This window comes from Paraburkholderia sp. J69-1 (assembly GCF_905220255.1).
GTDB lineage: Bacteria > Pseudomonadota > Gammaproteobacteria > Burkholderiales > Burkholderiaceae > Paraburkholderia.
Window position 1 is genome coordinate 230,687 of record NZ_CAJMZG010000008.1, and the last position, 57,671, is coordinate 288,357.

A 57,671-nucleotide genomic window follows, 5' to 3' on the forward strand; every position below is an offset into this window, starting at 1 on the left:
CGATGAACGCCGCGCAGCATCTGGCGGAATGCCTGCAGTCCGTGCGTTTTGCCGGCGAGATCGTCGTGCTCGATAGCGGCAGCACCGACAACACCGTCGAGATCGCGCGCCAGCACGGCGCACGCGTGATCGAAAGCGCAGACTGGCCCGGCTTCGGCGAGCAGAAGAATCGCGCGATTGCCGCGTTGTCCACGCCGTGGATACTCTCGCTCGACGCCGACGAAATCGTCACGCCCGAACTGGCGCACTCGATCCGCACGGCCGTCATGGCGCCGGAACTGGCGACCTATGCGGTGGACCGGCTGTCGAGTTTCTGCGGCGAATGGATCTATCACTCGGGCTGGTATCCGGACTGGATTCCGCGCCTGTTTCCGCGCGAACTCGCGCGCTTTTCGAGCGATCTCGTGCACGAGCGTCTGGTGTACGACGTGCCGTGCAAACGCCTCGAAGGCAAACTGCTGCATTACTCGTACGACAGCTACGAAACCGTGCTGCGCAAGATGGACGCGTATTCGACGCTGGGCGCCGAACAGCGTCGCTCGGGCGGCAAGAAAAGCAGCGTGAGAAAGGCGCTCGGGCGCGGTGCGTGGGCGTTTATTCGCACCTATGTGCTGCGGCGCGGCTTTCTCGATGGCCGCGCGGGGCTCATCATCGCGGTGTATAACGCCGAAACCGTCTATTACCGTTTTCTGAAGCTCACCCGGCTCGCTGCGCAGCCGGACGCGCCGGTGCGCTGAAAACCGCGCGCCGGTTCAAGAACGGCCTGATGACGTCGGCACGGTTGCGGGCGTCACGCCTGCTGTTGCTGCTGCGGGTGCGACGCCTGGCTCGGCTTCAATGCGCCGGAAAATCAGCGCGGAAATCAGCGTGATCGCGCCCACCACCGCGAAGCTCGCGCGAAAGCCGAGCGCCATCGTTCCGCCATGTTGTTCAACGAGGCTCACGAGCGCACCGCCGATCGTCACGCCCAGTCCCATCGCCAGCATCTGCACCATCGAAAAGAGACTGTTGCCGCTGCCCGCGTCTTCGTGGGAGAGGCCCTTGAGCGTGACGCTGTTCATCGCCGCGAACTGCATCGAATTGGCCGCGCCGAAGATGGCCAGCACGATAATTTCGACGATCACTGGCGTGTCGCGCGAAATGAGTGCGAACGCAACGATCGAGCCGCCCACAATCAAGGTATTCACGAGCAGGAACATGTCGTAGCCGTAGCGGCGGATCAACGGCGCGATCCAGCGCTTGGCCACCGTGCCCGCGAGTGCGGCAGGCAGCATCATGAGACCCGAGTGCAGCGGCGTATAGCCGAGTTCGAGTTGCATCAGCAACGGCACGAGAAACGGCACCGCGCTCGACCCGACCCGGCACACCAGATTGCCGATCAAACCGACACTGAAATTAGGCTCGCCAAACAGCGCGAGTCTGAACAGCGGCTCGCGGCGGCGGCGCGCATACGGCACATAGACGAGCGCGGAAGCGAGTCCCAGCGCGAATAGTCCCGCCGACCACGCCGCGCGATGCGTTTGCACCGGCGCATCGAAGGCGAGCGAAAACGCGATCATGCACAGCGATACCAGCGCACAACCCACCACATCGAAAGGCGGCGCGACGCTGCCCGACGCACGCGGCAGATAACGTTGCACCGCGGCCATGCCGGCAAGACCGATCGGCACGTTGATCAGGAAGATCCAGTGCCACGTGATGGCCTGCACGAACCAGCCGCCGAGCGTCGGGCCGACGATCGGGCCCACCTGGCCGGCCACCGAAATCAGCGCGAGCGCGGAGACATATTGCTCGCCGCTCACGGCGCGCAGCACGGCGAGGCGGCCGATCGGCATCAACATCGACCCGCCGATGCCTTGCAGCACGCGCGCGATCACGAGCTGGCCGAGCGTGTGCGAACTCGCGCAGCACACAGAGCCGAGCACGAAAATGAGGATGGCGGCGAAGTAGACGCGGCGGGTGCCGAAGCGGTCGGCGAGCCAGCCGGAGGCGGGCGTGAGCATCGCCATGGTGAGCGTGTAGGCGACGATCACCGGCTGCATCACGAGCGGTTGGACGCCGAGGCTGTGCGCCATGGAGGGCAGCGCGGTGTTGACGATCGTGGTGTCGAGCGCCTGCATGAAAAAGCCTGCGGCGACGATCCACAGCAACGCCGTCTGGCTTGAATCCTTGTTCATCGGGACTTCCTGAGCGCCGGCGAGCGGTTTGTCGTGCCCGGCGTGCGTGCCGCACCCGGCCCCGCGGCGCAATGATCTGCAATCCCGTCATGATATTGTCATCGCCCGCAATCGGGAACCCCACTAAGGACGCTGACTGTTATCGGGGATGGCGATAACAAGGCCATAGAGATACGATTCCAGTGACGCTGAGCCTTTGAAGCCTCGTGCCAGACAGACGCGTTCTGTTAGCTAAAGAGTTTCGCGCGCAGATGGTCGAGGATATTGCGCTTCGGGCGCACAGTCTCGACGATCGCGTTGCTGGTGCCGCTGCCGACCTGTGCGTCCCAGATCGTCGTGGTGAGGTTGCCGGTGGGATGATGCGTCACTTGCCAGCCGCCGCGGCGAAGCGCTTCGCGGAAGTAATCTTCCTGAAATCCCAATTCGAGCCAGCCGTGGTGCCGGATAGCCCATAGCGATTCGCCATCGAGGCGAACGCCCCACGGCACGGGGAATTTCTGGGTAATGGGTTCGGCGATGAAATAAAGGTGGCCGCCCGGTTTTATGATGCGGTGCAGCGCGCGAAGCAACCGGCGATGATCTGCGCAATGATGAAAGCATTCAAAGAAAATCGCAGCGTCGAATTTTTCGTCCAACCTTTCCGAGAGCAGGAAGTCGTCATTGATCGAGCGAATCTTCACGTCGAGTTGCGCAGCACGTTTCTGAACGAGCCGGCAAAAGCTTTCTTCAATATCAACGGTCGTGACGTCGTAGCCCGACTGCGCGAGCGCGAGCGCCATGTTTCCCCAGCCGGCGCCGAATTCGATCACGCGGGCGGGCGGGGCAATATGCATCCGGCTCAATAGCGCGGCAATTGCGGCGTATTGCGATCCGATTAATCGGGGTGATTGGGTACTGTAAGGAAAGACTTTTTCGAGCGTTGTTGCATCGACGGGATAAGCCTCGTTTTCCGTCTTATAGGGCTTACCCGCAATCTGCTGATAGAGATTCATTTGTTCCAGCAGATACTTCTCGCTGAAAGGATCGAGATCGACACCTACGGGAGCCATGTTAAAAGACTGAAACATGTCTCTTAGCGCGGCGTCAGAGATGGCAGCTGCGCGGTGACACTCGGCGATTTTCTGATCGAGCCCTTCGATCGTCGTGATCGTTTCCATGCGTCCTCTCGGGATTCCATGTCCGGGCGATATTACCACGTTGAAATATTTGGAAAGGAGTGCGTGTGATGTTCAGCGCAGAGTGTTCGGGATCGACGTCGAGCCCCTTTGATTTCAATCAGGCGCGTGACGTCATAGGGTGGGTCGCAAGCCCGGTTGGCAGTGCATTGAGTAATTGCAATTAGCGTATGTATGTAGTCAGTTTGACGATAACAAATAAGACATTCAGTCCATGCTCAATCCCATCTGGCTAAAATCCTTCGCGACCGTCGCGGCTTGCCACAGCTTCACCGAGGCGGCGCGTCAGCTCGATTTCACGCAGTCGAGTGTCAGCGAACACGTGCGCCGTCTCGAACAGGAAATCGGCCGGCGTCTCTTTGTGCGCGACACGCATTCGCTCGCGATCACGCCCGACGGCGAGGCGATGCTCGCGCATGCGGGCGCGATCCTTCAGGCGATCAATCGCGCCGAATCGCAATTTCGCGCGCCGCGTCTGCGCGGGCGCGTGCGCCTTGGCTGCTCCGACGATATCGCGCTCGGCCCGCTACCCACGGTGCTTACGGCGTTTCGTAACGCGCATCCGGACGTGGAACTCGAAATCACCATCGGCATGACGGGGCAGCTATACGAACTGCTGGATTCGGGCGCGATCGAGCTGATGGTGGGTAAACGGCGTCTGGGCGACAAACGCGGCACCGCGTTATTTACGGGCCGGCTCGAATGGCTCGCGCGCGCGGGCACGAGCGTGGATCTCACGCAGCCACTGCCGCTGATCCTGGTCGCCGAGCCCAGCGTGACGCGCGCGGTGGTGCTCGACGCGTTGGCGCAGACCGATTTTCGCTGGCAGGTGGTGTGCACGAGCAGCAGTCATTCGGGTTGTGTGGCGGCGGCGCGCGGCGGGTTGGGGATTACCGTGCGCCCGCAATATCTGGCCGCGCGCGGACTGGCGCCGCCGGTCAACGGCGCGAGTCTGCCTGTGTTGCCCGATGTGGAATTCATCGCACTGGCGGCGAAGCGCCTGAGCCGTCCGGCGCAGACGCTGCTGCAATTGCTGCACGACAGCGATCTGCGTGGGTCGTGGATTGGGGAGTGACCGGGGCGCCCAACAGCGCGCACTTTCGGATTCTTCGTATATGAATCTATCCCTGACAAGATCATTGTGTCGCGTGTAGGCGGTATTGCCTGCTGTAGTACGACAACACATTGATCGACCCTATGATGCGATGGTTGAAGAGCCTTGGCGTTGCCGCTGTGACTACACGCAGCGCCCGTGGGAAAACGATGCGTTTTTCTGCGGTGACATGGCGGCTGCTTATTGGGAGGAAGGAATGGGCCTCCTTCTCAAGACTCATCCACCCGACGAGTGTAGTCGCGCTTATGAGTTTGACTATGCTCATGACCGGCGCGGCGGCGCAGGCAGGGAGCCCTAACATGCCGACCAGAACCCTGTCGACGGCGCAGCAAACCGCACTTCTTCGCTACACCAAACTCGGACTTCGCTGGATAAAAGGTGACATCTCGTTCGAAGACGTCACGCAGGTGATGGGCGAGCCAGAACTGAAACTGGATCAGCCTGGAAAAACGCAATACTGCTATTACGTTGATGACGCGATGGCGGTGTACTTCATTTTCAATCGCGTCAGCGAAGCGCCGGGCGCGACCTCTTCAGTGGCGGGATTCCGTATTGAAGTCGGTGACGAGATAGAAACGCATATTCCCTACGAGCAATTCGATCGAATGGGATTGCAGCGCGTTGTCTATGGCGAAAAAATCGACGAAGCCCGAATCGAGCGGCGCGACTTCTTTGTTCCGGTCGGTGTCGGAGACCTCTCGCATTCCATACCGATCAATTCAGTCTCGTTCTGGTATCGGCTACCTGTGCCCAAAAACTCGCCCTACGATATCTACGCGGCGTTCAATTATCTTGCCGAGTTGATCCGTGAGACAGGACCGTGGGACTTAAGCATCGTGCGCCAGGCTACGAATTTGCGTTACCTGGGCATTGCGCGTGTTGATCGGGGCGCAAACGCAACTGCCGATCCGCACCCGCCGCTTCGCCATGGATCAACGCCGTGACATCGGGCCCGGCACAGATTGACACCCGCTTCTATCCCTGCACCTCACCCTCAACCACTCTTGCCCGCGTCGATTGACTCAACACGATCCGCGCGGTCAGCCCACTCGGGCGACGATTAATCAGCGTCAACTCGCCGCCGTGCGCGCGCACGATATCGCGCACGATCGCGAGCCCGAGCCCCACGCTGCCCGGCTGGCCGCGTCGCGAAGGATCGAGTCGCACGAACGGTTCCAGCACATCGCGCAGCCGCGTTTCGGGGATACCAGGTCCGTCGTCGCTGACGTCGATCAGAATCGTCTCGCCGCGCACCGACGCCACCACCACCACGGTTTCGCCAAAACGCAGCGCATTGTCGATCAGATTCGCCAACACGCGCTGCATGCCATCGGGGCGGCAGAAGCAACGGATCTGGTGCGGTCCTTCATAGCGGATCGCCGCGCCCGCTTCTTCGTATTCGTCGCAGACGGTCGCGATCAGCGCGCTCAGATCGAGCCATTCCTTGTTTTCGTCGCTATTTCCCGAGCTTAAAAACGATAGCGCCGACGACACCATCGTCTGCATCAGGTCGATGTCCTTGCGCAGTTTGTCGCGTACCGTTTCGCTTTCGTTGGTGTCCAGTTGCAGGCGCATGCGCGTCAGCGGCGTGCGCAGATCGTGGCTGACCGCCGCCAGCATGCGCGTGCGGTTGTGCAGCGAATGCGTGATGCGCTCCTGCATCATATTGAACGCGTGCGCGGCGCGGCGGATTTCGAGCGGTCCTTCCTCTTCGATCGGCGCAAGCGCAATTTCGCGGCCAAAGGCATCGGCTTTATCGGCGAGACGGCGCAGCGGCCGGACCACGCGCGACACCGCCCAGGCGGACATCGCCGCAATGCCCACGAACATGAACAGCAAGGCGCCGACAAAGGGAAACGTGAGACGCGGCGGCTCGGGGCCGATGCGCTGCGTGCGCGCTTCGAGCACGGTTGCATCGTCGTCGCGCAGGTGTACGACCACCTGGATCGTGCCGTTCGGATTGAGCGGATCGCAGGAATGCACGCTCACCGTCGCGCCGATATCGCTCAACTCGTTGCGCAGCGTGCGGCGCAGTTCGCCGTTATCGAGCGTGTTGACGGTGCAGCGCGAGGGCGTGCGCGTCATGCCCAGCGTGAGTTGCGGCGTTTGCAGCGCGAGTGCCGTTTGCGCGCGCGCGGCGGCGGGCGTGTTCGCCAGCACGCGCGCGGCGCTGGCGATGCGATAGGTCGGCACCCAGGGCCACGGCGGCGTGGGCGGTCCGCCCGGATAGAACAGCAGCAGGATGAACAGGCCGAACGTGATGGTCGACGAACACGCGATGATGGCGAGAATCTGCCCGAGCGTGGTGGAGAAGAAGTTGGAGAGGAAGCGGCGCATCAGGCGTGCATCACTCGAATACGACGTCGGGCTGGAAGGCATAGCCGTCCGCCCGCACCGTGCGGATGGTTTCTTCGAGCGGATCGTCGCCGCTGAGCTTGCGGCGCAGCCGGCTCACCAGCAGGTCGATCGAGCGCGAGGCGATCGGAAAGTTCTTGCCGCGGGTGAGCGCGATCAGTTCTTCGCGCGACAGCACCTGGCGCGGCTGGCGGCAGAACACCAGCAGCAGATCGGTTTCCGCGCCGGTGAGCGGGATGCGCAGGCCCGCGGGCGAGCGCACGAAACGCCGGTACGGATAGAACGTATAGCCCGAAAACGCGATGATCAGTTCGGCGCCCGGGTCGCGCGCGGCTTCGCTGCCCGATTGTGCGGATGACGCGGCGCCGGGTTCCGCGCCGCTGGGCGGACGGCGCAGCGCGGAGCGCATACGCGCCAGCAACTCGCGCAGATCGAAGGGCTTGGAGACGTAATCGTCGGCGCCCAGTTCGAGGCCGATTACTTTGTCGGTGGTCTCGACCAGCGCGGTCAGCATGATGATGCGCGGCCCGCCCGAGGCGCGCAGGCGGCGGCACAGTTCGAGCCCGTCCATGCCCGGCAGCATCACGTCGAGCAACACCAGTTCCACGCTTTCCTGCGCGAGCAGCGCCAGCGCCTGCTCGGCGCTGCCGGCGATGCGCGTGCGATAGCCTTTGCCGCTCAGAAACTGGGCGAGGGGAGCACTGATGTCCGGGTCGTCTTCGACGATGAGAATGGGGGCGTTGTTCAAGAGAAGGACGGCGCAGAAAGCGCACAGAAAAGTCCCTTACATTGTCCGATAATTCGTCGGCGCTGGGGCTGCATATCGTGTGTCAATCTGGATACATTGTGTTGATTCCATTAAAAATCAACAAGATAAGCGCGTCATGCCGTATCGTTCGCGGCTTCATTCACGTATCGCGAACGGCATGGACAAGCGAGTAGAGCCTCCCAAAACTCCTGATGAAACCGGTGTGCGCGAGCCGCACGAAAGCAGCCAGGCACGGCGCCGCCGCGTCTGGCCGTGGGCGCTGCTGGTGCTCGCGGTCAGCGCGGGCGCATTGTTCGCGCTGCGCCCGCATGGCGCACCCGCTGGCGGCCCGCCGGGATTTCCGGGCGGTCCTGGCGGCCCCGGTGGACCCGGCGGCATGATGGGCGGCCAGGCGCAATCGGTGGGCGTGGCGGCGGCGGCAACCGGCGATGTGCCGGTGCGTCTGAGTTCGCTCGGCACCGTAACGTCGCTGGCGACCGTTACCGTCAAGTCGCAGATCAGCGGCTATCTGCAGGCGATCGATTTCCGCGAAGGCCAGCAGGTGAAGAAGGGCGATCTGCTCGCGCAGGTCGATCCGCGCCAGTACGAAGTGCTGCTCAAGCAGTATCAGGGACAGGTTGTGAAGGACAAGGCGCTGCTCGATAACGCGCGCCTCGACCTCGCGCGCTACCAGCGCCTCGCCAAAACCGATTCGGTCTCGCAGCAGACGCTCGACACCGCCGAAGCCACCGTGCGCGAATACGAAGGCACGGTGCTCACGGATCAGGCCCAGGTGGATGCGGAAAAGCTCAATCTCACGTACTGCCGCATCGTCTCGCCGGTGGACGGGCGCGTGGGTCTGCGTCAGGTCGACGTGGGCAATTACGTGACGGCATCGGACACGGACGGCGTGGTCGTCGTGACCGAAACCGATCCGATCTCGGTCGTGTTCACGCTGCCCGAGGACGATCTGCGCCGCCTGAACAAGCGTCTGGCGAGCGGCGCGCGTCTGCAGGTCGTGGCCTACGACCGCGCGGGCGACGAAAAGCTCGCGGACGGCGTGCTCGATACCGTCGATAACCAGATCGACACCACGACCGGCACCGTGAAGCTGCGCGCGCTCTTCAAGAACGCCGACGGCGCGCTGTTCCCTAACCAGTTCGTGAATATCTCGCTGCTGCTCGACACGCTGCACGATGCGGTGACGATTCCGTCCGAAGCCGTGCAGACGGGCACGCCCGGCACCTTCGTCTATCGCGTCAACGACAACCAGACGGTGTCGCTGCGCAAGATCCGCACGGGCGCTGCTGCCGATGGCAAAACGGCTGTGCTCGCCGGTCTCGCAGCGGGCGATCGCATCGTGATCGACGGCGCCGACCATCTGAGCGACGGCGCGAAGATCCGCGAGCCGCAGCAGGGCGCCGCTAAAAATGCGGATAAAAACGCCGATAAGAACGCCACGAAGACCGCCGCCGAAGCCAAGGCCCGCCCGCAGTCATGAATCCGTCGCGCCTCTTTATTCTGCGGCCCGTCGCGACTACCTTGCTGATGGCGGCGCTGCTCGTCGTCGGCATGGTGGCGTGGCGCTTCCTGCCGCTTTCCGCGCTGCCCTCGGTCGAGTACACGACGATCCAGGTGCAGACCTTCTACCCGGGCGCGAGCCCGGACGTGATGACGTCCGCCGTCACCGCGCCGCTCGAACAGCAACTCGGCGAAATGGCGGGCCTCAAGCAGATGGCTTCGCATTCGTCGGCGGGCGCATCGGTCATCACGCTGCAATTCGATCTGGCCGTGTCGATGGACGTGGCCGAGCAGGAAGTGCAGGCCGCCATCAACGCCGCCGACAGCCTGCTGCCGAGCGATCTGCCCGCGCCGCCCGTCTACGCCAAGGTCAATCCCGCCGACGCCCCCATCCTCACGCTCGCCGTCACCTCGCCGACGATGCCGTTGACCGATGTGCAGGCGCTCACCAACACGCGCATCGCGCAGAAGATTTCGCAGATGTCGGGCGTGGGTCTCGTCACGCTGTCGGGCGGCCACAAGCCGGCTGTGCGCGTGCGTCCGAACATTCGCGCGCTGGCTGCGTACGGCCTGAACGTGGACGATCTGCGCACCACGCTCACCAACGTCAACACCAACGCGCCCAAGGGTTCGCTAGACGGCCCGCATCGCGCGTGGACGATCGACTCGAACGACCAGATCGAAGATCCCGAGCAGTATCTGGATACCGTGATTGCGTATCGCAGCGGCCGTCCCGTGCGTCTGCGCGATGTCGCCGAAGTGGTGGCGGGCGCGGAGAACACGCAACTGGCGGCGTGGAGCAACGACACGCCCGCGATCCTGCTGAACGTGCAGCGCCAGCCCGGCGCGAACGTCATCAAGGTGGCCGATTCGATCAAGGCGATGCTGCCCGCGCTCACGCGCGATCTGCCTTCGTCCGTACACGTTTCGCTGCTGACGGACCGCACGACCACGATTCGCGCTTCGGTCAAGGACGTACAGTTCGAACTGGCGCTGGCTGTTGCGCTGGTGGTGATGGTGATCTTCGTGTTCCTGCGCAATGTGCCGGCCACGCTGATTCCGAGCCTGTCCGTGCCGCTCTCGCTGGTGGGCACGTTTGCGGCGATGTATCTGTGGGGTTTCAGCCTCGACAATCTTTCGCTGATGGCGCTGACCATCGCGACCGGCTTCGTGGTGGACGACGCCATCGTCGTGATCGAGAACATCAGCCGTCACGTGGAAGCGGGCATGACGCCGCTGGACGCCGCGCTCAAAGGCTCGCGCGAGATTGGCTTCACGATTATTTCGCTGACCGTTTCGCTGCTCGCGGTGCTGATTCCGCTGCTGTTCATGGGCGATGTGATCGGGCGTCTGTTCTACGAGTTCGCGGTGACGCTGGCCGTGGCGATCGTGATTTCGGCGGTCGTTTCGCTCACGCTGGTGCCGATGCTGTGCGCGCGTCTGCTGCGCCCCGGCATGCACGCGAAGCAGCGTGAACACAAAGGCCGCGACTGGTTCGCCCCGGTCATGCGGCAATATGAGCGTTTGCTCACGTTCGCGCTCGACCACGAAAAGGCCACGCTCGCGGTTGCAGTGGGCACGTTTGCACTGACCGCCGCGCTGTATGTGCTGATCCCCAAGGGCTTTTTCCCGACCCAGGATACGGGCGTGATTCAGGGCATCACCGAAGCCTCGCAATCGATCTCGTTCGAGCGCATGAGTGCGCTGCAAACGCAACTCGCCGATGTGGTGCTCAAGGACCCGGACGTGGTGAGCCTTTCGTCGTCGGTGGGCGTGGACGGCAGCAACATGACGCTCAATATGGGCCGCATGCAGATCAACCTGAAGCCGAAGGACGAACGCAGCGCCTCGGCCAGCGAGATCATGCGCCGCCTGCAAACCGAAACCGCCGATGTGACCGGCATCACCTTGCATATGCAGCCGGTGCAGGACCTGAGCGTGGATACGCAGGTCAGCGCGACGCAGTATCAGTTCATGCTCGACAACCCGTCGATGGACACGTTGAGCACGTGGACCCCGAAACTGCTGGCGGAACTGCGCAAGCAACCCGAACTCACCGATGTCACGAGCGATCTCCAGGACGCGGGCCTTGCGGCCACCGTGCAGGTCGATCGAGCGACGGCGGCGCGTTTCGGCATTACGCTCGCGACCATCGACAATGCGCTCTACGACAACTTCGGACAACGTATCGTCAGCACCATCTTCACGCAGTCGGACCAGAAGCGCGTGATCATGGAAATCGATCCGAAGCTCGCGCGCGGGCTCGGCGCGTTCGATTCGATCTATCTGCCTTCGTCCACGGCGACGGACGGCCAGGTGCCGCTTTCGGCGGTCGCGCAGATCGTCACCAGCAAGAAGCCGATCCAGATTTCGCATCTGGGCCAGTTCCCGGCCACGACGATCTCGTTCAATCTCGCCAAGGGTGCTTCGCTGGGCGCGGCCGTCAAGGCCGTCAAGCGCGCGCAAGCCGCCGTGGCCTTGCCGGACAGTTTCGAAACGCGCTTTCAGGGCGCGACGGAAGCGTTCCAGTCGTCGCTGTCGAGCGAACTCTATCTGGTGCTGGCGGCTGTGCTTGTGATGTACGTGGTGCTGGGCGTGCTCTATGAGAGCTTCGTGCATCCGCTCACGATTCTCTCCACGCTGCCTTCGGCGGGCATTGGCGCGCTGCTGGCAATGGCAATGACGGGCGCGGATCTCGACATCATCGGCGTGATCGGCATTGTGTTGCTGATCGGTATCGTCAAGAAGAACGCGATCATGATGATCGACTTCGCCCTTGCCGCCGAACGCGACGAAGGCCTCACGCCGCGCGAAGCGATTCATCAGGCCTGCCTGCTGCGCCTGCGCCCGATTCTGATGACGACGATGGCCGCGCTGATCGCCGCCGTGCCGCTCGCGCTGGGCACCGGCAGCGGTTCGGAACTGCGTCACCCGCTGGGTATCGCGATGATCGGCGGTCTGGTGTTCAGTCAGGCGCTCACGCTGTTCACCACGCCGGCCGTTTATCTGGCGATGGAGCGCATGGCGGCCTGGCTGCGCGCGCGCGGCTGGACGCTGAATGACGCGCAGCGAGGCGCATCATGAACCTGAGCGCGATCTTCATTCGCCGGCCGGTCGCGACGATCCTGATGACGATCGCGATTGCGGTGGCCGGCGCGCTGGCGTTCGGCCATCTGCCGGTCGCGCCGCTGCCCGCGGTGGATTTTCCGACCATCCGCGTGCAGGCGCAGATGTCCGGCGCGAGCCCCGAAACCATGGCGGCCACCGTGGCTGCGCCGCTCGAACGCCATCTGGGCCAGATTGCCGACGTCACGGAAATGACCTCGCAGAGCAGCGTCGGCTCCACCGACGTCATTCTGCAATTCGGCCTCGACCGCGATATCAACGGCGCGGCCCGCGACGTGCAGGCCGCCATCAACGCAGCGCGCGCGGACCTGCCGAGCGCGCTCAAAGCGAACCCGAGCTATCGCAAGTTCAATCCCGCCGATGCGCCGATCCTGATCGTCTCGCTCACCTCGAAGACGCTCACGCCGGGCCAGCTTTACGACAGCGCGGCGACCGTGCTGCAACAGCGGCTCATGCAGATCGACGGGATCGGCAATGTCGATCTGAACGGCAGTTCGCTGCCCGCCGTGCGCGTCGAGCTGAACGCGGGCGCGCTTTTCAAATACGGCATTGGCCTTGAAGACGTGCGCGCGGCGCTTTCGGGCGCGAATGCGGATAGCGCGAAGGGCATGGTCAGCGACGGCAAACTGCGCTGGCAGCTTTACGCCAACGATCAGGCCGAACGCGCCGACGAATACCGCAATCTCGTGGTCGCGTGGCGCAACAGCCGGCCAGTGTTTCTACGCGATGTGGCGCAGGTCAACGACTCGGTGGAAAGCCTGCGCAACGTCGGCTATGTGAACGGCAAGCCTGCGGTGATGCTGTGGATCTTCAAGCAGCCGGGCGGCAATATCGTCGATGTGGTCGATCGCGTGAAAGCGGTGCTGCCGCAATTGCAGGCCGCGTTGCCGCCGGGCACCGAAGTCACGCTGTCCGACGACCGCAGCAGCACGATTCGCGCTTCGCTCTCGCATACCGAGCGCACGCTGGTGATCGCCGTGGTGCTGGTCGTGCTGGTGGTATTGGCCTTCCTGCGCAACGTGCGCGCAACGCTGATTCCCGCCGTGACCGTACCGGTCTCGATCCTCGGCACCTTCGGCGCGATGAAGCTGTTCGGCTACAGCCTCGACAATCTCTCGCTGATGGCGCTGACCATCGCCACCGGCTTTGTCGTGGACGATGCGATCGTTGTGCTGGAGAACATCTCGCGCCACCGCGAGCGCGGCGCATCGCGTTTCGAAGCGGCACTCGCCGGTGCGAAGGAAGTGAGCTTCACGGTGATTTCGATGAGCGTTTCGCTGATCGCCGTGTTTCTGCCGATCCTGCTGATGGGTGGGCTGGTGGGCCGCATCTTCCGCGAATTCGCGATCGTGCTGTCGATTTCGATCGCCGTTTCGATGCTGCTCGCGCTTACCACGACGCCCACGCTATGCGCGCTGTTCCTGCGCGATGAACACGCCGCTGCCGCGAAGCCGCGCAGCAGCAATCGCTTCATGCGCTTTTTCACGCGTGTGGGCGATACGTTTGGCCGCTGGTTCGACGCAGCGGAGCGCGTCTACGCGCGCACGCTGGGCGCCGCGCTGCGTCATCCGCTGCTCGTGCTGGCGACGCTGCTCGCAACCATTGCGCTCAACGTCATGCTCTATGCCGTGGTGCCCAAAAGTCTCTTTCCGCAGCAGGATAGCGGGCTGATGGGCGGCGGCATGATGGCCGATCAAAGCATCTCGTTCCAGGCGATGAGCGTGAAAGTGAAGCAGGCGCTCGCCATCGTCAAGGCCGATCCCGCCGTGCAGACGGTGGTGGGTTTCACGGGCGGTCACGGCACGAATCAGGCCTTTACCAGCGTCACGCTCAAGCCGCTCGACGAACGCAAGGATTCGGCGTTTACCGTGATGGCGCGTTTGCGCAAGAAGCTCGCGACGATTCCGGGCGCGCAACTGATGATGTTCCCGCGCCAGGATCTGATGGTGGGCGGGCGCCAGAGTTTTGCGCAGTTCCAGTACACGCTGCAAGGCGACGACACCGCGCAGGTCCAGCAATGGGCCACGCGCCTGACGGAAGCGCTCAAACACGTGCCCGCGCTCGCCGATGTCAGCTCCGACCAGCAGAACGGCGGTCTTTCGGCGAAGGTCGTGGTCGACCGCGCGACGGCGATGCGCTTCGGCCTCACGCCCGACACGATCGACGCCACGCTCTACGACGCGTTCGGCGAGCGCGAAGTATCGACCATCTACAAGGAGCAGAACCAGTATCACGTGGTGATGGAAATCGCACCGAAGTGGCTGCAAGACCCGTCCTCGCTCAACGATATCTATGTGAGCACGTCGGGCGCTTCGGCGAGCGGCACGTCGTCGACGAATGCGGTGTCTGGCACGGTGACGAGTTCGTCCTCATCGTCGTCCTCATCGTCATCGTCGAGCACCAGCAGTTCGACGTCGAGCGCGAGCACGAACGCGGCCACCAATTCGATTGCGACCAGCACCGGCGGCAGCGTGTCGACCGGGCAGGCCGTGAGCACCTCGAGCAGCACGATGGTGCCGCTCTCCGCGTTCTCGAAGCTGGTGGAGGCGCACACGCCGGTTTCGGTGAATCACCAGGGCCAGGCCGTCGCCGCGACGATTTCGTTCAATCTCGCCAATGGCTATCAACTGGCCGATGCCACCGCCGCCGTCGAGCAGACCGTGAAGGACCTCAACATGCCTAACTCCGTGCACGGCGCGTTTGCCGGCACGGCAGGCAGCGCGCTCGCGGCGGCGTCCACCATGCCCTTGTTGATCGGCGCGGCGCTGCTGGCGGTGTATGCCGTGCTCGGCATGCTGTACGAAAGCTATGTGCATCCGCTGACGATTCTCTCGACGCTGCCTTCCGCAGGCGTGGGCGCGGTGATCGCGCTGCTGGCGACCAACACGGAATTCTCGGTGATTGCATTGATCGGCGTGTTTCTGCTGATCGGCATCGTCAAGAAGAACGCGATCATGATGGTCGACTTCGCGCTCGACGCGCAGCGCACACAAAACCTCTCGCCCGCCGAGGCGATTCGCGCGGCCTGCGTGATGCGCTTTCGCCCGATCATGATGACGACCTGCGCGGCGCTGTTCGGCGCGGTGCCGCTCGTGCTCGATCAGGGTATGGGCGCGGAACTGCGCCGGCCGCTGGGCATCGCCATCATCGGCGGGCTGATCGTGAGCCAGTTGCTCACGCTCTACACCACGCCTGTCGTCTACCTCTATCTCGATCGCCTGCGCCATCGCGCGCGCGCCCTGTGGCGCCGCGTGTTTCCCGGTTCGTCCGGCGGCGCGATGACGGACACCTCATCATGAAGCTTCCTATCCGTATCAGCACGACTCTTTGCACGGCGATTGCGCTGGGCGCGACGCTGCTCGCGTTGCAGGGCTGTACCGTTGGCCCCGAATATCGCCGTCCCGATGTGGTGACGCCGGTCGCTTTCAAGGAAGCGCCGCAAGGCTGGAAAAACGCTGCGCCGGCCGATGCCGCCGCACGCGGCGACTGGTGGAGCGTCTACAACGATCCCGTGCTCGATTCGCTCGTGCCGCAAGTGGCCATCAACAATCAGAACCTGAAGGCCTACGAGGCGGCGTATCGCCAGGCGCTGGCGGTAGTGCGCGAAGCGCGCGCCTCGCTCGCGCCGACTGTTTCGCTCGCGCCCGGTGTTACGCGTGCGCGCAGCAGCAACGTCACGTCGACCACGGGTTCGCTCGAAGCCAGCGGCTCCTGGGATCTCGATCTGTGGGGCAAGGTGCGCCGCCAGATCGAAAGCGACAAGGCGAGCGCGCAGTCGAGCGCCGCGCAGCTTGCGGACCTGACACTTTCCGCCCAGGAAGAGCTTGTTTCGGACTACTTTTCGATGCGTTACCAGGACTCGCTCACGCGTTTGCTGAACGACACCGTGAAGGCCTACGAACGCAGCCTGGAGATCACGCGTAACCAGTACGAAGCGGGCGTGGCGGCACGCTCGGACGTCGTGACCGCGCAGACCACATTGGCGACCGCGCGTGCCTCGGCGATTGCGGCGGAAGAGTTGCGCGATCAGTACGAGCACGCGATTGCGCTGCTGATTGGCAAGCCGCCATCGGCATTGACGATTGCACCCGCGGAACTCGCGCAGAGCGTGCCCGATGTGCCGATGGTGGTGCCGTCGGCGCTGCTCGAACGTCGCCCGGATATCGCCGAAGCGGAACGCACGATGGCGCAGGAAAATGCGCTGATCGGCGTGGCCGTGGCCGCGTACTATCCGACCATTTCGCTTTCGGGCGTGGCGGGCTTTTCGGGCGCGGCGCCCTTGCTGACGGCGGCCAATACGCTGTGGTCGCTCGCGGCGAGCGGCAGCGAAACGCTGATCGATGGCGGCTCGCGTTCGGCGGCGGTCGATTCGGCGCGCGCGACTTATGACCAGAGCGTCGCCAATTACCGGCAGACGGTGTTGACCGCATTCCACGATGTCGAAGACGAATTGTCGAACCTGCGCGTGCTGGGTGAGCAGGCGGTGGCGCAGGACGAAGCCGTGAAACTCGCGCGCCAGTCGGTGCAGATTTCGCTCGACGAATACGAAGCGGGCACGGTCACCTACACCACGGTGGTGACCGCGCAGGCGACGGCGCTCTCGAACGAGGAGACCGCGTTGCAGGTGCGCTCGAACCGGCTGATTGCCAGCGCAAGCCTGATCAAGGCGCTGGGCGGCGGCTGGGACGCGTCGCGTCTGCAGGACACGAAGCAGGCGCAGCGTTGATGATCGGCGTGCAAGACATGCGTGTGGGCACGAAAGCGCGCGCCGAAACCACGGCGCGCTCGCAGCGCATTCTCGTGGTCGATTCCGATCGCGCGGTCTGCGAAATGCTCGAGGGCTTTCTCGGCGATGCGGGCTTTCGCGTGACGGTGCAGCATATGGCCGGGCAATTGGCGGCGGATATCCGCTCGACCTTGCCCGACCTCGTGCTGATGGAGCGGCGCTTTCCCGATCTCGACGGCTTCACGGCGCTCAAGCAGTTGCGCGGCCATGGCGACGCGACGCCGGTGATCGTGATGTCGACGCTTGCGGATGCGATCGATCGCGTGATCGGACTCGAACTGGGTGCGGACGATTATCTGGCCAAGCCTTTCGTGCCCTCCGAACTGCTTGCGCGCATTCGCGCGGTGTTGCGGCGCACGCTGGCGGGCGCGCTCTCCGATGCATCGTGCGCGAGTGCCTACGTGCACGCGAGGCAGCCGGATCTCAGCTTTGGGCCTTATCGCGTGGTATTTTCGTCGCGCACGTTGTTGCGCGACGGGGTGCCGCAACGTCTCACGGAAAGCCAGTTTTCGCTGCTCGCGGTGTTTGCGCAGCGGCCGCTGGTGACGCTCACGCGCAATCGCCTGGCGGTGCTGATGCAAGGCGGCATCCGCGAAAGCAGTGTGAATGTGGCCATTACGCGGCTGCGCGAATTATTGCCCTGCGATCCTTCGCAGCCGCACTGGATTCGCACCGTGCGCGGCGAAGGTTATCGCTTCGTGCCGGACCCGGCCGGCGAGGGCTGAATTCGCAGGCTTGCCGGAAGTGCGTGCACGCTGCTTTTTCAAGCCGCCTCAACGCGATTGCGGCCCGCTTTCTTGGCGCGATAGAGCGCGCGATCGGCACGTTTGATCAACGCTTCGATATCGTGCTCATTGGGCTCGCGCGTGACCACGCCGATGCTCACGGAAAACGGAATGGGTTTGAGCAGCCAGGTGTGTTCGAAATCCTGCGCTTCGATGCGCTGCCGCAATGTTTGCGCCACCGTATAGGCGCGCGTGGCATCCGCGCCGGGCAGCGCCGCGACAAATTCCTCGCCGCCCCAGCGTGCGAAAAGAATCGGCTCATTGGTCACGCTCATGCCGACTTTCGCCAGTACGCACAGCACTTCGTCGCCAACCGGGTGTCCGTAGGTATCGTTGATTTCCTTGAAATAATCGATGTCGAGAATAAACATCGAAAAGGCATCCGACGTGCCCAGCATGCGGGCAACAAACTCCAGACATTCGCGGCGATTCGGCAAACCGGTGAGCGGATCGGTGACGGCCTGTTTCTTCAGGCGGTCCAGCAATTGCGCGCGATCGGTAATGTCGCGTACCACCGCAGTGAATTCAGTTTCGCCATCGACGTCGATACGCGAAATGGCGATCTCCACCGGAATAATCGAGCCGTTGCGATGGCGCCCGTACACGCTATTGCTTTCGTCCATACGCGGCGGCGTCATGGCGCGCATTTCCATGAGGGGCGAATCGGCGAACTTGCGCACATTATTGGAATGGTTGGCGCGGAACTGTTCCGGCAGCAAGGTCTCGATGCGTTTGCCGATTATCTCGGCGGAGGAATAGCCGAATAGATTTTCTGCCGCGCGATTGAATAACGTGATGCAGTGCTGCTGATCGATGGTGACGATCGCGTCATAGGCAGAGTCGACTACGGCGCGATAGCGCGAAGCGTTAATCGTTTGTTGATGCGTCGATTCGGGTTGCGCGGCGGTAGTTTCTGTTGTGACGAGCACTTCAGTGACCGTCCGGCCATCGTTGGCGAATTGGAACGGCGTGAGTGTGATGCGCAATGCGTGATTGCGGATGCAGACCGGTTCCGTGCGGCTGGATTCATTCGCAGCCGAAAAAACCATGCGCAGCGCTTCGCCAAACTCATTCCGGCACTGATCCCATCTGGTATCGGCCAATAGCGTATCGACGGCTACAGGCAAAGGCCGAATGACTGCTTGAATCTGCTCGAAGAACGATGGGTTGCCCGAAATGACAATGCAGGCTCCACGGTCGTCGCGCGCAACGACAGCGACGCCAACGGCAGGGTGCTTTACGATTTTATGCGGCTTGTTGTGCAACTCAGACATACCTTGACCTTGCGGGAGGATTACACGGCATCCGTCCAGACGTTCTTCCGGCATTGTTGCACAGCCATTATTCGATGGCGTCCAGCATTTTTCAGGCCCGCGACCGCCGCCGGATCACAGCCGGAACCTCACAGCCTCAGAGCTGCGAGTCAAGCAGCGCAACCGCGCGTTCCAGCAGCTTTTCCGCAGGCGAACGGCGGCGCCAGTCTTCAAGCGTGATGCGTTTTGCGTGGCCGATGTCCTGGTCGAATAGCGCCGTTTGCTCGCGCGCGAAATCGCGATCGTAAATGTTGAGATTGGCTTCGTCGTTGAGTTTGAATGAACGGCTGTCGAAATTCGTCGAACCCACCGACACCAGATATTCGTCGACCACCATCAGCTTGCAATGGAACATCGTCGGTTGATACTCGTACATTTGCACGCCGGCTGCAAGCAGATCGCCCCAGCAAGCACGCGATGCTTCGCGCACGGTATGCGTGTCGATACGTTGGCCCGGTGTGATGATCTGCACTTTCACCCCGCGTTTGGCGGCTTCGACGATGGCGTTGATCGTCAGTTTGTCGGGCACGAAATAGGCGCTCGCGAGATGAATGGAGTGCGTCGCGGCCGTAATGGCCATGAGATACATGAGTTGCATGTCGTCGCTGCCGCCCGAGGGCGAACTGCTGAACATGTGCGCGAAGCCATCGCCGGCGGCGTCGATCTGCGGGAAATATTGCGGGCCGTGTAAGACATTGCCGGTAGCCTTGACCCAGTTGTCCATGAAGACCGCCTGCATATGGCCGACGGCCGGACCTTCGATACGAAAATGCGTATCGCGCCAATGCTTTTCGTCCTGCGCGTGGCCGGTCCATTCTTCGGCAATACCCACGCCGCCGGTGAAACCCAGCTTGCCGTCGATCACCAGCAATTTGCGGTGCGTACGATCGTTCATGCGGCCAAGGCCGGTCCAGTGCGGCTTGTGATACTGAACCACTTCCGCGCCCGCCTCGCGCAGCATGCGCAGATAGCGCTTATCCATCTTCGACGAACCGACCCAATCGAGCAGCACATGCACGGCCACGCCTGCGCGCGCCTTGTCCGAGAGCGCCTGCGCAACCTTTTCGCCGATCGCGCCGGACCAGTAGATAAACGTCTCGAAGGTGATGCTGTGCCGGGCGTTGCGGATGCCTTCCAGCATGGCCGGAAAAATCTCGTCGCCGTTCACGAGCACCGCAAACCGGTTGCCGCCGATGATCGGCGGTCCGAGCAGCAGACCCATCGAACGGGCGAATTGCGGATTGTCGCTTGCGTACAGTCGTTCGATCTTGTGCTCGATTTTCTTCTCGCCGCTGGTGAGATTCGCGATCACCAGCACGACGATTAGCGTCAGCGCAACGGTCAGCACAATCACGGCGAGCAGGGCGAGGGTCGGCATGCACGGGCCTCGGAACGGGGGAGCGAGAAGTGAACCAGCGTTTCTGTCGACGTGATGTCGCATCGAACGTGCCCGGCTGGCGCGGAGTCGATGCCGGGTGAATAGCTGGTGAGTCGTGTGTTGGGAAACCCGCTAAAGAACGCGGCCGCTTTGCCGTTATAGATTAACCAAATGGTTAATTTGTTCCGTCTGGCCTAACGTCTTTCCCCCGTTTCCTGTCCGTTATCTGCGATTCGATATGAAAGTCTCAACCAAGCTGATCGTTCTTGTCGGCACCGCGCTGGTCGGCGTTGTCTGCATTGCCGCTATTACCCTGTCGCAGCTCAAGGCGTCGCTCGTCGAAAGCCGGCAGCAGCAGATCACCAATCTTCTGCTGAAAGCCGAACATCTGGTGCTCTATTACCAGGGACAGGAAGCGCAGGGCAAACTTTCGCGCGATGCCGCGCAGACAGCCGCGAAGGCCGCGGTCAGCCAGTTGAATGCGGACAGCAAGAGCTATTTCTGGATCACCACGACGGACAGCATCAACCTCGTGCATCCGAATCCGGGCCTGATCGGCACGAAAACGGGGGGCAATCGCACGACGATGGGCGATCTCACCGACACGCAGGCTTACGCACAAGGGCTGTCGCGCGAGCACATCGCGCTGGTGGACGTGCTGATCCACCGCTCGCCCGATAGTCCGCTGGAGCCGAAACTGCAGGGCGTGGTGGCCATTCCAGGCTGGAACTGGTGGATCGGCACCGGCTTTTTCTACGACGATATCAATGCCGCGTTCTGGCGTGTCGCGCGCACGATGATTGCGATTGCCGTGCTGATTTTTGCGGCGGTGGGCACGATGGCGTGGCTCATGACGCGCAGCATCCGCCGCGCGCTGGGCGGCGAGCCGGCCGACGCCGCGGAACTGGCCGCGCAGATCGCCGCCGGCAACCTCAATACGCACGTACGACTGGCCGCCGACGATCGATCGAGCCTCATGTATGCGCTTCACGAAATGCGCGGCAAACTCAGCGAACTCGTGCAGGGCATTCAGTATTCGAGCGATTCGATCGCGACGGGCTCATCGGAAATTGCCCAGGGTAATGCGGATCTGTCGCAACGCACCGAAGAGCAGGCCGCCTCGCTCGAAGAAACGGCGGCGAGCATGGAGCAATTGACCGCCACCGTTAAGCAGAATGCCGAAAACGCGCGCCAGGCGCGTCAGCTTGCGGTGCTCGCCTCGGACGCGACGGGGCGCGGCGGCAGCGCCGTCAACGAGGTGATCGAGACCATGCGCGGTATCGCCAACGAGTCGAATCGTATCGGCGAGATTATCGGCACGATCGAGGGGATTGCGTTTCAGACCAATATTCTGGCGCTGAACGCGGCAGTGGAAGCCGCGCGTGCGGGCGATGAAGGGCGCGGCTTTGCGGTGGTGGCGGGCGAAGTGCGGGCGCTCGCGCAGCGTAGCGCCTCGGCGGCGAAGGACATCAAGGCGTTGATCGGCTCGTCGGTGGAGCGCGTGGATGTGGGCTCGGGGCAGGTGGCCGTGGCCGGCGAGCGCATGAGGGAGATCGTGCAGTCGATCACGCGTGTGAGCGACATCATGGGCGAAATCGAGGCGGCTTCGGTCGAGCAGAGCACCGGCATCGAGCAGGTGAATCAGGCGGTCTCGCAGATGGATACGGTCACGCAGCAGAACGCGGCGCTGGTGGAACAGGCGGCGGCCGCCGCGGCGGCGCTCGACGAGCAGGCGACGCGTTTGCGCTCTACGGTGGCGGTTTTCCAGATTTGATTGGTATAGGCGTCAATTAGAAGCCGCGCGATTTTGCGCGGCTTTTTTTGTGAGTTGATGACGAGCGATTAACGGTAGTCCAATGTGCTATCGACCTTCGTGATTTTCCAGACGCCCGCGATCCTTCGCATGAAAACCACCACATTGGTCTGGCTTTTCGAACCAAACGTCATGGGAACAATGGCGACATCACCGAGCATAACGGCCTGATGCGGCGCGATATGGCTTAACCAGTCCTGTTCGTCTTCGTCTTGCACTTTCAGGAAATAGTCGACATCTTCCGGCAAGCGATTATGCCGATAATCGCTTCGCAACCTGTTGACCGTATCTTTGGCGACAAAGTCGACGATGCCCGCCTTGAGCAGGGGATAGGTCAAATCCGAACCGGTCTTGAGATACCACGTGTAGAACGCGCCAGCCCGTGCATCCGGCGTGTCGGCTGGGCCCGATGCGAAGGCGTTGTGACACAAGGTAAGCGCGCCAAGTGCAAGTATCGAGAGAATACGCTTCATGGGTTGTCAATTGTGGCGATAGATTTTGTATGCATGATGCGCGAAGAACGCATAGTGTGCCGCACTATTTCCGTTGTATGCCATTTGAACGAATTCCTCTGCACTGTTCAGCGAGACGCCATTTAACCGGCATGGCAGGGTGTTGTATCGTCAAAACGCGAGATGGTTTGAGCGTCGTCATACCTTGCCGGACATAAATCGTCCGGCCGTTTCTGCTTCACTCGATGGTCGCGCTACTCGCGCCGGCGCTGCACAGTGGCGGTTTTCCAGATTTGACCTAGGCTTTCTGGTAAGCGGGCGTGCGCCAATTCGCCACATCAAGTACACTGGCGCCGTTTTTAACTAGTTAGTACAGAGTTTGCTGGTCAAGCGGGCGCGCTGCAAGGCGCTCCGTGAGCAAAACCTGGAAACGCCATGACGTCCTCACAACAACCACCGTCTCAGCCGTTCGCGCCTTCGCGGCGGCAATTTCTCATCGGCACGACCGTGCTCGCGACGCTTAGCGTGGCGGGCCTCGGCGCCCTTGGGGTCGCGCACGCGCAAGCCGCCGCCACTGCCGATGCAAGCGCCGCCGCAGACTTCGCTGCTTTCATGAAGCTTTCGCAGTATCTGACCGGCAAGAGCACGCTCGACGTCGAAATCGGCCGGGCGATTCTTGCAGGGTTGCGCGGCGACGACGCCAATGCCAGCACCACGATCGCGCAACTCAACGATTTCGTGGCGCGCACGAATACCCCTGCAAACACGCTGCAATCGGTGCTGGACGCCTCGCAGCCGGCGCTGGCGAAGCTGCCGAAGAAAGTGGTGACGGCGTGGTATCTGGGTGTGGTCGGCACGGGCAAGCATGCCCGCACGGTCGCCTATGAACAGGCGCTCATGTATCCGCCCATCGCGGACGTCATCGTTATGCCGAGCTACGCGCGCGGCGTGCCTGGTTACTGGGCCAAGCCCCCAGTGCTGTCCCACTCCTGATCCCCGCATTCCTATGGCAACGAATCAATCCGCCGACGTCGTGATCGTCGGCGCCGGCATTGCGTCCGGTCAGATCGCACAGAAGCTCGCCAAGGCGGGTATCGACGTTCTCATGCTCGAAGCAGGCCCGCGCATCGAGCGCTGGCGCATCGTCGAAAATTACCGGAATAGTCCATTTAAGTCGGATTTCCAGTCGCCGTATCCGCCCACGGAGCACGCGCCGCATCCGCAGTATTCGCCGAGCAACGATTATCTCGTGCAGCGCGGGCCGGAGCAGTACAAGGCCGGTTATCTGCGCATGGTGGGCGGGACGACGTGGCATTGGTCGGCGCAATCGTGGCGACTGCTGCCCAATGACATGAAGCTGAAGACGCTTTATGGCGTGGGCCGCGACTGGCCCATCAGCTATGACGATCTCGAGCCGTATTATTACGAGGCCGAAGTCGAAATGGGTGTGGGCGGTCCCGAGGATCTCGGTTCGCCGCGCTCGAAACCTTATCCGCATCCGCCGCTGCCGCTCTCGGACTTCGACCAGAAGTTCAAGGACGTCGTGGAGAAAGCGGGCTACAAGCACGTGACCGAACCGGCCGCGCGCAATACCGCGCCGTTCGATGGTCGTCCGGCTTGTTGCGGCAATAGCAACTGCATGCCGATCTGCCCGATCGAAGCGCAATACACGGGCGAAACGGCGATTCGCAAGGCCGAGGCCGCGAAGGCGCGTCTGCTGCCCAATGCCGTGGTCTATCGCATCGAGCACGACGAGCGCGGCCGTATTGTCGCGGTGCACTATAAGGACCCGGACGGCAACACGCAGCGCGTGACCGGCGAGATCTTCGTGCTGGCTTCGAACGCCATCGAGACGCCCAAGCTCATGCTGATCTCGAAGAGCGACAAATTCCAGAACGGTATCGGCAATAGCTCGGACCAGGTGGGCCGCAATCTGATGGATCACCCGGGCACGACGGTCACTTTCCTGTCCGCCGAACCGATGTGGCCTGGCCGCGGCCCGATGCGTCTTTCGTGCATCAACAATCTGCGTGACGGTGCGTTCCGCTCGGAATATTCGGCGATGAAACTGAACGTCGGCAATTATTCGCCGATGCGCGCCGTCACCGATTATCTGATTTCGAAGGGCGTCTACGGCGCGGAACTCGACGAGAAGATTCGTGAATATGCGTCGCGCTGGGTCGTGGTGAACAGCTTCTTCGATATTCTGCCGGACCCGGAAAACCGCATTACGGCGAGCACGGAATTCAAGGACAAGCTGGGCATTGCGCGTCCTGAAGTGCATTACCGCATCGACGATTACATTAACAAGGCGGCAAAGGTCGCGCGCGGCCATTACGCCCATATCGCGGACCTGTTCGGTGGCACCGAAGTGCGTTTTGACGATAAGTACTTCAACAACAATCACATCATGGGCACGCTCATCATGGGCGACGATCCGCGCGATTCGGTCGTCGACAAGGATTTGCGTTCGCACGATCACGAGAATCTCTTCATCGCGTCGAGCGGCACGATGGCGAGCGCGGGTACGGTGAATTGCACGCTGACGCTTTGCGCGTTGTCGATGCGTCTCGCCGACAAGCTGATCGACGAAATGAAACATGCTTGAGGCGCCTGCGATGACCACAATCAACAAGAACACAATGCGTCGCCGCTTTGGCGCGCTGCGTAAATGGCTGCCGGCCAGCGCGCTCGCCTTGAGCGGCGTGTTTGCGGGCACGCTGGCGCACGCCGCCAATGCGAACGCCGATGCCGCGCTCGTCAAACGCGGCGAATATCTCGCGCGCGCGGCGGACTGTATTGCCTGCCACACGTCGAATAAAGCGCAACCTTATGCGGGTGGCGTGCCCTTCGATCTGCCCTTCGGCACGATCTATTCGACCAATATCACGCCCGATAAAACCTATGGCATCGGCAATCTGAGCGACGCGGATTTCATCGGCGCGGTACGCGAAGGCAAGTCGAAGGACGGCAAACGCCTTTATCCGGCGATGCCTTACACGTCCTATACGCAACTCACCGACGACGACATCCTCGCGATTCGCGCGTATCTGCGCACGATCGCGCCGGTTGGCAAGGCGGCGCCTGCGAATACGCTGGGTTTCCCGTTCAACCAGCGCTGGGCAATGGTGTTCTGGAATCTCTTCAATTTCGATTCGGGCCGTTTCCAGCCCGATCCTTCGAAGAGTGCGGAATGGAATCGCGGTGCGTATCTGGTGGGCGCGCTTGCACATTGTCAGGAGTGCCACACGCCGCGTAACTTCATGCAAGGTCTGTCGGGCAAGTCGCTTGCCGGCGCGCAACTCGGTAACTGGAGCGCGTATAACATCACGCCGGACCCCATCGCCGGTATTGGCGGATGGAGCGATGCCGAGTTGATCGCGTATCTGCGTGATGGCGCGGCGCCTGGCGTGGCGAACGCTGCGGGGCCGATGGCAGAAGTGGTGGAGAACAGCACGCGCTTTCTCTCGGATCAGGATCTGAAGTCGATGGTGACGTATCTGCGCACGGTGCCCGCGCAGACGCATGGCGCAGATGGCTCGACCAAATCGCGCTTTGGCTGGGGTTCGTCGATCGAGAGCGTCACTGCGCTGCGCAATCAAACGCTTACGGTGCTGGGCGCAGGCGGGGCCGCCGACGGTCGCACGCTGTTCAACGCCAATTGCGCAAGCTGCCACGGCTGGCAAGGTACGGGCGTGGGCGGCAAGGATTCGGGCGCTTATCCTTCGCTGATGCATAACACCAGCGTGGGTGCATCGAATGCCGATAACCTCACGATGGTCGTGCTGCATGGCGTGAGCCGTCAGACCAACAACGGCCATATGTCGATGCCTGCCTTCGCGGGTGAGTTGAGCGACAGCGAAGTGGCGACGCTCGTGAACTTCGTCACCACGCAATTCGGCAATCCGTCCGCGACGATCACGGCGGATAAGGTTGCGAAGATGCGCTGAGTGCGTGCAATGCGGCGGCCGTCTGGCCGCCGCTCATTCATCCGCGCTTTGATGGCGTCCATGACGTCGGGCGCGTGCCAGACCTTGATCGAGCGAGTGAGCGAGAGGCCTTTCATGATGAAAAGGCGAACAGCCTGCCCGATCAACCCCACCGCCAGATATTGAAGCGTATCGTCTGCATGCGTTTGCACGGCATGAAGAAAAGCGTCGTAATCGGTCGTCGGTTGGCCCTGAACGGGGAAATCGACGATGCCGCAGTGCGGCAGGGCGTTTTCGCGCAGTGTGCTTAATTGCGCGCGGCTGGCTTTGAGCGCGGTGCGCGCCCAAAAGCATTGGACGATTTTCCGGCGCAGGATCGATCGGTCACGTCGCATAGGGCGCGATCATGAGCATGAATGCGTGAATTTGCATTCATGGTTGCAACGAACCGCCAATCGCATACGCCTCACGCGAACGCCGTTTCCGGCGAACGAGCGCGTCGAGCGACGCAGATTCGCAGCACCAGCAGAACGGCTGTTGCATTGCCGCAAAAACACCACGCCGGCTCGCAAGCGGCCGCACAGCCAAACCGCTCGACAAGTCCAGTCAAGGGTCCAGTCAAGGCGCTCAGGCGCGGCTCACAAGCCTCCCGTTGCCAGGAGGCTTGCCGTCGTGCAACTGCAGCAGACCAGCGCTGGTTGCCCGCGCTTTAGTGGCCGTGAGCCTCGCGAAATCCGGCATCCGCTTCAGGGCGCTGATTGCGGGTGCGGACGTGGAATCCTGCGGATACAACATACAGGACACCCGCGAACGACCAGGAGTACGTTCCTAAAACGAAGCAGAACAGGAACGCATCTTTTGGTGGATAGACATTGAGTGCCCATGTCATGCAGGCAACTGGTAACAGCAGCAGACACAACGCCGACCGGTTCAGAAAAACGGCGACCCTTGCATTCTTGAGCGTTTCAGTTTGCATGCCTGGCTCCATAGGGAATGGCACTGGGATATAGACTGGCACGAACTCCAATCTATAACCACTCGGTAAATTCCCTTACAAATACGGCTATTTTTCGCCTGTTCGTCGGTCGAATGGATTGGTGCAATGCACACATTTAACGACTCACTACATTGAGAAATAGCGCTTAAAACAGGGGCGAATCGTTCTCGGGATGGTGTGGTTGAAACACGTTAAGCAATGAAATGAATCATCAGGAATGCGATTGAATTGATTGAGGTGCAGGATCTGCGTCGAGATACGGGGCAGCCACGTGCTCCGCACGCACCGATTACGCGGGAATAGTTCGTAATAACTTGACGAATTGAGTGCATGCGAGTCCGCCAGGTTTCATGGCAGAATGCGCCGCAAATTCCAATAGCTTGTGTAAGGGGTAATCGATGCGCTCTGGTGTCAAACTCGGCCGCGTGGCACGCTCGGCAATGACGGTTGCCGCACTGGCCTGCGTGGTGTTCATTCAGGGCTGCGCCTCAACCATCGGCACTATCGCGCTCGGGGCGGGGCTGGGTGCCACAGCAACGGTAGCGGGCATCTATTGCGCGGTCGCCTGCCACTGACGGGAAGCGCCAACGCCTGGCGCAGTCATCGTGTATTACGGAAATAATCAGTAAGCCAGCGTAGCGGGCTTTATCGCATCATCTGCTTTTTTGATCGCGCTATTGCCTGCCCGCTCCATGCTTCATTCCGTGCCACTGACAAAGTCAGGCTTACACGTTCTGCTTGTCGACGACGACGAAGCGCTGTGCCATATGCTGGGCAGTTTCTTTGCATCGCGCGGCGTGGCATTCACCGCGGTGCATTGCGCCGATCATCTGGATAGCACGATCGAGACGCTGCGGCCCTCGATCGTGGTGCTCGACCTCATGCTGCCGGGCGTCGACGGTCTCACGGCGCTCAAACGTCTGCGCGAGCACGACGCCGCCACGCCCGTCATTTTGCTCACCGCGCTCACCGATGAAACCGAACGGATCATCGGCCTTGAAATGGGCGCGGACGATTACGTTTCCAAGCCTTTCCTGCCGCGCGAACTCCTCGCGCGAATTCATGCCGTGCTGCGCTATAGCGGGGCGCAGACCGTGCGGCCAACCGGCCCTGCTGGAGATTGCATCCGCTTCGGCGATTTCGCACTCACGCTCTCGCGCCCGGCGCTGACGAAAGCGGGCGAGCGCGTGAAGATCGGTCCCGGCGAACTGCAGATACTCGCGCGTCTGGCGTCGCGCCCCATGGAAGTCATCAGCGGCGACGCATTGCGCCAGTTACTGGAAGGGCGTGGCGGCAGCGCCCGCAACAAGAGCATTTACGTCGCGATTCTGCGGCTCAGGCGTATCGTCGAAATCGATCCCGACAAACCGCGTCTTATTCAGACCGTGCGTACGCGCGGTTATATGTTCGTACCCGAGCAGGCCGCCGATGAAAAGATTGCTTAACACGCTTTTCGTGCGGCTGGCGTTGATGACCGTGGGCCTTATCTGCCTGCTGCATGCAACGAGTATGGTGCTGATCGAACGCGACCGAGGCGAACTCGACGTGCTGCACATCGCGCATGCGGTCATGACCGTGGCCGCCGTGCATGAGGAAGATCCTGCGTTGATGCCCACCGTCGCCGCGAATCTGGGCCTGGTCTACGTGCCCGATATCAAACTGGCGGCTGGCCATACCGGCCACACAAGCGGTTTCTTTCCCGCTGAAGAAGCGCTGCGCGAACATTTGCCGGCGGGCAGCAGCGTGCGCGTTGCCACCAGCGGCGATATTTTCGTCAACGTGAGCGGTACGGCATTCACCATCGTCGTACCGCAGGCCCTGTTGCCGGCAAGCCGTTATTTGAGCGCGACGTTTCTGATGCTGGCGTTTGGCGTGATCGCCGCGCTGGTTTTTTCGTGGTATCTGCAACAGCCTATTCGCCGTCTTGCCGATGCATCGCGTCTGTTTCGCAATCAAGGCCGGTCGGTTGCACTGCCGTTGCGCGGGCCGACCGAAATTCGCGATTTGACGGAAGACTTCAATCAGACCGTCACCACGCTTTCGGAATTGGAAAAAGAACGCGCAGTGATGCTGGGTGGACTAGCACACGATTTGCGTGCACCGATCACACGCATTCAGGTGCGCGCCGATCAGATCGAAAGCCGTAAAGATCGCAACGCGTTCTTGCGTGACACGGAAGCGATGTCGAGAATCGTCGATCAGTTTCTCGACTTCGCGCGCGGTACCTTCGAACCTTCGCCGCTGGTTAGCGTGGATACGTTTTGCCAGCGCGAATATGGCGGCGTGAACGACGAGGCGCGCACGATGGGCGATGTCGAGCCGGATCTCATGCGACTCGATCTCTGCGCAGGAGCGGGCTTTCGCCTGCCGCTCAATGTGGTGGAGCGCAGTCTGTCGAATCTTGTCGAAAATGCCTTTATTCATGGGTCGCCGCCCATCGAGATCACCACGCGCAGGGAACGCGGCCGCTTCATTCTGCGCGTGAGCGATCAGGGTGAAGGGGTATCGCAGGACGATATGGCGTCGATGCTGTTGCCATTCGTCCGGCTCGACCCTGCGCGCGGCGGTCATGCGCGTTGTGGGCTGGGATTGTCGATCGTGAAGCGCCTCGCGACGAGTGCCGGTGGATCGATGAATCTCTCGAACGCACCGGGCGGCGGTCTGGTCGTCACGATGTCGTTTCACACGGATGAAACCCTGCGTGCCGATGTGCGCCCGCGTGCGGCTTCGGCAAACGTCTAATCTTATGTAGTATTGAATGCGCGGGCGGCAAATAATATTCCCGCAAGAAAGGGTTTGTAATTAATAAAAAGAAATAACGCACAAGATACGTAATCAATCTAATTCAATCGAGCGCACGCGTTTTGCGATATCAGGTATCGCCAAATAAGACGTCTCCAGCCAGGTAGGTGTCATCTAGAATCCGTGCAAACCGGCTTGCTGTGCATGTCGTCGTGCCAGCAAGAACGAGTCCACAATAAATCTGGAGACACGATGAAATACATCGCATTGCGATCGATCGCGGCTGTAGCATCGATATTGACTGTCAACGCGGCGCACGCCCAGTCGAGCGTGACCTTGTTCGGCATGATGGATACGGGTATCACGTATTTCAGCAATCAAGGCGGTCATTCGAGCGTGATTGAAGATGGCTATGTGAATTCGCCAAACTTCATCGGCCTTTCCGGCAAGGAGGAACTGGGCGGCGATCTGCGCGCGGTCTTCCGGCTGGTGCAATCGTTTCAGTCGACCAACGGCAAGGCGCTAAGCTCGGGCCTCGCGTTCGGCCAGGACAGCTTTGTCGGCCTCGAAAGCGATACCTACGGGAAACTCACGCTGGGGCGGCAAAACGATTTCGCCAACGAGATGCTGCAATACGCGGGCATCGTGGGGCCGATTTACGGTTACCACCCGGGCGACTACGACCGCATTACCGGCGAATTCCTGAACAACTCGATCAAGTACGACAGCCCCACGGTGATGGGATTTCAGGGCGGCGCGATGTATAGCTTCGGCTCGACCTCCGGCACTGCGACCAACACGGGCCGCGCATTCAGCGTGAAGCTGAAGTATCAGAATGGGCCCTTTGCCGTGGGCGGGTCGTTGACCGACCTGAACGGCACGACGATCAACCCGGCTTCCATTGGTCTTGCCTACGCATTTGGAGAATCGACCGCATCGACGGCCGATAGCGGAATCGCACTCCATAACCTCACGACGGCCACGGTGGGCGCGGCGTATCAACTGGGTTCGGCGCGTGTCATGGCGTCGTATTCGCACACGCATTTTGAAACCACGGAAGGCGCGACGGACCGACTGCAAACCGTCGACGTCGGCATGAGTTACAACATCTTTCCCGATCTGATCGCAGCGGCGGATTACGGCTATTCGGTCGGGCTGGGCGGGCGCTGGCACGTGTATAACGCGATGCTCGATTACCTGCTGTCGAAGCGCACGACGGTTTATGTCAGCGCCGATTTCGCGCACGTGACGGGCGCGGGGCAAGTCGCGCAACTGCTTTATGCGAGCCCTTCCTCCAGTGCGAACCAGCTTGCGTTGCGCGTGGGGATCTCGCACCGGTTTTAAGGCAGGCAGACCGGTAGCGTGCTACCGGTCCAACCTGGGCGCGCTTTAACGCTCTTACGCTTTTACGCCTTTATTCCCATACTCTTTTACTCCGCAGTCGGCGCGCGCGACGGATCGTAACCGGCCTGCTTCGCTTCACGCCGGCGCGCCGCCGATTGCCTCGCGCAAAGCATCAGACCCAGCGCAGGCAGCACGACATAACTCACGCCGAGCAGCGTCACCACATCGTTCGATACCGAAGAAACAAGGCTATTCACGCCGAACGCCAGCCCCATCTGCGAGCAGCAATAGATGGCACCGGCCGCCCCGCGCCGCGCGGGAAAGCGATCCATGCAAATCGCCGAGGCGCAAAGCACGATAAACGAGTAACTGAACGACACGCCCGCGACGCTGAGCAGAAAGCCTGGCGCGCTCATCGCACCCAGCTTCGAAAGCGCCAGCAACGCCACGCCGCACAGCATGGCGATGACAAGCCCGGCGCGCATGGTCGGCAACATACCGAACCGGCCGATCAACCGTGGTAATAGCAAACGGCTGACGATCAAGCCGATCCCGACCAGCGCGCTCACCGCGCCGTATTGCGTGGCCGTCAATCCAAACTGCTGCTGCAGCACGAACGGACTCGAACTCGTGTACATGACAAAGCAGGTCATGCCGACACCGGCCACCATCGTCGACGAAACGAACGTCGCGTCCGACAACACCACCCGATACGAAGCAAACACCTCACGCGCCGTAATCGAGCGGTTCTTGTATTGATTCGTTTCGCGGCATCGCAGATATATCGCGAAGATCGCCGCGAGCAATAACGCCATAAAAACAAAGTTGGCGCGCCAGCCGAACCAGGTCTGCACGAAACTCCCCAGCAGCGGACCCAGCACGAAGGAAAGGCCGGTAAACAAGGTGATATACGAACTGGCGATCGCATAGCGTTCGCCCTGCACGATATCGGCCAGCACGATGCGCGAGAGCGCAAGACACACGCCGCTGCCCAGCCCCTGGATAAAACGCGCGAGCAGAAAGCCCGTGATTTTCGCGGCGGCCACGGCCCAGAGATTACCGACGATCGCCACGGCCAGGCCCAGCAAGATCACCGGCTTGCGGCCGTATTTATCGCTGACTGGCCCATAGACCAATGCACCTGCCCCCGTGCCGAACAGAAACACGGAGATCGACGCCTGCACATATTGCTGCGAGGCGTGCATCGCTTTCATGATGGCGGGCAACGACGAAAGATGAATGTCGGTGCCCAACAGGCCGATCAGCAATAACGCGGTCACCACCGCGACGATCGTCAGTTCGTCGCGGCTAAAGCGCACTTTTTTCGATGTGGACACAGTCCGTCCTTGCAATGTTGTGGGCTCAGGCGCTGCGTTGTCGTGCGTGCCGTTCCAGATGCTGCGCGATAGTTGCAGCGTTTTCGCGGCTCATGATGCTGTGGTGATCGCCCGCCACGCGCACGAGATCCAGCGAGGCCGCGAGCACGCCCCAACCGAGATCCGGTTCGCCGAACTGCTGCGCGAAACCGTCTTCGCCACAGCACAGCAGCACGCGTCCCGAATAAGGCGCGGGGCGATAGGTGCGCAGCGCTTCGTCATTCGCATCGATCACGGCCAGCACCTGCCGGATCTGCCGCTCGCCGGTTCCGGCAGGCAGCAGGCCTTGTTGCGTCGCCGCTTCGAGCACGTGGCGCCAGTGCACGTCCGTGGGCACGTCGCGCAGGCTTTCCCAATCGAACGCGAGCTTCGGCATCAGGATGCCGAGCATCACGGCTTCGTCGCTCAGCCATGTGCGGGCCGCCATCTTGCCGTAGGTGCCGTTGCGGTACAACGGTTGCACGCTGGCGTTCTGCGCGCGCGAATCGAGCAGGGCCAGCAGTGCAACGCTTTCGCCGCGCTGCTGAAGCTGCTGCGCCATTTCGTACGCGATACATCCGCCCATCGAATGGCCGATCAAGCGATACGGGCCTTGCGGCTGCACCGTTTTCATCAGGTCGATGTAGTCGGACGCCATCGCTTCGATCGTGCGCAGCGGCGTCGATTCGCCTTGCAAACCGCCGGCCTGAATACCGTAGACGGGTTGTTCGCTGCCTAGGCTGCGTGTGAGTTCGACGTAGTTGGTCGTATGGCCGCCATACGGATGAATGCAGATCAGCGGCGGCAGCGCGCCCGTGGTTCGCATGCCCACGAGTTGCTGGCTGCGCGGGTCGCGCATCGTTCGCAGCGCGGCGGCGAGCGTTGCCACGGTGGGGCTTTCGAGCATCGCCGAGGTGGGCAGCTTCTGGCCGAGCACCTGTTCCACCTGCAGGATCACACTCAACGCCGATAGCGAACTGCCGCCGAGTTCGAAGAAGTTATCGGTGAGCGCTACCGAGGGCAGTCCCAGCACTTCCGCGAAGATCGCAGCCAGTTTCGCTTCGATGGTGTCGTGCGAGCTGACTGTCGATGTGTCGCCAGAATGAGTTTGAGCCGGTTCAATTGCGGTTTGATCGGCGTGCGGAGTCGCGGCGCGCACGACGTTGCGCGCCTGCGGCCAGAAACGCTGACGCTCGAACGGATAACCCGGCAACGGAGCACGCTGGCGCGTGGCGCCTTCGTGCAGCATCGCCCAAGCCGGCGTGACGCCCGCAACCCACAGGCGCCCTACGGCCAGCGCCAGCGCGCCGCAATCGGACCATCCCGCAGCGCCCGAAAGCGTCGCCGTGGCGACGCGTGCATGGGCGTTATCGGCGTGCCTGCGGATGATGGACGTGAACGTGTGGCCCGGACCCACTTCGACAAACAGCCCATCCGGCGTTTGCAGCAAGGTGTCGAGGCCTTCGGCGAATCGCACGGTCTGACGCATGTGGCGCACCCAATGCGCGGGATCGGTCGCCTGCGCGTGCGTGACCCACGTACCGGTGACGTTGGTGATGTACGGAATCTGCGGCGCACGCAGTTCGACCTGGCTCACCGTCGCCATGAAGCGATCGAGCACCGGGTCGAGCATGGCCGAATGAAACGCGTGCGAAGTGGCCACGCGTTTGCAACGCAAGCCCTTGTTTTCCAGCGTCGTTTGCACGGCGTCGATGTGTTCGGCCGGGCCCGCAAGCACGCACGCGCGTGCCGCGTTGACAACGGCAAGATCGACCGCGCCCGTGAGGTACGGCGCCAGTTCCTGTGCGGACGCTTCGACCGCCAGCATCGAACCGCCGGGCAATGCCTGAATCAACTGACCGCGCATGCAGACCAGCTTCAGCGCGTCGGGCAGCGACATGACACCGGCCACGCAGGCCGCGACGTATTCGCCAAGACTGTGGCCCATCATGGCATGCGGACGCACGCCCCAATGCGCCAGTTGCTGCACCAATGCATATTCCACGACGAAGAGCGCGGGTTGCGTCACGGACGTCTGCATCAAACGCTCGCGTGCGGCATCGGTGTTATCGGCGTGCGGATACAGCACCGTGCGAATGTCGAGCGCCATCAGCGGCTCCAGCAGACGCGCGCAGTGATCGACGCAATCGCGGAACACGGCTTCGGACTCGTAGAGATCGCAGCCCATGTTCACTTGCTGCAGGCCCTGGCCGGGGAACAGATAGTTGATGCGCGCGGCCGGTGCGGGCATGCCGGTGCTGCTGCGCGTGGCGGGCAGCGTCGTCAGCGCTTCGAGCGCGCCGGCGATACGGTCGCTCACCACCACGCGTCGATGCGGGAAATCCGTGCGGCCGAGTTGCAGCGTGCAGGCGATATCGGCGAGTCTCGCGTCAGGATGATCGCGCAGATAGCTGGCCAGATTGTTCGTCATCGCATCGAGTGCGCTTGCCGATTTCGCCGACAAGGTCAGCACCTGAAACGCCTGATCGCGTTCGCCCGATCGCGCAGCGGCTGGCGGCGCTTCCTGCAGGATCACATGCGCATTGGTGCCGCCGATACCGAACGAACTGACGGCCGCGCGGCGCGGCGTCGCGGCACTGGGCCAGTCGGTGAGCGTGTTGTTGACCCAGAAAGGGCTGCTTTCCAGTTCGAGTCTGGGATTGGCGGATTCGAAATGCAGCGTCGCCGGAATCTTGCCGTGATGCAGCGCGAGCGCGGCCTTGATCAGACCGGCGACGCCCGCGGCCGCGTCGAGGTGACCGACGTTCGACTTCAGCGAGCCGAGCGCGCAGAACTGGCGCTCGCCGGTATAACGGCGCCACGCGCGCGTGAGCGCGTGCACTTCGATCGGGTCGCCCAGCGGCGTAGCCGTGCCGTGCGCCTCGACGAAACCAATGCTGTCCGGCGCGACGCCCGCGCGCTGCAACGCCTGATCGATCACATCGGCCTGGCCGTCGGCGGCGGGCGCGGTGAAGCCCACCTTCGCGTTGCCGTCGTTGTTGATCGCCGAACCCTTGATGACGGCCCAGACGTGATCGCCATCGGCGAGCGCAGCGGCAAGCCGTTTGAGCACGACAATCGCGCCGCCGCTGCCGCGCACCGTGCCTTGCGCGCGGCTATCGAACGGACGGCAACGGCCATCGGACGAAAGAATATGGCCTTCCTGATGCAGATAACCGGTGCCGTGCGGGATTTCGATCGACACGCCGCCGGCCAGCGCGATCTCGCATTCGTCGAGCAGGAGTTGCTGGCAGGCCAGATGCACGGCCACGAGCGACGTCGAGCATGCTGTCTGCACCGTCAGCGCCGGGCCGCGCAGATTGAGTTTGTACGCCAGTCGCGTGGAAAGAAAATCTTTCTCGTTGAGGATGGTGGTCTGGAACAACTCGGCCGCGCTTTCGGGGTGCGTATCGAGGTAATGCAGCAGATAGGCGGAGCGGCCCACGCCGCCCACTACGCCAATCCGGCCTGCGTAGCTGGCGTTCGCATAGCCCGCATGTTCGAGCGCCTGCCAGCCGGTTTCGAGGAAGAGGCGCTGCTGCGGGTCCATCAACAAGGCTTCGCGCGGCGGATAGCCGAAGAACGCGGCGTCGAATTGATCGACGTTGTCGAGCAGGCCTTTGCGCTTCACGTAACGCGGATCGGTGAGCAGGGCGGGATCGACACCGGCCGCGAGCAGTTCGCTATCGCTGAGATCCTGCACGGATTCGACGCCCGCGACCAGATTGCGCCACAGATCGTCCACGTTTTGCGCGCCGGGAAAGCGGCCCGCCATGCCGATGATGGCGATGTCGCTATCGGAATGATCAGTATTGCCAGGTATGGGCGGTGCTTTGGGCGCGGCTTGCCGCTGGATGTTGGGCGATGTATCGGCCGGCGATGCCTGAGCGCCACGCAGATGCGCGGCCAGCGCGCGGATATTCGGAAAGCGGAACAGGTCCATGGTTGGCACATGTCGCCCCAGAACCTGTTCGAGTTCGATCTCGACACGCACGAGATCGAGCGAATGGCCGCCCACTTCGAAGAAGTTATCGTCGATACCGACGACATCGAGTTTCAGCACGGTTTTCCAGACATCGGCGATCTGCTGTTCGAGCGTGTCGCGCGGTGCGAGGACGTTGTGCGATGTCACGCGTTCGCTGGCATCGGGCAAGGCCGCGCGATCGATTTTGCCGTTCGGCGTGAGCGGCCAGGCGTCCAGCAACATGATCGCCGAGGGCAGCATGAATTCCGGCAACTTGTCTTGCGCGTGGGCGCGGATGTCGCCAACGCTAATGCTGTCTTTCTCGCTGGCGATCGCATAGGCGAGCAGCGAAGGCGCGCCGCCATTCGTTGCGCGCGCAATCACCAGCGCTTCGCGAACGCCGGCGCAAGCGGCGATCACTGCTTCGACTTCGCCCAGTTCGATGCGAAAGCCGCGAATCTTCACCTGATGATCGATACGCCCCAGATATTCGAGGCTGCCGTCGGGCAGGAAGCGCGCGAGGTCGCCGGTTTTATACATGCGCGCCTGCGCGCCTTCGAACGGATTGGCGATAAAGCGCTCGGCCGTGAGGTCGGGGCGGTTCAGATAGCCGCGCGCGAGGCCAACGCCTGCGATATGAATTTCACCGGCGATGCCCACCGGCACGCGCTGCAGTTGCGCGTCGAGCAAATAGATGCGCGTGTTCGCGATGGGGCGGCCAAGCGACACGCGTCGCGAATCCGCAGTCAGAGGCGCCACGGTCGCGCAAACGGTGGCTTCGGTCGGGCCGTAGGCGTTGAGAAAGCGTCGGCCGGGCGCCCAGCGTTTGACGATGTCGAGGCTGCACGCTTCACCGGCGGCCGCGACGGTGCGCAGCGTCGGCACATCGTCGGGCTGCATCAGCGCGAGTACCGAAGGCGGCAAGGTGATGACCGTCACGGCAAGGCGCGCGATGGTGCCGATCAGCGCCGATCCCGGCATCATGTCCGCCTTCGAGGCGAGGCACAGCGCCGCGCCCGCGCAGAGCGTGCTGAAAATTTCCGCGACCGACGAATCGAAACTCGCCGATGCGAATTGCAGCAGGCGGCTTTCGATGCCGATGGCGAAGCGCTCGGCCATCGTATGCACCATGTTCGACAGGCCGTAATGCTCGAGCATCACGCCCTTCGGACGGCCGGTCGAACCGGAGGTGTAGATCACGTAGGCGAGATCGTCTGGTTTCGAGGCCAGATCCAGGTTGTGCGTGGATTCGTCCGCGATGGCGGCGGCGTCCGTATCGACACACAGGCGGCGCACGCTCGCCGTGGACACGCTGGCATTCGCGCCACGGTCCGTCAGCAGCAGATTCAAACCCGAATCGTCCTGCATGTACGCAAGACGGTCTGCGGGATAGCCCGGATCGAGCGGCAGATAGGCGCCGCCTGCTTTCAACACCGCGAGAATCGCAATCACCAGACCGGGGCCGCGTTCCATGCTGACGCCCACCAACTGGCCTGATTTCAGGTCGAGACGGCGCAGATGATGCGCGAGCTGGTTGGCGCGCGCATTGAGTTCGGCATAGGAGACAGTCTGCGAATCGCAGACAAGCGCAGCGGCGTGTGGCTGACGTTGCGCCCAGTCTTCGACGAGCCGGTGTGCGGGCGATTGCGGAAAGCGGCTTTCGGTGGCATTCCACGCGGCGTAATCGGTGCTTTCTCGTGCGGTCAGCATCGGCAGATGTCTGAGCGCCGTTTGCGGCGCTTCGACTGCACCCGCGATCAAGGTGCGGTAGTGATCGACCAGATAGCCGATGCTTTGCGCGTCCCACAGCGCCGTGTTGTACCAGCACACCGCGCGCAGGCGGCCATCGACTTCTTCAACCACGAAGTCCAGATCGAATTTCACGCCATGCTGTTCGAGCGGATACGACGCGAGCGGCAAACCGGCAAGATCGAGCGTTGCGCCGCCTAAACCCATACGCGCTGCCGCGACGCCGCGCATATTGTCGAGATGGGCCTTCTGATACGTAAAGGAAACCTGAAAAACAGGGCTGCGGCTGGCGTCGCGCGCAATGCCCAGTTGTTCCACCAGCAGCGGAAATGGATAGTCCTGATGTTCTTTCGCGCCCACGAGCACCGCTCGCACGTGCTGCAAAAACGCTTCGAAAGTGCTTTCGCCATTTACGTTCGCGCGCAGCGCGCAGGGGCTCGCGAAGTAACCGACGGTGCGCGCATAACCTTGTGGCGGCCGCCCGAAACGTGGCGAGCCGACTACGATATCGTCCTGTCCGGTATAGCGATGGAGCAGCACGTAAAACGCGGCCATCAGCACCGTGTAGACCGTGACATCGTGCTGACGCGCGAGCGCGCGGATCTGCTGCGTGAGCGTGCGATCCAGTTCGAACGCATGGCCCGCGCCAACATGCGTCTGCACGGGCGGACGCGGCCGGTCGGTGGGCAGATCGAGTACGGGCGGGCGTTGCAGTTGCTGCTTCCAGTAGGCCGCATGGTTCTCGCCAGTGGACGACGCCAGCAGGTTCTGCTGCCACTCGACGTAATCGACATAAGCGAGCCCGGTCGAAGGCAAATCCGCCGCTTTGCCTTCAACGCGCGCGCGATAGCAAAGCCCCAGTTCCTCCATCATCACGATGAGCGACCATGTGTCCGCGGCAATGTGATGGCAATTCAGAAACAGCACGTGCGTGTCGGCCGCGCGCGAGAAAAGGCGCGCGCGAAATACCGGCCCGTGCTTCAGATCGAATCCCGTATCCGCCTCTTGTGCGAGGCGTGCATGCAGCGCAGCCGCGTCCCATTGCGATGCGTCGTGATGCGCGAAATCTGCCTGACCCTGCGCGTGAATCAGTTGCACGGGCTCGCCGCCGTGCGCCGCGTAAGTCGTGCGCAACACCGGATGCCGATCGACCAGATCCTGCAAGGCAGCGCGAAACGCGTCCAGATCGAGCGCGCTATGTATCGTCCACGCCATCGGCAGGCCGTACTCCGCGCCTGCCGGGTTGAGGCTCCACAGAAACCACATGGCGCGTTGTCCGCGCGAGAGTTTCGCCGTTGTGGCGGCAGGCGAAGACGGATCGATGCGGTCTGCGCCAGTCGCGGGCGGAGTCGGGTGTTGGTTCTGCGGATGCATGCGGTGTGTGTTGCTGTTTAGTTTTAATGAGTCGAAGCGCCTGGCCGATCCCATGCCTTCCCCACGCGAGCGCGCTAAACGTGCCTCGACAATGGCCAGGACAAAACCGGCGGACGATTTATACCGAACGGGGACGCATTTTTGATGACGGCCGACGTTGCACCGTCGAATCTTCTGGCTCGCCAAAAGGTGCTTTAAACAGGCGCTTCAATTGCGAGCTTTAATATTGGCTTTCGACTGGCTTTCCGTGCGATTCAATTAATCGTACGAAACAATTTATCGCGCAGGTTTTGGGCCGATTGCACTTGCCGCTGGTTAACGGCTGTTATTGCGGAAACCTGAATATCGATTGGCTGCCTTGAATGCGTTTTTTTGAGGCTCGCGCTGCGCAAACGTTTGACGAAACGGCAGCATCAGGTATCCCATTTTCATTCCATACATGAAACAAAACATCGTATGTGAACCAATTATCACACCATAAAGTTGCATGCAAAGAGAGAAGTATCCAGCAAATACAGGGGTACAAAGAAAATCAAGCCGGTCAAACCCGCTCTCGCAACACAATATTCAAAAGAGACGATCGGCAACCTTTTTGGGTCTCCACGCCATTGCCGGGCTTTTTGTCCAGGCCAAGAATGCCAGGCATTGCAGGTGGTTTTAACGCCGCGTGCCCAGGCGATTCGAGAGGAGACATCTCATGCAATTCACACTGAACGGCCAGCCATTCGATTTCGATGGCGACCCGGATACCCCTTTGCTTTGGGTGATCCGCGAAACGGCCGGTCTGACCGGCACCAAATACGGCTGCGGTATTGGCGCGTGCGGCGCTTGTACCGTGCATCTGGAAGGCGAGGCCACGCGCTCGTGCGTGCTGCCGGTTTCGGCGGTAGCAGGGCGCCGTATCACCACGATCGAAGGACTCGCGCCCGAGACTTCGCATCCGGTGCAACGCGCGTGGATCGCGAAAGACGTGCCGCAATGCGGTTATTGCCAGTCGGGCATGGTGATGGCCGTGGCCGCGCTGTTGCAGCGGCATCCGCATCCCACCGATGCGCAGATCGATCAGGGCGTGACGAACCTGTGCCGCTGCGCGACCTATCACCGTATTCGCGAGGCCGTGCATGTCGCAGCCGACCGCTGAGCGCGCGCTCGCGCCGCATCGCGCGGACCGTCGCGCCTTTCTGAAAACCGGCCTCGCGCTGGCGGGCAGTTTCGTCTTGCCACTGTCCTTGAGCGAGCACGTGCAGGCCGCGCAGGACGGCTCGCCGTATCGCGAGATCAATGACTGGGTGCGCGTGGACCCGGACGGCCGCACCATCATCGGGCTTTCGCAGGCCGAAGTCGGGCAGGGCGTCTATACCGGTCTGCCGCAGATTCTCGCCGATGAAATGGACGCCGACTGGCGCCTCGTGAGCGTGGAATTCGTCACGGGCCGCGACGCTTATCGCATCAGCGCGGCCAACGAACATCCGCAGCAATTCGTGGGCGCGTCGATGTCGATCACGATGTTCCATGCACGTCTGCGCGTGGCGGGCGCACAGGCGCGCGAAGCGTTTCTCGCGGCGGGCGCGCGCAAGCTGGGCGTGCGGCCCACGCAATGCACGACAAAGAGCGGGCGCGTGATTCACATGCAAACTGGCCGCTCGTTCGGCTACGGTGAACTGCTGGCCGATGCCGTGCAATTGCCGCTCGATCCGCAGCCGCGCCTGAAGCCCGAATCGGCGCGCACTCTGATTGGCCAGCCGCTGCATAAGCTCGACGTGCCCGCCAAGGTGAATGGCAGCGCGGTGTTCGGCATCGACGTCAAGGTGCCGGAGATGCTCGCGGGCTTCGTGAAGATGGCGCCGACGCTCAACGGTAAGCCGCTGGCGGTGCGCAATCGCGATACCGTGCGGGCGCTGCCCGGCGTGGTCGATGTGGTGCTGGCGAAGGACGCCGTGATCGTCGTGGCCAAAACGTACTGGCAGGCAAAAAAGGCGGCCGACGCGCTCGACGTGCAATGGCAGGACACTGCGCCGCCCGCGGACAGCGCGACGATACGCGCCCAGAACAAGGCCGCGCTGATGACGCAGCAGGCCGTCGTGGCGACGCGTATCGGCGATGCTCCCGCGCAGTTTGCATCGGCGGGCCGGGTGATCGAAGCCGATTACCACACGCCCTATATCGTCCACGCGACGATGGAACCCGTGAACGCGACCGTCCACGTGCGCGAGCACGAGATCGAGGTGTGGGGGCCGATCCAGGGGCAAGACAAGGTGCGCTGGACGCTCGGCAGCATCTTCAAGTTGCCGCCCGAAAAAGTGATTGTGAACACAACGTTTCTGGGCGGCAGTTTCGGGCGCAAATACGTGCCCGATTTCGTGATTCATGCGGCGGTCGCCTCGAAAGCCGTGGGTCGTCCGGTCAAGGTGATCCGCTCGCGCGAAGACGATATTGCGCACGGTTTCTATCGGCCAGCGGCCTCGGCACGGATGCGCGCGGTGCTGGGTGCGGACGGCTATCCGCGCGCGATGCATCTGCGTGTGGTGGGGCAATCGCTTTACTGGGCGATCAAGCGCGATTACTTCGAGAAAGCGGGCGGTTGGGACGAGACCATGCTCGACGGTCTCTACGATCTTGGCTACGCGGTGCCGAACCTGCTGGTCGATTCGGTGAGCGTCGATCAGCACATTCCCGTGAGCTTCATGCGCAGCGTGGGCAGCACGTCCAGCGTGTTCTTTCTGGAGAGTTTCGTGAACGAACTTGCGCACGCGGCGCGGATCGATCCGCTCGAGTATCGGCGCACGCTGCTGCGCGGCGATCTGCTGGCGGTGCGCGTGCTCGAACGCACCGCTGCGCGTGCAGGCTGGTCGCGCAAGCCTTCAGCGGGTCTTTATCGCGGCCTCGCGTATTGCCTCTATACCGGGCGCGGCGGCGCGTTCACGACCTATGTGGCGACGATCGTCGAGTTGCGCATGGTGGACGGCAAGGCAAAACTCGAACGCATCGTGTGCGGTATCGATTGCGGCCGGGCCGTCAATCCGATGCTGATTCGCGAGATGGTGGAAGGCGGGATCGGCTTTGCGCTGACCAACACCTTCAAGAGCGAGATCACGTTCAAGGATGGCGCGGTGGTGCAGCAGAATTTCGCCGATTACCCGCTGCTCTATCTCGCACAGATGCCGAAGATCGAAGTCGAGATCGTCGATAGCGAACGCTCTCCGCAGGGCTGCGGCGAGGTGTCGTTGCCGCCTGTTGCGCCCGCGGTGGCGGCCGCGCTATTCGAGGCGACCGGTACGCGCCTGCGCACGATGCCGCTCGAACAGGAACTCGCTTGAACGCAGGTCTCTGGCGATCCCTTTATTTTTCCGCAAATTCCCCACAAAAACAGGAATCGAACATGATCCCACTTCGCCAGTTGCTGGCTGCTTTCGGCGCGCTTGCCGCAATCACGGGCGCGACCCACGCACTCGCCGAACCTGCACTGGACGCCGCGCGCGCCCGCCAGATCGCCACCCAGCACGCGTGCTTCGGCTGTCACGCCGTCGACAAGAAACTCGTTGGCCCGGCCTATCGCGACGTGGCCACGCGCTACAACGGCAAACCCAATGCAGCGGCCACGCTGGTGGCGCATATCCAGAACGGCAGTTCGGGCGTCTGGGGCGCGGTGCCGATGCCGCCTAACGCCATCAGCGCGGGCGATGCGCAAACCGTCGTGCAATGGATTCTGGGCGGCAGCAAGACCGACTGAACCTGATCCCCGCAGTATCCTGCCGGACCGCTTTGCCGGACCGGCAGGTATTTTAATAACTAAGCATGACTGATTAATGGTTCGGAGATTGCAATGAAGAAAACTCTCGTGGCTGCAGCGCTGGCTGCTGCATCGGCGCTGGCGTGGGGACAAAGCAATGTGACGCTGTACGGCATCGTCGATACCGGCGTCGAGTACTACAACAACGCTGCGAAGGGCGGCTCGTTCGCGGGCATGCCCACGCTCACGGGAGAGGTGCCGTCGCGCTTCGGCCTGCGTGGCCAGGAGGATCTGGGCGGCGGCTACAAGACCTTCTTCGTGCTGGAAAGCGGTTTTGCATCGAATAGCGGCGCGCTCAATTATGGCGGCCGCCTGTTCGGACGGCAGGCGAACCTGGGCGTGAGCAGCAGTTTCGGCACGCTCACGCTGGGCCGGCAAATGAATATGTCGATGTATGTGCTGCTCAACGCGGATGTGATCGGCCCGTCGATTCATTCGATGGCAAGCTTCGACAGCTATCTGCCCAACGCGCGCAGCGACAACGCCGTGGGTTATATGGGCAAATTCCAGGGCTTCACGGTGGGCGGTACGTATAGCTTCGGGCGCGATGCCGCAGGCCCCGCCGGTCCGTCGGCGACCAACTGCGCGGGCCAGATTGCGGGCGACGCTGTGGCCTGCCGCCAGTACACGATGATGCTCGCCTACGACAACGCGTGGGGCGGCGCGGCGGCTTCGTATGACGTGATGTACGGCGGCCCCGGCGCGACAGCGCCGCTGACGAGCAGCGCGGACGTGGACAAGCGCACCATCGTCGATGCCTACGTGAAATACGGCCCGGCAAAGCTGGGCGGCGGCTGGATCAGGCGCAATACGTCCGCGGCCGAACACGCGCAATCCGATATCTTTTTCCTCGGCGCAAACTGGTACGTGCGGCCCACGTTCTCGCTCGACGCGCAGGCGCTGCGCTACATCCTGCGCGATCATTCGAGTTCGACCCTGCTGGTTGGGCGCGTGAATTATTTCATTTCCAAGCGCACCACGCTTTATGCTTCGCTTGGTTACATGATGAATAGCGCGCTCGCGGCCAACGCCGTGGCAGCGGCGGGCACGGTGGCGACGGGCGCGAACCAGTTCGGAGCGATGATGGGCATCCAGCAGCGCTTCTGAGTGCGGCTTCTCAGGCCGGCTACGGAGTCCGAACACGGCGGGCAGGCTGCCCGCATCGCCCCAATACGTAAAACGGAGACAACATGGCGATGGACCTCTTGAGCGCCGCGCTCGCCGACCTGCGCGCAGACGCGGTGGTGACCGGGCACTTTTCGCTCAGCGCGCCGTGGGCGATCGCCAAACCGGCGGTCGAAGGCGCGGCGTTCAGAACGGGCTTCGGCGGCCCGTTCTATATCGCCGTGGAAGACATGGAACCGTTGCGCGTCGAAGTCGGCGACTTCGTGTTGCTGCCGCACGGGCACGCGCATGTGCTGGCGTCGGCGCCTGGCGTCGAGCCGGTGCCATTCGACGATCTCGTGGCGGGCGAGGGCATCAGCCCGCGATTCGACACGCCTTTGCGGCTCACGGTGGGAGGCGGGGCAGCCGCGGCGAACGAGTTGTACACCGGCATCATTTTTTACCGCGAGCCGATGCGCAACCCGCTTTTTTCCGTGCTGCCGCCGCTGATTCACGTGCGCGCCAACGACCCGGCCGTCGGTCCCTGGCTCGCGGATACGTTGATGGCGTTTATCCGCGAATCGATGGCCTGCCAGCCCGGCTGGGCCGTGGCGGCCGCGCGCCTGGCCGATGTGCTGTTCGTGCAGTTGTTGCGCGCGCATCTATCGTCGGCGATCAGTCACACGGGCTGGTTGCGCGGTCTCATGGACCCGCAGATTGGCCGCGCCATCGCGCAGTTGCATCGTTACCCGGAGCGCGAATGGACCGTGGAATCGCTCGCGGCCACGGCCGGCATGTCGCGATCGCGCTTCAGCGCGCGCTTCGTCGAACTGGTGGAGGAAACGCCCATCGGCCATTTGACGGCCTATCGCATGTACGTGGCGAGCGGCGCGTTGCGCGATTCGCGGCGCAGGCTGATCGAAATTGCCACCAGCGTGGGCTATGCTTCGGAAAAGGCTTTTATTCGCGCGTTCCGCCGCTGGTCGGGCATGGCGCCCAAGCAATACGCGCGCAGCCTGAAAGACGTCTATAAAGTGCCGAAGCCCGCAGCGGCTGCGCGGGCTTCAGGTGATGCGTTCGCAGCAAAATGATCGGGATGCCGAATTAAATGGCGATCAAGGCGCGGGCGCGGGCATAAACTTGAACGACGGCGTGGCAACGAATTTATCGGCGGTTTCGCCCGAGAACATCTGCCCCGCTTCGATCGTGAGTTTCATCACGGGCGCGCCCGGTTTCAGATCGAGCTTGCGCAGCGAGACCCAGAACGTATCGGGCCGCGTGGCCGAATCGAAGTAATAGACCAGATTGGTCTGATCGGCCACGGTGCGCCAGATCGTCGACGAAAGATTCGGCGTTTCGGGTGTGCGAATGCCAAGCGGCACGCTGACGGAGCGCATCACGCTCATCACGCTCGCGACCTGCTGATAAGCGCCGTTTTGCATCGGCACGCCGGCCATATAGTTCGGATCGGGGCTTTTCGGAATCGCGTCGAGCAGGAACGAGGCGCGCACGAAGCGGTCGGCGGCGCGGTTCGTGCCCGGCAGGAAACTGAGCCCGCCAATGCCTTTCCAGTACGCATCGAGCGCGAGCTGTTCGCTGTAGATCGGCGAATTCGTCATGATGCGGTACGGCTTGCCGTGATGAATCACGAGCTTGCCGTCGAGGTATTCGAGGATCGCCGAGTCGCCGCTGGCGTCCGATAGCGAGAGATGGATGGTGATCGGCTTGCCGTTGGGCAGCGGCGGCGCGATGATCTGGAACGGCTCCTTGTCGAGCGCTTTCACGGCGTCGCTCACGTTCGCGAAGTTGTCGAGCACGTATTGCGCCCAGAGGCTGATCGACATCGGCGGGCGGCCCGAGTCGGGCTTGCCGTAATCGGTTTCGGCCAGATACAGCGCGTTGGCCACGAGCCCGCGTTCGTTCATGCCGTCCACACTGCCGATGTCGTAGCCCGAGACGATCACGCTGCCGTATTTCGAGCGCCAGCGCGGCGATTTCGGGCCGGCGTTGCCGTCGCGCTCGATACCGGCGGGAAACACCCAGAGATTCGAGCGCATGTCTTCTGACCAGTCCATCGTGCGGCCCGTGATGACGAGGCCGCTGTCGCCCACATACAGTGCGCGCGTGCAGGCGTAGGCGAGCGAGGCGGTGAATAGCGCGGCAAGCGCGAGCGCGCCTGCGCAGACAGCGATGAAGCGTGACGGGAATCGGGACATGTTGCGCGCTCCGATAAAGCCATGGCGGGAGAGATGCAGCAGGACGCTGCGATCATGCCACGGAAGGCGCGGTAGACGTCGTGGAGGTGTGCGCGTGGCGCTATTGCGCGCGCGTGCGGCGCGGCTTCTTTGCGGCGCTGGCGCGCGGCGCGGGAGCGGCTGGCGGCGCGGCGTTGGCGTGCAGGTCTTCGAGCCACGCGAGGCTATCGGCGTAAGTCAGAAACTGGCGCAGATAACCGGGCGACAGATCGCGCATGAGAAAGAGCGCGCGATGCACGAGGGCGCTCGAATTGAGCGGGCCTGCGTTTTTCGGCACCTGATCCTGCGATTGTTGCACCTGCTGATCGGCGCTGACCTTTTGCCACACGTCGCGGAAATAATCGAGCAGCGTAGCGGGCGCGCCATCGCGTTCGTCGCGCGACATCGTTTCGATCAGCGCTTCGAATGCGTTGCTGGCGGGCGTTTGGGCGTGTGCTTGCGTATGCGTGGCGATGGTTGCATCGGCATCGATCTGCTTTGCGTAGCTTGCCAGCAGGGTTTCGATGCGCGCGTCCAGCACCTTGCGCGCCGCGCCCGTTTGCGCCTGGGCGCGCCGCTCCAGCGCATCGAGCGTGGCAAAGCGCACGGGGTCGATGCGGTTCGCGCCTTGTGCGCGCCACGCGTCGAGCGTCGAACGCGCCGCGCTGCATGTAGCCGCGTCCAGCGAAGTCGATGCGTCCGCAACGTTTTGCGCGCCGTCACTCATGGGCGTTCGGCGCCTTGGCGGCAGCGCTGCTCATGCTCGACGAACGCGGCACGGGCGCGATTTCCACGCGGCGATTCTTCGCGCGGCCCGCTTCGTCGGCGTTCGAACTGACCGGCTGTTCCGAACCGAACGCCGCCGCGAACACCGAAGCCGCCGGCACACCCGCGTCGATAAACGCGCGCGTCACCGTCAGCGCGCGTTCGGCGGACAGTTCCCAGTTATCGGCGAAACGGCGATTGCCCGCGTGAACCTGCTGATCGTCGGCGAAACCGCTGACCATGAGGATTTCGTCGCGATCGTGCAGATACGCCGTGAGCGGGCCCGCAAGGCTCTTGAGCAGGTCGCGCCCCTCGGGCTGCAACTGGTCGGAGTTGAGCGCGAACAGCACGCTGCCGCTAATGCCGATGCGCCCGTTCACGAGCGTCACGCGCCCGGCCGCGAGCGGCCCGGCAAGCGCCTGTTCGAGCGTCTGGCGCCGTTTGGCTTCGAGCTGGCGCGCCTTGACCTCGTGCGCGAGGCGCGAGGACGCCTCCATCTGCATGCCGATCACGCCGACCAGAATCAGCACGAACGCGCCCAGCAGCGCCGCCATCAGGTCGCCGAATGCCGCCCAGACCGGTGCGGTGGGCTCTACGCCGCCGTCGATCTCGTCGTTCATGCGGCTTCGCTTCCGGCCAGACGTTGCAGGCTATCGATGATCTGCTTTTGCGACAGCAGGCTCAGATCGACCACTTCGCGCGCCTGCGCGACGTAGTAGGCGAGCTGGTCGTCGCTGCGGGCGAGCGACTTGTCGAGCGCGGCTTCGATGCGTTCGAGCTGCGTCATGAGCTTGTCGTTCGACGCGCCGAAGTGCTGCACGGCCACGCCGAAGGCATCGCCCAGGCTGGCCACTTCGACGGCGCTGCCGGTGATCTGCGCCGCGGCGCCTTCGAGCGTCTGCGCACCGGCTTCGACCTGCTGGTCGAAACGCGTGCCGACGCGTTCGAGCAGACCCGCCGAAGTATCGACGAGCGCGCCGATCGCCTCGCGCTGTTCGGTGCTCGCGTGATTCACGGCGTCGAGCAGCGTGGTGACGGTGGCGAGCAGACGGCCGCGCTCTTCGAGCATCGCCGTGTCCTGCACCATGCTTTCGTGGAGCTTCTGGCGCAGTTCCGCGACGACTTCGGCGGCCACGCGCGGCGCTTCCGAAGCGGCTTCGACGAGGCGCGCGATTTCGGCGATGGTGCCGTTGGCGTGCGCTTCGGTCTGCGCGGAGATGGCACTGGCGGTTTGCGTGAGCGCGTCGCAGATGGCCTGCTGGCGTTCGGCGGCGTGCGTGCTGGCGGTTTGCCAGGCGCTGGCGTTCGCTTCGGCGGCGCGGGCGATTTCGGCGATGGTGCCGACGGCGTGCGTTTCGGTTTGCGCGGAGATCGCGTTGGCAGTTTGCGTGAGCGCGTCGCAGATCGCTTGCTGGCGCTCTGCGGCTTGCGTGCTGGCCGCTTGCCACGAGGCCGCGTTCGCTTCGGCGGCGTGAGCGATTTCGGCGATGGTGCTGTTCGCGTGCGCTTCGGTTTGCGCCGAGATATCCGTGGCGGTTTGCGCGAGCGCGTCGCAGATCGCCTGCTGGCGTTCTGCGGCTTGCGTGCTGGCGGTTTGCCATGCGGCGGCGTTTTCTTGCGCTGCTCGCGCGATTTCGCTGATGGTGCCGCTGGCGTGCGCTTCGGTTTGCTTCGAGATATCCGTGGCAGTTTGCGCGAGCGTATCGCAGATGGCCTGCTGGCGTTCTGCGGCGTGTGTGCTCGCGGCTTGCCATGCGGTGGCGTTCGCTTCGGCGGCGCGCGCGATTTCGGCGATGGTGCCGCTGGCGTGCGCTTCGGTTTGCATCGAAATTGCGGTGGCCGTTTGCGCCAGGGCATCGCAGATCGCTTGCTGACGCTCCGCCGCCTGCGTGCTGGCTGCCTGCCATGCGGTGGCGTTCTCTTGCGCCGCGCGGGCGATTTCGGCGATGGTGCCGTTCGCGTGCGCTTCGGTCTGCTTCGAGATATCCGTGGCCGTTTGCGCGAGCGCGTCGCAGATCGCTTGCTGACGCTCCGCCGCGTGCGTGCTGGCGGCTTGCCAGGCGCTGGCGTTCTCTTGCGCCGCGCGGGCGATTTCGGCGATGGTGCCGCTGGCGTGCGCTTCGGTTTGCATCGAAATTGCGGTGGCCGTCTGCGCAAGCGCATCGCAAATCGTCTGCTGACGTTCTGCCGCGAGCGCGCTGGCCGCTTGCCATGCCGCCGAGGAGGCCTCGGTCACCCGCGTAATTTCGGCGATGGTGCTGTTCGTATGCGCTTCGGCGTGCGCGGCAACCTTGCCGGCGGTGCTTTCGAGCGTTTCGCACACGGCTTGCTGACGCTGTGCGGCCTGCGTGCTGGCGTCCTGCCACGCGGCGCTCGCGGTTTCGGCGGCGCGGGTGATTTCGGCGAGCGTGCTGTTCGCGTGCGCTTCGGCGCGCGCGACAACCGACTCGGCCGTCTGCGCGAGCGTCGTGCAGATCGCCTGTTGCTGTTCGGCCGCCTGCGTGCCCGCCGTGCGCCATTCGTCGCGCAGCGAGGTGCTCATCGCGTCCAGCGAGTCGCGCCAGGTGGCAAGGCGCGTTTCGTCGCGCGCGGCAAGTTGCGTCTGCAGATCGGCCTGCGCGTCGCCCACCGCGCGCACCAGCGCGGCGGCGTGCTGTTCGAAGGTCGCGGCCGCGGCGGCCAGCGCCTGCTGGTTGTCGCCCGCGAGCTTTTCGCCGGCCTGTTCCTGACGCGCCAGCGCGTCCTGCCACGACTGCGAAACGCCCGCCGCCGAAGCCGCGAGACGCGCATCGACATCGCGCACCAGATGTGCCGAACGCGTTTCGAAGGTCGCGCTGAAGCGCTCCAGCGCGCCTTGCAGATCGTCGGCGAGCGCTTCGCCTGCGCGGCGCTGTTCGTCGAGCGCTTCGTTCCAGATGCCCGCGACGCGCGTCGCATTGGCCTCGAAGCCGGCTGTGAGGCCGTCGAGCTGACGCTCCACGGCTTGCGTGAGCGTGTTGTGCAGCGTGCTGCTCTCGCGCGCGAGACCCGCCATCGTCGCTTCGACGACCGGCGCGAAGGCCGCGCCTGCCGCGCGCGCGCTTTCGGCGGCGCTGGCCTTCAGCGAATCGCCCACCGTGGTGGCGAGGCGCGCGTAGGTGGCTTCGGCATTGCCGAGGAAGGCTTCCTGGCTGGCGATCTGACGCTCGCCCATCGTGGCGCTCTGGCGCTCGATGACGGTCATCATCGACTGCAGACGTTCGGCCAGCAGCGGCAGCGCTTCGGCCTGACGCTGCATCAGCGCGAAGCTGGCCTCGCGTTGATGGGCGTGCGAGAACGGACGCAGCGTGGTGGTGATCTGGGCGTCGAGGCGCTGGGCGGCTTCGATGCGCTCGCGGCGGCACAGCGCCGACAGCAGACCGAGCATCGCCGAGCTGGCCACACCCGCGATCGAGGTGCCGAACGCGAAGCCGAGCCCGCGGATCGGACCGGCCAGGGCCGTGCGAATGCCGTCGAGATCGGTCGCGCCGTCGAGCGCGATGCCGGTGCCGCGCAGCGTCGTCACCATGCCGAGCAACGTGCCGAGCATGCCGAGCAGCACCAGCATGCCGACCAGATAGGGCGTGAGCGCCGGGCCGGGCAGCGCGGCGCGCTCGCCTTCGATGCGCGCGCGCACGGCGCTGCGCAGGCTCGGGTGCAGGCGGTCGAGCCAGGCATTGAGCGAGGCGGGCTGGCTCGTGAGGGCGTCGACGGCTTGCGCGAGGCTGCCGGTCGTCTGCCGGTAGCGGCGCAGTTCGAGCGCGCCGGCCACATAGCAGGCGCCAATCAGGACCGTGACGGCGAGCGCGAGCGGACTGGAGCCGACATAGGCGGCGCCGATCCAGCAAACCGCGAGCAGGCCGGCGATGAAAACCACGAGATCGATGCGAAGTCTGGACATAGTGTCTGCGTTAGCGGGTGCGAAGAGCGGCGAGCAGCCCTTCGACCGGTTGAAACCGAACATCCAGTTCGGCGAGCAACAGGCTCTGCATATCCTTGCGGAACGTGGCAAGCCACGAGCCGGGTGTATTTTCCGTGTTTGCTGCGGGCGGGGCTTCGGGTTGGGCCTCTGCCTGGACTTCGGCTTGCGTTTGAGCCTGAGCCTGAGCCTGAGCCTGAGCTTCGGCTTCGGCCGCCTGCGTAGCCTTGCGCAGAGCCGCGAAACGCCTGGCCAGCAGGCCAGGCACCGTGCCCAGCAGATTGCGCTCGCGCACGGAAAGCGAGCGTTCCATCAACGCATCCAGCGCGGCGAGCTTCGCCATTTCCGGCGACTGGCCCGCGAGCCGGTTGCGCAAGCGCGTGCGCATATCGCCGATATCGGCTTCCATCTTCTGCTGGAGCGCGAGATAGCACTGGCGGAAGACGGCGAAATCGGCGGGCAATTCGGGCGCTTCCGGCACCGGCGCGCCTTGCTGGCCACGCGCGTAACGCGCGCTCGGGCGCGGCGGGGCCAGCACGGCGTCCGTGACGATGGCCTTCGAGAGCGCCGAGCGCAGGCTCAGGCAGCGCTGCGCTTCATCCTCGCCGTCGCTGCGCGTCACGCGGCCCACGGCGGGCGCAGGCGCGCTGAGCACCGTCGAGAGCGCGATCGCGTCCGTCCAGCCGAGCCACTGGCTCAGCCGGTCGGCGAGCGGCTGCTGCGAGGCCTGCACGTCGGTCTCGCCGAGGCGCGCAAGCAAACGAACGAGGGCCGGACCGGTCAGGGCCGTCCGCTGCGGGGGATGGACCATACCACAAGAGATAAAAAAGGCAGCAGTTTACACGGCGCAGCGGCTGGAATCGCGGTTTTGAGATCGCGGGAGGGGGTTTTTATGTGGGGTGGGGGTGGGGATGATGCAGATTGACAGCTTTAGAGATGATCGCTGCGGGTAAACCGGGGGTAAAACAAAAGAGCGATGCCCGCCTGCCAGGACGGGCATCGCTCACATCAGGGTGATGGTCGAACTCGGGCCGAATCTCGAACCCTCACCCCTTCGTCGCCCCAAACGTCAGCCCGGCGACAAAATGCTTCTGCATCGCGAAGAACATCGCGACTGACGGCAGCGCGGCCAGGATCGATCCCGCCGACACCAGATTCCACGCCGTCGTCCATTGGCCCTTGAGCGCGGCCACGCCCACGGTGATCGGCGCGGCGTCATCGCCTTGCGTGAGACACAGCGCCCAGAAGTAATCGTTCCAGACGAAGGTGAACACCAGAATCGCCAGCGCCGCGAGCGCGGGGCGGATCAGCGGCAGGATGATGCGGAAGAACACCGTCCACTCGTTCGCGCCTTCGATGCGCGCCGCCTCCACCAGTTCGAACGGCAACTGCTTGATGAAGTTGCGCAGAAACAGCGCGCAAAAACCCGTCTGAAACGACAGATGAAACAGGATCAGACCGCCCACCGAGTTATACAGCCCGAGCTTGAGCGTGAGATCGCGCACGGGAATCATCAGCACCTGGATCGGCACGAAATTGCCCGCGACGAAAGCCGCGAACAATGCCGAATTACCCGGAAAGCGATAGATCGCCAGCGCGAAGCCCGCCATCGCCGCAAGTGCAATCGCGCACGCCACCGAAGGCACGGTGATCAGCACGCTGTTCCAGAAGTAGTGGAGCATGGGCGAAGTGGTCAGCGCTTCGCGATAGTTTTCGATCAGCGCGAAGTGCTTCGGCCAGCCCCAGTAATTGCCTTCGCTGAGTTCGTCGGTGGAGCGGATCGATGTCACCAGCACGGCGATCAACGGCAGCAGCCAGATCAGCAGCGCAACCGGCAGCGAGAGCTTGTAGAGACGCCGCGGCGCGGGCTTCCATTTGTCGATGGGAATCGGAAACATGTCGATGGCCTCAATGCTCGTTGCGCAACAGGCGACGCAGGTGATAGACGATATACAGCAGCATGATCGCGAACAGCACAACCGCAATCGCCGCCGAATAACCGAGCCGGTAATACTTGATCGCCTGGTCGTACATGTAATAGGCGAGCACGGTCGAGCTTTCGAATGGGCCGCCGCCGGTCATCACGGAAATCAGATCGAAACTGCGCAGCGCGCCGATGATCGTCACCACCACGGCCATGAACGTCACGGGCCGAAGTTGCGGCAGGATCACATGCCAGAGCAGCGTCCAGCCTTTTGCGCCTTCCATGCGCGCGGCTTCGATCTGCTCGCTGTTGAGCGTCGTCAGGCCGGTCAGATAAAGGATCATGCAATAGGCTGTCTGCGGCCACAGCGCGGCGAAAATGATGCCGGGCGTGGCGTAATGCGGATCGCCCAGCACCGGAATACCGTGACCCAATAGCAAGGCAAGCAGGCCGAAAGTCGGGTCGTAGAACCACGAATAGATCAGGCCGACCACCACGCCCGACAGCACGAAAGGCGCGAAAAACAGCGACTTCACGATGCGAATGCCAGCCACCGCCTGATTCAGATACAGCGCGATGGCAAGTCCCATCGGCGGCGCAAGCAGAAATAGCAGCAGCCAGATAACGTTATTTTTTAGCGCGGTATAAAACGTGGCCGCGTGAAAGAGTTCGACGTAATTGGCGAAGCCGATAAAACTCGCGTCGCTCATGCCGTCCCAGTTATAGAACGAGAGGCGAATGGTCGAGAGAATCGGCCAGACTACGTAGATCGCCACCATGATGCAGGCGGGCGCGAGAAAGAGCGCGGCGGCGCGGCGCTGGCGGCGCGCCGTGGGCGTGACGCGCCGGCGCGGTTTGCCGTGCGGTTGCGTGGCGCGCGGTGTGCTGGCGCGGCCATCGTTGGCGGGGTTCGCGCCGTTGCCCGATGCGTTATCCGCACGATGCGCCACGGCCTGGGCCGCGAGCGCCGCACTGCGATCGGTCGAGGGATGAGTCGTTGAGGGCGTCACTGCTTACCTCCAGAGCGATCCGCGGCACGATGCCCGAAACATCGCGCCGCACGCAGGATTACTTCTTGTAGATGCGCTTACGCGTCTCTTCGAGCTGCGCGAGAATCGAGTCGATCTTGGTCGGATCGGCGATGAACTGCTGCATGCCCTTCATGCCTTCATCGGCCATTTCCTTGGTCATGTCGCGGTCGTAGAACTGCGCAATCCCACCCTTCGTATTCGCTAGAATCTGGAAGCCGATTTTCGAAATCGCGTCTTCCGGTTCCGGCGATTTGCTATTGGCGGAAAGCGAACCGAGTCCCTTGGCAAGCTGCGCGCCCACATCAGGCGTTTCCGCGAAAGCGAGGAAGGCATGGGCGTCGGCCTTGTTCTTCGCCTTCGACGGAATATGCAGCGATTCCACCGGACCGTCTTCGGCCGTCGGCACATTCGGGTCGATGATCGGGAACTGGAAATAGCCCATCTGCTGCTTCACCGTGGGGCTGAAACCGCCGGTGACGAAGGTGCCCATCAGCATCATCGCGGCCTTGCCCTGGAACAGGAAAGGCTGTGCGGCATCAAGATCGTAGGACAGCGAATTATCGATAAAGTAACCCGCGTCGATCAGCTGCTTCCACGTCGTGTAGACCTTCTTCACGCGCGGGTCGGTGTAGGGCACGTCGCCGGCCATCAATTGCTGATGGAACTTGTTGCCGTTCACGCGCAGGTCGAGATAATCGAACCAGCCGGCCAGCGTCCACGCGTCGCGGCCGCCCACGGTGATCGGCGCGATGCCCGCGGCCTTGAGCTTCTTGCAGTCGTCGAGAAACTCATTCCACGTTTTGGGTTCGCTGCTAATGCCCACTTTCTGGAACAGGTCCTTGCGATAGAACATGCCCCACGAGTAGTAGACCGTGGGCGCTGCGTATTGTTTGCCCTTGTACGACGAAGCTTCCTTCGTCGAGACATACATATTGTCCCAGTTGTTCTTCTTCCAGTCGCCCGACAGGTCTTCAAACAGGCCGCGCTGCGCGTAATAGGCCATGCGCTCGCCGTTGTGCCAGTTCACGATATCGGGCGGCGCGGTGGTGAGCCAGTTGGGCAATTGCACCTTATAGGCTTCTTCGTCGACGAACGAAACCTTGACGTCCGTGCCCGGATGCGTTTTCTTGAACTCGTCGATAACCTGCGTCCACACGGCACGCTGGCTCGCGCCCTTGAACGCGATATTGATTTCGAGTGTACCGGCTTGTGCGGTGGTGGCGAGCGTACCCGTGAGCGTAGCCGCCGCGAGCGCGGCAGCGGCGAGCAGGGTGCGGGGTTTCGTTTTCATGACCTGTCTCCTGTGTTTTACGTCGTTTTTACGTCGTTATCAGTGCTGCGTGCGGTAAGCGGCGACGCCCTGCGCCTCGATTTCGCGCTGGCCAATCACCATAGCCGAATCGGGGATGCTGGCGGCAAGACGATGCGAGCCGGGGCCGTAGTTGAACACCCAGGTAAGACCGCCACGACGGCTCACGCGCAACGCGTCGCCGAGCGGCGTGGGTTCGAGGCCCGCGGCGCGCGCGACCTGCGCGAAGAGAGCGGCCGTCGTGGCATCGTCGAACAGGCTGGCGAAGTAATGTACCTTGCCATGCGTGAGCCAGGCCGGGTGACCGTCGCTGAAGCTCGCGCGAATTTCCGTTGCGCCCGCATCGACTTCGATCAGATCGCGCCAGTGACGCGCCTGGCCCTGGAACACGACGTCCGACGAAACAGTCACGGTTTCGGCGATATTCGGCCGCAGCGATTCCACACGCCATACGCGCAGCGGCAGCAATGCCGCGAGCGGGCCCGGCGGGAGATTCGCGGGGATTTGCAGATCGACGGTCTTGGAAGCGGTGCGCGGCCCGAGGATCACTTGCGCGCCCGATTCGGCCAGCCGTTGCGCGAAGTCGTCGGGTACGACGGGCAAGGGCGGCACGACAATCAGTTGATAACCGTCGAGCGGCGCATTCACGGGCACGATGTCGACATCGAAACCGAGCGAGCGCAGCGCCGAATAATATTCGACGGCAAAGCGCGGATAGTGGAAATCGGCGCCTTGCGGATGCACTTCGAACAGCCACTTCGCTTCGTAGTCGAACACCAGTGCAACGCGGCTTGTGACGCGTGCATCGGCATCGGCTTGTGAGTCGGCCAGCACGGTGCGGATTTCTTCCGCCACGCGCGCGGCTTCGCTGCCGCCAATATCGAGCCGGTTATCGGGCGTGTTCAGTCCTGCGTGCATCTGTTCCTGCGCGAACGGCGCCTGACGCCAGCGGAAATACGACACGCAACCGGCGCCGTGCGCAAAGGCTTCCCAACTCCAGAGCCGCACCATGCCGGGCAGCGGCGCGGGATTCCATTGCGCCCAGTTCACCGGGCCCGGTTGCTGCTCCATGACCCAGAACGGCAGCTTCGACATGCCGCGATAAACGTCGTGATTGAACGACGCAAAGTCGGGATGACCCGTGCGCAGATAACGCGCCTTGATTTCCGGCGCATACCACTGTTCTTCGAGCGCGCCGAGCGGATAGCTGTCCCACGTCGCCACATCCAGATCGGCGGCGACCTTGTAGTGATCGAACTCCGTGAACAACTGCATGAAGTTGTGCGCGATCGGCCGGCCCGGCGAATGCTTGCGGATGATCTCGACCTGCATCAGGTTATAGCGGCGCACTTCGTCCGAAGCAAAACGCCGATAATCGAG

40 protein-coding genes and 1 pseudogene (2 of these 41 running past the window's edge) are annotated in these 57,671 nt (G+C 62.8%); 21 read left to right on the top strand and 20 right to left on the bottom strand.

The window, feature by feature from the left end; all coding sequences use genetic code 11:
* A protein-coding gene (locus U5A67_RS16800) for a glycosyltransferase family 2 protein (RefSeq protein ID WP_205985954.1) crosses the window boundary here: on the top strand, positions 1 to 737 show its 3' portion. 34 nt of this gene lie to the left of the window's left edge; 737 of the gene's 771 nt are visible here — the last part of the coding sequence; its start codon lies off the left edge, out of view; the stop codon is at positions 735 to 737.
* Between the two features lie 15 nt (positions 738 to 752).
* Here the strand turns inward: U5A67_RS16800 and U5A67_RS16805 are convergent, their stop codons facing one another.
* Positions 753 to 2,249: a DHA2 family efflux MFS transporter permease subunit gene (locus U5A67_RS16805; RefSeq protein ID WP_321815305.1), complete on the bottom strand. Its 1,497-nt coding sequence runs from the start codon at positions 2,247 to 2,249 to the stop codon at positions 753 to 755.
* A 155-nt stretch (positions 2,250 to 2,404) separates the two neighbouring features.
* Positions 2,405 to 3,334, bottom strand: a complete 930-nt coding sequence (locus U5A67_RS16810) for a class I SAM-dependent methyltransferase (protein WP_321815304.1) — start codon at positions 3,332 to 3,334, stop codon at positions 2,405 to 2,407.
* Between the two features lie 232 nt (positions 3,335 to 3,566).
* On the opposite strand from U5A67_RS16810, the gene U5A67_RS16815 reads away from it, so the two are divergent.
* The gene (locus U5A67_RS16815; RefSeq protein WP_321815303.1) at positions 3,567 to 4,427 is read left to right on the top strand and encodes a LysR family transcriptional regulator; all 861 of its coding nucleotides are present in this window, start codon (positions 3,567 to 3,569) and stop codon (positions 4,425 to 4,427) included.
* A gap of 338 nt (positions 4,428 to 4,765) precedes the next feature.
* A complete protein-coding gene (locus U5A67_RS16820) occupies positions 4,766 to 5,410 on the top strand; it encodes a hypothetical protein (RefSeq protein WP_321815302.1) in 645 nt (214 codons plus the stop codon).
* A gap of 31 nt (positions 5,411 to 5,441) precedes the next feature.
* Here U5A67_RS16820 and U5A67_RS16825 read toward each other — a convergent pair whose 3' ends face one another.
* Together U5A67_RS16825 and U5A67_RS16830 are read right to left on the bottom strand one after the other, a co-directional pair.
* Positions 5,442 to 6,845, bottom strand: a complete 1,404-nt coding sequence (locus U5A67_RS16825) for an ATP-binding protein (protein ID WP_241024242.1) — start codon at positions 6,843 to 6,845, stop codon at positions 5,442 to 5,444.
* Positions 6,814 to 7,569: a response regulator transcription factor gene (locus U5A67_RS16830; protein WP_241024224.1), complete on the bottom strand. Its 756-nt coding sequence runs from the start codon at positions 7,567 to 7,569 to the stop codon at positions 6,814 to 6,816. The genes U5A67_RS16825 and U5A67_RS16830 overlap by 32 nt, the downstream gene beginning before the upstream one ends.
* Before the next feature lie 178 nt (positions 7,570 to 7,747).
* Between U5A67_RS16830 and U5A67_RS16835 the strand changes: the two genes are divergently transcribed.
* Genes U5A67_RS16835 through U5A67_RS16855 form a run of 5 tightly spaced genes read left to right on the top strand, consistent with a single transcriptional unit; the run spans position 7,748 to position 17,727 of the window.
* Positions 7,748 to 9,070 (top strand): MdtA/MuxA family multidrug efflux RND transporter periplasmic adaptor subunit, encoded by a 1,323-nt coding sequence (locus tag U5A67_RS16835; RefSeq protein ID WP_321815301.1) that lies wholly within the window; start codon positions 7,748 to 7,750, stop codon positions 9,068 to 9,070.
* Complete coding sequence (locus tag U5A67_RS16840) at positions 9,067 to 12,174, top strand: multidrug efflux RND transporter permease subunit (protein WP_321815300.1); 3,108 nt, start codon at positions 9,067 to 9,069, stop codon at positions 12,172 to 12,174. Before U5A67_RS16835 ends, U5A67_RS16840 begins: the two co-directional genes overlap by 4 nt.
* A complete protein-coding gene (locus U5A67_RS16845) occupies positions 12,171 to 15,515 on the top strand; it encodes an efflux RND transporter permease subunit (protein ID WP_321815299.1) in 3,345 nt (1,114 codons plus the stop codon). The genes U5A67_RS16840 and U5A67_RS16845 overlap by 4 nt, the downstream gene beginning before the upstream one ends.
* The gene (locus U5A67_RS16850) at positions 15,512 to 16,942 is read left to right on the top strand and encodes an efflux transporter outer membrane subunit (protein WP_321815298.1); all 1,431 of its coding nucleotides are present in this window, start codon (positions 15,512 to 15,514) and stop codon (positions 16,940 to 16,942) included. Before U5A67_RS16845 ends, U5A67_RS16850 begins: the two co-directional genes overlap by 4 nt.
* Positions 16,942 to 17,727 (top strand): response regulator, encoded by a 786-nt coding sequence (locus U5A67_RS16855; protein WP_205985927.1) that lies wholly within the window; start codon positions 16,942 to 16,944, stop codon positions 17,725 to 17,727. Before U5A67_RS16850 ends, U5A67_RS16855 begins: the two co-directional genes overlap by 1 nt.
* Positions 17,728 to 17,765: 38 nt before the next feature.
* On the opposite strand, the gene U5A67_RS16860 is transcribed toward U5A67_RS16855, so the two are convergent.
* Entirely contained in the window at positions 17,766 to 18,836 is a 1,071-nt protein-coding gene (locus U5A67_RS16860) for a diguanylate cyclase (protein ID WP_321959723.1), read from the bottom strand.
* 361 nt (positions 18,837 to 19,197) lie between these two features.
* On the bottom strand, positions 19,198 to 20,478 hold the full coding sequence (cls, locus tag U5A67_RS16865; RefSeq protein ID WP_205985926.1) for a cardiolipin synthase: 1,281 nt from the start codon (positions 20,476 to 20,478) through the stop codon (positions 19,198 to 19,200).
* A gap of 238 nt (positions 20,479 to 20,716) precedes the next feature.
* Between cls and U5A67_RS16870 the strand changes: the two genes are divergently transcribed.
* Positions 20,717 to 22,252: a methyl-accepting chemotaxis protein gene (locus U5A67_RS16870; protein WP_205985925.1), complete on the top strand. Its 1,536-nt coding sequence runs from the start codon at positions 20,717 to 20,719 to the stop codon at positions 22,250 to 22,252.
* 68 nt (positions 22,253 to 22,320) lie between these two features.
* Here the strand turns inward: U5A67_RS16870 and U5A67_RS16875 are convergent, their stop codons facing one another.
* Positions 22,321 to 22,764: a DUF3828 domain-containing protein gene (locus U5A67_RS16875; protein ID WP_321815296.1), complete on the bottom strand. Its 444-nt coding sequence runs from the start codon at positions 22,762 to 22,764 to the stop codon at positions 22,321 to 22,323.
* 414 nt (positions 22,765 to 23,178) lie between these two features.
* Here U5A67_RS16875 and U5A67_RS16880 point away from each other — a divergent pair, with 414 nt between their 5' ends.
* Genes U5A67_RS16880 through U5A67_RS16890 form a run of 3 tightly spaced genes read left to right on the top strand, consistent with a single transcriptional unit; the run spans position 23,179 to position 26,693 of the window.
* The gene (locus U5A67_RS16880) at positions 23,179 to 23,736 is read left to right on the top strand and encodes a sugar dehydrogenase complex small subunit (protein ID WP_321815295.1); all 558 of its coding nucleotides are present in this window, start codon (positions 23,179 to 23,181) and stop codon (positions 23,734 to 23,736) included.
* A 13-nt stretch (positions 23,737 to 23,749) separates the two neighbouring features.
* Positions 23,750 to 25,351, top strand: coding sequence for a GMC family oxidoreductase (locus tag U5A67_RS16885; RefSeq protein WP_321815294.1), 1,602 nt, complete (start codon positions 23,750 to 23,752; stop codon positions 25,349 to 25,351).
* Between the two features lie 10 nt (positions 25,352 to 25,361).
* Positions 25,362 to 26,693 carry a cytochrome c gene (locus tag U5A67_RS16890; RefSeq protein WP_321815293.1) on the top strand — a complete coding sequence of 444 codons (1,332 nt, stop codon included), beginning with the start codon at positions 25,362 to 25,364 and terminating at the stop codon, positions 26,691 to 26,693.
* Between the two features lie 137 nt (positions 26,694 to 26,830).
* Here U5A67_RS16890 and U5A67_RS16895 read toward each other — a convergent pair.
* Together U5A67_RS16895 and U5A67_RS16900 are read right to left on the bottom strand one after the other, a co-directional pair.
* A pseudogene (locus tag U5A67_RS16895) lies at positions 26,831 to 27,067 on the bottom strand (DUF2000 family protein); the annotation flags it as partial.
* Between the two features lie 314 nt (positions 27,068 to 27,381).
* On the bottom strand, positions 27,382 to 27,648 hold the full coding sequence (locus U5A67_RS16900; RefSeq protein WP_205985921.1) for a hypothetical protein: 267 nt from the start codon (positions 27,646 to 27,648) through the stop codon (positions 27,382 to 27,384).
* A gap of 419 nt (positions 27,649 to 28,067) precedes the next feature.
* On the opposite strand from U5A67_RS16900, the gene U5A67_RS16905 reads away from it, so the two are divergent.
* The 4 genes from U5A67_RS16905 (at position 28,068) to U5A67_RS16920 (ending at position 31,755) form a co-directional block, all read left to right on the top strand.
* A complete protein-coding gene (locus U5A67_RS16905; protein ID WP_205985920.1) occupies positions 28,068 to 28,244 on the top strand; it encodes a hypothetical protein in 177 nt (58 codons plus the stop codon).
* Positions 28,245 to 28,373: 129 nt separating this feature from the next.
* Positions 28,374 to 29,114 carry a response regulator gene (locus U5A67_RS16910; protein WP_321815292.1) on the top strand — a complete coding sequence of 247 codons (741 nt, stop codon included), beginning with the start codon at positions 28,374 to 28,376 and terminating at the stop codon, positions 29,112 to 29,114.
* Entirely contained in the window at positions 29,098 to 30,411 is a 1,314-nt protein-coding gene (locus tag U5A67_RS16915; protein WP_321815291.1) for an ATP-binding protein, read from the top strand. The genes U5A67_RS16910 and U5A67_RS16915 overlap by 17 nt, the downstream gene beginning before the upstream one ends.
* Before the next feature lie 252 nt (positions 30,412 to 30,663).
* The gene (locus U5A67_RS16920; RefSeq protein ID WP_321815290.1) at positions 30,664 to 31,755 is read left to right on the top strand and encodes a porin; all 1,092 of its coding nucleotides are present in this window, start codon (positions 30,664 to 30,666) and stop codon (positions 31,753 to 31,755) included.
* An 86-nt stretch (positions 31,756 to 31,841) separates the two neighbouring features.
* Here U5A67_RS16920 and U5A67_RS16925 read toward each other — a convergent pair whose 3' ends face one another.
* Together U5A67_RS16925 and U5A67_RS16930 are read right to left on the bottom strand one after the other, a co-directional pair.
* Positions 31,842 to 33,092: a multidrug effflux MFS transporter gene (locus tag U5A67_RS16925; RefSeq protein WP_321815289.1), complete on the bottom strand. Its 1,251-nt coding sequence runs from the start codon at positions 33,090 to 33,092 to the stop codon at positions 31,842 to 31,844.
* A gap of 25 nt (positions 33,093 to 33,117) precedes the next feature.
* Positions 33,118 to 40,251: a non-ribosomal peptide synthetase/type I polyketide synthase gene (locus U5A67_RS16930; protein WP_321959724.1), complete on the bottom strand. Its 7,134-nt coding sequence runs from the start codon at positions 40,249 to 40,251 to the stop codon at positions 33,118 to 33,120.
* Between the two features lie 643 nt (positions 40,252 to 40,894).
* Between U5A67_RS16930 and U5A67_RS16935 the strand changes: the two genes are divergently transcribed.
* From U5A67_RS16935 to U5A67_RS16955, 5 genes are all read left to right on the top strand, one after another.
* Positions 40,895 to 41,338: a (2Fe-2S)-binding protein gene (locus U5A67_RS16935; protein WP_321815287.1), complete on the top strand. Its 444-nt coding sequence runs from the start codon at positions 40,895 to 40,897 to the stop codon at positions 41,336 to 41,338.
* Positions 41,319 to 43,514 (top strand): xanthine dehydrogenase family protein molybdopterin-binding subunit, encoded by a 2,196-nt coding sequence (locus tag U5A67_RS16940; RefSeq protein WP_321815286.1) that lies wholly within the window; start codon positions 41,319 to 41,321, stop codon positions 43,512 to 43,514. Before U5A67_RS16935 ends, U5A67_RS16940 begins: the two co-directional genes overlap by 20 nt.
* A 62-nt stretch (positions 43,515 to 43,576) precedes the next feature.
* Positions 43,577 to 43,927: a c-type cytochrome gene (locus U5A67_RS16945; RefSeq protein WP_321815285.1), complete on the top strand. Its 351-nt coding sequence runs from the start codon at positions 43,577 to 43,579 to the stop codon at positions 43,925 to 43,927.
* 93 nt (positions 43,928 to 44,020) lie between these two features.
* The gene (locus U5A67_RS16950; protein ID WP_321815284.1) at positions 44,021 to 45,094 is read left to right on the top strand and encodes a porin; all 1,074 of its coding nucleotides are present in this window, start codon (positions 44,021 to 44,023) and stop codon (positions 45,092 to 45,094) included.
* Positions 45,095 to 45,177: 83 nt separating this feature from the next.
* Positions 45,178 to 46,182 (top strand): AraC family transcriptional regulator, encoded by a 1,005-nt coding sequence (locus tag U5A67_RS16955; protein WP_321815283.1) that lies wholly within the window; start codon positions 45,178 to 45,180, stop codon positions 46,180 to 46,182.
* Between the two features lie 24 nt (positions 46,183 to 46,206).
* On the opposite strand, the gene U5A67_RS16960 is transcribed toward U5A67_RS16955, so the two are convergent.
* The 9 genes from U5A67_RS16960 to U5A67_RS17000 all read right to left on the bottom strand — a co-directional run.
* Entirely contained in the window at positions 46,207 to 47,307 is a 1,101-nt protein-coding gene (locus U5A67_RS16960) for a linear amide C-N hydrolase (RefSeq protein WP_321815282.1), read from the bottom strand.
* Positions 47,308 to 47,407: 100 nt separating this feature from the next.
* Positions 47,408 to 48,052, bottom strand: a complete 645-nt coding sequence (locus tag U5A67_RS16965) for a DUF2894 domain-containing protein (protein WP_321815281.1) — start codon at positions 48,050 to 48,052, stop codon at positions 47,408 to 47,410.
* Positions 48,045 to 48,710 (bottom strand): OmpA family protein, encoded by a 666-nt coding sequence (locus U5A67_RS16970; protein ID WP_205985908.1) that lies wholly within the window; start codon positions 48,708 to 48,710, stop codon positions 48,045 to 48,047. Before U5A67_RS16970 ends, U5A67_RS16965 begins: the two co-directional genes overlap by 8 nt.
* Positions 48,707 to 52,009, bottom strand: a complete 3,303-nt coding sequence (locus U5A67_RS16975; protein WP_321815280.1) for a DUF802 domain-containing protein — start codon at positions 52,007 to 52,009, stop codon at positions 48,707 to 48,709. The genes U5A67_RS16970 and U5A67_RS16975 overlap by 4 nt, the downstream gene beginning before the upstream one ends.
* A 10-nt stretch (positions 52,010 to 52,019) precedes the next feature.
* Entirely contained in the window at positions 52,020 to 52,787 is a 768-nt protein-coding gene (locus U5A67_RS16980) for a DUF3348 domain-containing protein (protein ID WP_321815279.1), read from the bottom strand.
* Between the two features lie 286 nt (positions 52,788 to 53,073).
* Positions 53,074 to 53,925, bottom strand: coding sequence for a carbohydrate ABC transporter permease (locus U5A67_RS16985; RefSeq protein ID WP_205985905.1), 852 nt, complete (start codon positions 53,923 to 53,925; stop codon positions 53,074 to 53,076).
* 10 nt (positions 53,926 to 53,935) lie between these two features.
* Positions 53,936 to 54,901: a carbohydrate ABC transporter permease gene (locus tag U5A67_RS16990; RefSeq protein ID WP_415767853.1), complete on the bottom strand. Its 966-nt coding sequence runs from the start codon at positions 54,899 to 54,901 to the stop codon at positions 53,936 to 53,938.
* 118 nt (positions 54,902 to 55,019) lie between these two features.
* The gene (locus tag U5A67_RS16995) at positions 55,020 to 56,273 is read right to left on the bottom strand and encodes an ABC transporter substrate-binding protein (protein WP_321815277.1); all 1,254 of its coding nucleotides are present in this window, start codon (positions 56,271 to 56,273) and stop codon (positions 55,020 to 55,022) included.
* 39 nt (positions 56,274 to 56,312) lie between these two features.
* Positions 56,313 to 57,671: the 3' portion of a beta-galactosidase gene (locus tag U5A67_RS17000; RefSeq protein ID WP_321815445.1), read on the bottom strand. Its footprint extends 624 nt past the window's final position; 1,359 of the gene's 1,983 nt are visible here — the last part of the coding sequence; its start codon lies off the right edge, out of view; the stop codon is at positions 56,313 to 56,315.

Coding starts and splice junctions, on each gene's coding strand:
- U5A67_RS16810 (WP_321815304.1), bottom strand. CDS start 3,334: ATGGAAACGATCACGACGATCGAAGGGCTCGATCAGAAAATCGCCGAG.
- U5A67_RS16815 (WP_321815303.1), top strand. CDS start 3,567: ATGCTCAATCCCATCTGGCTAAAATCCTTCGCGACCGTCGCGGCTTGC.
- U5A67_RS16820 (WP_321815302.1), top strand. CDS start 4,766: ATGCCGACCAGAACCCTGTCGACGGCGCAGCAAACCGCACTTCTTCGC.
- U5A67_RS16825 (WP_241024242.1), bottom strand. CDS start 6,845: ATGCCTTCCAGCCCGACGTCGTATTCGAGTGATGCACGCCTGATGCGC.
- U5A67_RS16835 (WP_321815301.1), top strand. CDS start 7,748: ATGGACAAGCGAGTAGAGCCTCCCAAAACTCCTGATGAAACCGGTGTG.
- U5A67_RS16840 (WP_321815300.1), top strand. CDS start 9,067: ATGAATCCGTCGCGCCTCTTTATTCTGCGGCCCGTCGCGACTACCTTG.
- U5A67_RS16845 (WP_321815299.1), top strand. CDS start 12,171: ATGAACCTGAGCGCGATCTTCATTCGCCGGCCGGTCGCGACGATCCTG.
- U5A67_RS16850 (WP_321815298.1), top strand. CDS start 15,512: ATGAAGCTTCCTATCCGTATCAGCACGACTCTTTGCACGGCGATTGCG.
- U5A67_RS16855 (WP_205985927.1), top strand. CDS start 16,942: ATGATCGGCGTGCAAGACATGCGTGTGGGCACGAAAGCGCGCGCCGAA.
- U5A67_RS16860 (WP_321959723.1), bottom strand. CDS start 18,836: ATGGTTTTTTCGGCTGCGAATGAATCCAGCCGCACGGAACCGGTCTGC.
- cls (WP_205985926.1), bottom strand. CDS start 20,478: ATGCCGACCCTCGCCCTGCTCGCCGTGATTGTGCTGACCGTTGCGCTG.
- U5A67_RS16870 (WP_205985925.1), top strand. CDS start 20,717: ATGAAAGTCTCAACCAAGCTGATCGTTCTTGTCGGCACCGCGCTGGTC.
- U5A67_RS16875 (WP_321815296.1), bottom strand. CDS start 22,764: ATGAAGCGTATTCTCTCGATACTTGCACTTGGCGCGCTTACCTTGTGT.
- U5A67_RS16880 (WP_321815295.1), top strand. CDS start 23,179: ATGACGTCCTCACAACAACCACCGTCTCAGCCGTTCGCGCCTTCGCGG.
- U5A67_RS16885 (WP_321815294.1), top strand. CDS start 23,750: ATGGCAACGAATCAATCCGCCGACGTCGTGATCGTCGGCGCCGGCATT.
- U5A67_RS16890 (WP_321815293.1), top strand. CDS start 25,362: ATGACCACAATCAACAAGAACACAATGCGTCGCCGCTTTGGCGCGCTG.
- U5A67_RS16900 (WP_205985921.1), bottom strand. CDS start 27,648: ATGCAAACTGAAACGCTCAAGAATGCAAGGGTCGCCGTTTTTCTGAAC.
- U5A67_RS16905 (WP_205985920.1), top strand. CDS start 28,068: ATGCGCTCTGGTGTCAAACTCGGCCGCGTGGCACGCTCGGCAATGACG.
- U5A67_RS16915 (WP_321815291.1), top strand. CDS start 29,098: ATGAAAAGATTGCTTAACACGCTTTTCGTGCGGCTGGCGTTGATGACC.
- U5A67_RS16920 (WP_321815290.1), top strand. CDS start 30,664: ATGAAATACATCGCATTGCGATCGATCGCGGCTGTAGCATCGATATTG.
- U5A67_RS16930 (WP_321959724.1), bottom strand. CDS start 40,251: ATGGGATCGGCCAGGCGCTTCGACTCATTAAAACTAAACAGCAACACA.
- U5A67_RS16935 (WP_321815287.1), top strand. CDS start 40,895: ATGCAATTCACACTGAACGGCCAGCCATTCGATTTCGATGGCGACCCG.
- U5A67_RS16940 (WP_321815286.1), top strand. CDS start 41,319: ATGTCGCAGCCGACCGCTGAGCGCGCGCTCGCGCCGCATCGCGCGGAC.
- U5A67_RS16945 (WP_321815285.1), top strand. CDS start 43,577: ATGATCCCACTTCGCCAGTTGCTGGCTGCTTTCGGCGCGCTTGCCGCA.
- U5A67_RS16950 (WP_321815284.1), top strand. CDS start 44,021: ATGAAGAAAACTCTCGTGGCTGCAGCGCTGGCTGCTGCATCGGCGCTG.
- U5A67_RS16955 (WP_321815283.1), top strand. CDS start 45,178: ATGGCGATGGACCTCTTGAGCGCCGCGCTCGCCGACCTGCGCGCAGAC.
- U5A67_RS16960 (WP_321815282.1), bottom strand. CDS start 47,307: ATGTCCCGATTCCCGTCACGCTTCATCGCTGTCTGCGCAGGCGCGCTC.
- U5A67_RS16965 (WP_321815281.1), bottom strand. CDS start 48,052: ATGAGTGACGGCGCGCAAAACGTTGCGGACGCATCGACTTCGCTGGAC.
- U5A67_RS16970 (WP_205985908.1), bottom strand. CDS start 48,710: ATGAACGACGAGATCGACGGCGGCGTAGAGCCCACCGCACCGGTCTGG.
- U5A67_RS16975 (WP_321815280.1), bottom strand. CDS start 52,009: ATGTCCAGACTTCGCATCGATCTCGTGGTTTTCATCGCCGGCCTGCTC.
- U5A67_RS16985 (WP_205985905.1), bottom strand. CDS start 53,925: ATGTTTCCGATTCCCATCGACAAATGGAAGCCCGCGCCGCGGCGTCTC.
- U5A67_RS16995 (WP_321815277.1), bottom strand. CDS start 56,273: ATGAAAACGAAACCCCGCACCCTGCTCGCCGCTGCCGCGCTCGCGGCG.